The sequence below is a fragment of the Bradyrhizobium sp. Pa8 genome (assembly GCF_052588265.1).
In genome coordinates, this window is sequence record NZ_CP176767.1 from 2,014,807 (window position 1) to 2,071,234 (window position 56,428).

The 56,428-nt window shown below is 63.4% G+C and carries 53 protein-coding genes (2 of these 53 running past the window's edge); 28 read left to right on the plus strand and 25 right to left on the minus strand.

What is annotated here, in order from left to right; genetic code table 11:
- Positions 1-62 carry the 3' end of a DUF5993 family protein gene (locus tag ACKWRH_RS09175; protein WP_445220241.1) on the plus strand. It extends 97 nt beyond the left edge of the window, so only the last 62 of its 159 coding nucleotides appear in the window; its start codon lies off the left edge, out of view; its stop codon occupies positions 60-62.
- Between the two features lie 10 nt (positions 63-72).
- Positions 73-639 carry a disulfide bond formation protein B gene (locus tag ACKWRH_RS09180; RefSeq protein WP_445220242.1) on the plus strand — a complete coding sequence of 189 codons (567 nt, stop codon included), beginning with the start codon at positions 73-75 and terminating at the stop codon, positions 637-639.
- On the opposite strand, the gene ACKWRH_RS09185 is transcribed toward ACKWRH_RS09180, so the two are convergent.
- The 3 genes from ACKWRH_RS09185 to ACKWRH_RS09195 form a co-directional block, all read right to left on the minus strand.
- Positions 632-1,324, minus strand: coding sequence for an esterase/lipase family protein (locus ACKWRH_RS09185; protein WP_445220243.1), 693 nt, complete (start codon positions 1,322-1,324; stop codon positions 632-634). The genes ACKWRH_RS09180 and ACKWRH_RS09185 overlap by 8 nt on opposite strands.
- Positions 1,317-4,721, minus strand: coding sequence for an acyl-[ACP]--phospholipid O-acyltransferase (locus ACKWRH_RS09190; RefSeq protein WP_445220244.1), 3,405 nt, complete (start codon positions 4,719-4,721; stop codon positions 1,317-1,319). The genes ACKWRH_RS09185 and ACKWRH_RS09190 overlap by 8 nt, the downstream gene beginning before the upstream one ends.
- A 362-nt stretch (positions 4,722-5,083) precedes the next feature.
- Positions 5,084-5,350, minus strand: coding sequence for a hypothetical protein (locus ACKWRH_RS09195; protein ID WP_445222360.1), 267 nt, complete (start codon positions 5,348-5,350; stop codon positions 5,084-5,086).
- A gap of 51 nt (positions 5,351-5,401) precedes the next feature.
- On the opposite strand from ACKWRH_RS09195, the gene ACKWRH_RS09200 reads away from it, so the two are divergent.
- Entirely contained in the window at positions 5,402-6,034 is a 633-nt protein-coding gene (locus tag ACKWRH_RS09200; protein WP_445220245.1) for a TetR/AcrR family transcriptional regulator, read from the plus strand.
- 13 nt (positions 6,035-6,047) lie between these two features.
- Here ACKWRH_RS09200 and ACKWRH_RS09205 read toward each other — a convergent pair whose 3' ends face one another.
- Positions 6,048-7,877, minus strand: a complete 1,830-nt coding sequence (locus ACKWRH_RS09205; RefSeq protein WP_445220246.1) for an autotransporter outer membrane beta-barrel domain-containing protein — start codon at positions 7,875-7,877, stop codon at positions 6,048-6,050.
- On the opposite strand from ACKWRH_RS09205, the gene ACKWRH_RS09210 reads away from it, so the two are divergent.
- Entirely contained in the window at positions 7,876-8,481 is a 606-nt protein-coding gene (locus tag ACKWRH_RS09210; protein WP_445220247.1) for a hypothetical protein, read from the plus strand. The genes ACKWRH_RS09205 and ACKWRH_RS09210 overlap by 2 nt on opposite strands.
- A gap of 461 nt (positions 8,482-8,942) precedes the next feature.
- Here the strand turns inward: ACKWRH_RS09210 and ACKWRH_RS09215 are convergent, their stop codons facing one another.
- Positions 8,943-10,259, minus strand: coding sequence for a GGDEF domain-containing protein (locus ACKWRH_RS09215; protein ID WP_445220248.1), 1,317 nt, complete (start codon positions 10,257-10,259; stop codon positions 8,943-8,945).
- Between the two features lie 368 nt (positions 10,260-10,627).
- Between ACKWRH_RS09215 and ACKWRH_RS09220 the strand changes: the two genes are divergently transcribed.
- The gene (locus ACKWRH_RS09220) at positions 10,628-11,662 is read left to right on the plus strand and encodes an IS110 family transposase (protein WP_445216185.1); all 1,035 of its coding nucleotides are present in this window, start codon (positions 10,628-10,630) and stop codon (positions 11,660-11,662) included.
- A 605-nt stretch (positions 11,663-12,267) separates the two neighbouring features.
- Here ACKWRH_RS09220 and ACKWRH_RS09225 read toward each other — a convergent pair.
- The 3 genes from ACKWRH_RS09225 to ACKWRH_RS09235 form a co-directional block, all read right to left on the minus strand.
- A complete protein-coding gene (locus ACKWRH_RS09225; protein WP_445220249.1) occupies positions 12,268-14,010 on the minus strand; it encodes a peptidoglycan D,D-transpeptidase FtsI family protein in 1,743 nt (580 codons plus the stop codon).
- Between the two features lie 264 nt (positions 14,011-14,274).
- Positions 14,275-15,579: a nicotinate phosphoribosyltransferase gene (gene pncB / locus ACKWRH_RS09230; protein WP_445220250.1), complete on the minus strand. Its 1,305-nt coding sequence runs from the start codon at positions 15,577-15,579 to the stop codon at positions 14,275-14,277.
- A gap of 80 nt (positions 15,580-15,659) precedes the next feature.
- The gene (locus ACKWRH_RS09235; RefSeq protein ID WP_445220251.1) at positions 15,660-16,589 is read right to left on the minus strand and encodes a LysR family transcriptional regulator; all 930 of its coding nucleotides are present in this window, start codon (positions 16,587-16,589) and stop codon (positions 15,660-15,662) included.
- Positions 16,590-16,684: 95 nt separating this feature from the next.
- Between ACKWRH_RS09235 and pcaH the strand changes: the two genes are divergently transcribed.
- Positions 16,685-17,467: a protocatechuate 3,4-dioxygenase subunit beta gene (gene pcaH / locus ACKWRH_RS09240; RefSeq protein ID WP_041955084.1), complete on the plus strand. Its 783-nt coding sequence runs from the start codon at positions 16,685-16,687 to the stop codon at positions 17,465-17,467.
- Between the two features lie 4 nt (positions 17,468-17,471).
- On the plus strand, positions 17,472-18,098 hold the full coding sequence (gene pcaG, locus ACKWRH_RS09245) for a protocatechuate 3,4-dioxygenase subunit alpha (RefSeq protein WP_445220252.1): 627 nt from the start codon (positions 17,472-17,474) through the stop codon (positions 18,096-18,098).
- 24 nt (positions 18,099-18,122) lie between these two features.
- Here pcaG and ACKWRH_RS09250 read toward each other — a convergent pair whose 3' ends face one another.
- On the minus strand, positions 18,123-18,737 hold the full coding sequence (locus tag ACKWRH_RS09250) for a LabA-like NYN domain-containing protein (protein WP_445220253.1): 615 nt from the start codon (positions 18,735-18,737) through the stop codon (positions 18,123-18,125).
- Between the two features lie 399 nt (positions 18,738-19,136).
- Positions 19,137-20,042: a helix-turn-helix domain-containing protein gene (locus ACKWRH_RS09255; RefSeq protein ID WP_445220254.1), complete on the minus strand. Its 906-nt coding sequence runs from the start codon at positions 20,040-20,042 to the stop codon at positions 19,137-19,139.
- A gap of 51 nt (positions 20,043-20,093) precedes the next feature.
- Between ACKWRH_RS09255 and pobA the strand changes: the two genes are divergently transcribed.
- Entirely contained in the window at positions 20,094-21,266 is a 1,173-nt protein-coding gene (pobA, locus tag ACKWRH_RS09260; protein WP_445220255.1) for a 4-hydroxybenzoate 3-monooxygenase, read from the plus strand.
- A 177-nt stretch (positions 21,267-21,443) separates the two neighbouring features.
- Positions 21,444-22,508, plus strand: coding sequence for an SDR family oxidoreductase (locus ACKWRH_RS09265; RefSeq protein ID WP_445220256.1), 1,065 nt, complete (start codon positions 21,444-21,446; stop codon positions 22,506-22,508).
- Positions 22,509-22,534: 26 nt separating this feature from the next.
- Here ACKWRH_RS09265 and ACKWRH_RS09270 read toward each other — a convergent pair whose 3' ends face one another.
- From ACKWRH_RS09270 to ACKWRH_RS09280, 3 genes are all read right to left on the minus strand, one after another.
- Complete coding sequence (locus tag ACKWRH_RS09270; protein WP_445220257.1) at positions 22,535-24,685, minus strand: CHASE2 domain-containing protein; 2,151 nt, start codon at positions 24,683-24,685, stop codon at positions 22,535-22,537.
- Between the two features lie 18 nt (positions 24,686-24,703).
- Complete coding sequence (locus ACKWRH_RS09275; RefSeq protein WP_445220258.1) at positions 24,704-25,375, minus strand: hypothetical protein; 672 nt, start codon at positions 25,373-25,375, stop codon at positions 24,704-24,706.
- A gap of 188 nt (positions 25,376-25,563) precedes the next feature.
- Complete coding sequence (locus ACKWRH_RS09280) at positions 25,564-26,703, minus strand: response regulator (protein ID WP_445220259.1); 1,140 nt, start codon at positions 26,701-26,703, stop codon at positions 25,564-25,566.
- Positions 26,704-26,989: 286 nt separating this feature from the next.
- Here ACKWRH_RS09280 and ACKWRH_RS09285 point away from each other — a divergent pair, with 286 nt between their 5' ends.
- From ACKWRH_RS09285 to ACKWRH_RS09340, 12 genes are all read left to right on the plus strand, one after another.
- Complete coding sequence (locus ACKWRH_RS09285) at positions 26,990-27,313, plus strand: STAS domain-containing protein (RefSeq protein ID WP_445220260.1); 324 nt, start codon at positions 26,990-26,992, stop codon at positions 27,311-27,313.
- On the plus strand, positions 27,313-27,678 hold the full coding sequence (locus tag ACKWRH_RS09290) for a response regulator (RefSeq protein ID WP_008142319.1): 366 nt from the start codon (positions 27,313-27,315) through the stop codon (positions 27,676-27,678). The genes ACKWRH_RS09285 and ACKWRH_RS09290 overlap by 1 nt, the downstream gene beginning before the upstream one ends.
- Complete coding sequence (locus ACKWRH_RS09295) at positions 27,675-29,744, plus strand: chemotaxis protein CheA (protein WP_445220261.1); 2,070 nt, start codon at positions 27,675-27,677, stop codon at positions 29,742-29,744. Before ACKWRH_RS09290 ends, ACKWRH_RS09295 begins: the two co-directional genes overlap by 4 nt.
- Positions 29,744-30,205, plus strand: a complete 462-nt coding sequence (locus ACKWRH_RS09300) for a chemotaxis protein CheW (RefSeq protein WP_445220262.1) — start codon at positions 29,744-29,746, stop codon at positions 30,203-30,205. The genes ACKWRH_RS09295 and ACKWRH_RS09300 overlap by 1 nt, the downstream gene beginning before the upstream one ends.
- 37 nt (positions 30,206-30,242) lie before the next feature.
- A complete protein-coding gene (locus ACKWRH_RS09305) occupies positions 30,243-31,940 on the plus strand; it encodes a methyl-accepting chemotaxis protein (protein WP_445220263.1) in 1,698 nt (565 codons plus the stop codon).
- 36 nt (positions 31,941-31,976) lie between these two features.
- Positions 31,977-32,453 carry a chemotaxis protein CheW gene (locus ACKWRH_RS09310; protein ID WP_445220264.1) on the plus strand — a complete coding sequence of 159 codons (477 nt, stop codon included), beginning with the start codon at positions 31,977-31,979 and terminating at the stop codon, positions 32,451-32,453.
- A gap of 60 nt (positions 32,454-32,513) precedes the next feature.
- Entirely contained in the window at positions 32,514-34,316 is a 1,803-nt protein-coding gene (locus ACKWRH_RS09315) for a methyl-accepting chemotaxis protein (RefSeq protein ID WP_445220265.1), read from the plus strand.
- 138 nt (positions 34,317-34,454) lie between these two features.
- Positions 34,455-35,309, plus strand: coding sequence for a CheR family methyltransferase (locus ACKWRH_RS09320; protein ID WP_445220266.1), 855 nt, complete (start codon positions 34,455-34,457; stop codon positions 35,307-35,309).
- A 16-nt stretch (positions 35,310-35,325) separates the two neighbouring features.
- Entirely contained in the window at positions 35,326-36,417 is a 1,092-nt protein-coding gene (locus ACKWRH_RS09325) for a protein-glutamate methylesterase/protein-glutamine glutaminase (RefSeq protein WP_445220267.1), read from the plus strand.
- 5 nt (positions 36,418-36,422) lie between these two features.
- Positions 36,423-38,150 (plus strand): chemotaxis protein, encoded by a 1,728-nt coding sequence (locus tag ACKWRH_RS09330; protein ID WP_445220268.1) that lies wholly within the window; start codon positions 36,423-36,425, stop codon positions 38,148-38,150.
- 149 nt (positions 38,151-38,299) lie between these two features.
- The gene (locus tag ACKWRH_RS09335; protein ID WP_445220269.1) at positions 38,300-38,746 is read left to right on the plus strand and encodes a hypothetical protein; all 447 of its coding nucleotides are present in this window, start codon (positions 38,300-38,302) and stop codon (positions 38,744-38,746) included.
- A gap of 124 nt (positions 38,747-38,870) precedes the next feature.
- The gene (locus ACKWRH_RS09340) at positions 38,871-39,155 is read left to right on the plus strand and encodes a hypothetical protein (RefSeq protein WP_445220270.1); all 285 of its coding nucleotides are present in this window, start codon (positions 38,871-38,873) and stop codon (positions 39,153-39,155) included.
- Positions 39,156-39,177: 22 nt separating this feature from the next.
- Here the strand turns inward: ACKWRH_RS09340 and ACKWRH_RS09345 are convergent, their stop codons facing one another.
- The 4 genes from ACKWRH_RS09345 to ACKWRH_RS09360 form a co-directional block, all read right to left on the minus strand.
- Positions 39,178-39,543 carry a VanZ family protein gene (locus tag ACKWRH_RS09345; RefSeq protein WP_028150366.1) on the minus strand — a complete coding sequence of 122 codons (366 nt, stop codon included), beginning with the start codon at positions 39,541-39,543 and terminating at the stop codon, positions 39,178-39,180.
- A 496-nt stretch (positions 39,544-40,039) separates the two neighbouring features.
- Positions 40,040-40,291 carry a hypothetical protein gene (locus tag ACKWRH_RS09350; RefSeq protein WP_014497530.1) on the minus strand — a complete coding sequence of 84 codons (252 nt, stop codon included), beginning with the start codon at positions 40,289-40,291 and terminating at the stop codon, positions 40,040-40,042.
- A 224-nt stretch (positions 40,292-40,515) separates the two neighbouring features.
- Positions 40,516-40,689, minus strand: a complete 174-nt coding sequence (locus ACKWRH_RS09355) for a hypothetical protein (protein WP_166103634.1) — start codon at positions 40,687-40,689, stop codon at positions 40,516-40,518.
- Between the two features lie 220 nt (positions 40,690-40,909).
- Entirely contained in the window at positions 40,910-41,116 is a 207-nt protein-coding gene (locus ACKWRH_RS09360) for a hypothetical protein (RefSeq protein ID WP_445220271.1), read from the minus strand.
- A 156-nt stretch (positions 41,117-41,272) separates the two neighbouring features.
- Here ACKWRH_RS09360 and ACKWRH_RS09365 point away from each other — a divergent pair, with 156 nt between their 5' ends.
- The 3 genes from ACKWRH_RS09365 (at position 41,273) to ACKWRH_RS09375 (ending at position 42,768) form a co-directional block, all read left to right on the plus strand.
- Positions 41,273-41,656, plus strand: coding sequence for a hypothetical protein (locus tag ACKWRH_RS09365; RefSeq protein WP_445220272.1), 384 nt, complete (start codon positions 41,273-41,275; stop codon positions 41,654-41,656).
- Between the two features lie 392 nt (positions 41,657-42,048).
- Positions 42,049-42,294 (plus strand): hypothetical protein, encoded by a 246-nt coding sequence (locus ACKWRH_RS09370; RefSeq protein ID WP_039146277.1) that lies wholly within the window; start codon positions 42,049-42,051, stop codon positions 42,292-42,294.
- A gap of 51 nt (positions 42,295-42,345) precedes the next feature.
- On the plus strand, positions 42,346-42,768 hold the full coding sequence (locus ACKWRH_RS09375) for a hypothetical protein (protein WP_028159056.1): 423 nt from the start codon (positions 42,346-42,348) through the stop codon (positions 42,766-42,768).
- Between the two features lie 28 nt (positions 42,769-42,796).
- Here ACKWRH_RS09375 and ACKWRH_RS09380 read toward each other — a convergent pair whose 3' ends face one another.
- A complete protein-coding gene (locus tag ACKWRH_RS09380; RefSeq protein ID WP_028154250.1) occupies positions 42,797-43,531 on the minus strand; it encodes a metallophosphoesterase family protein in 735 nt (244 codons plus the stop codon).
- 111 nt (positions 43,532-43,642) lie between these two features.
- On the minus strand, positions 43,643-43,966 hold the full coding sequence (locus tag ACKWRH_RS09385; RefSeq protein WP_445220273.1) for a hypothetical protein: 324 nt from the start codon (positions 43,964-43,966) through the stop codon (positions 43,643-43,645).
- 345 nt (positions 43,967-44,311) lie between these two features.
- Here ACKWRH_RS09385 and ACKWRH_RS09390 point away from each other — a divergent pair, with 345 nt between their 5' ends.
- From ACKWRH_RS09390 to ACKWRH_RS09400, 3 genes are all read left to right on the plus strand, one after another.
- Positions 44,312-45,736 carry an undecaprenyl-phosphate glucose phosphotransferase gene (locus ACKWRH_RS09390; RefSeq protein ID WP_445220274.1) on the plus strand — a complete coding sequence of 475 codons (1,425 nt, stop codon included), beginning with the start codon at positions 44,312-44,314 and terminating at the stop codon, positions 45,734-45,736.
- 140 nt (positions 45,737-45,876) lie between these two features.
- Positions 45,877-46,971 carry a hypothetical protein gene (locus ACKWRH_RS09395; RefSeq protein WP_248881599.1) on the plus strand — a complete coding sequence of 365 codons (1,095 nt, stop codon included), beginning with the start codon at positions 45,877-45,879 and terminating at the stop codon, positions 46,969-46,971.
- Positions 46,972-47,004: 33 nt separating this feature from the next.
- Positions 47,005-48,165 carry an acyltransferase family protein gene (locus ACKWRH_RS09400; protein WP_445220275.1) on the plus strand — a complete coding sequence of 387 codons (1,161 nt, stop codon included), beginning with the start codon at positions 47,005-47,007 and terminating at the stop codon, positions 48,163-48,165.
- A gap of 1 nt (position 48,166) precedes the next feature.
- On the opposite strand, the gene ACKWRH_RS09405 is transcribed toward ACKWRH_RS09400, so the two are convergent.
- The 6 genes from ACKWRH_RS09405 to ACKWRH_RS09430 all read right to left on the minus strand — a co-directional run bounded on the left by ACKWRH_RS09405 (position 48,167) and on the right by ACKWRH_RS09430 (position 54,982).
- On the minus strand, positions 48,167-48,967 hold the full coding sequence (locus ACKWRH_RS09405) for a hypothetical protein (RefSeq protein ID WP_445220276.1): 801 nt from the start codon (positions 48,965-48,967) through the stop codon (positions 48,167-48,169).
- The gene (locus ACKWRH_RS09410; RefSeq protein WP_445220277.1) at positions 48,951-51,161 is read right to left on the minus strand and encodes a GNVR domain-containing protein; all 2,211 of its coding nucleotides are present in this window, start codon (positions 51,159-51,161) and stop codon (positions 48,951-48,953) included. Before ACKWRH_RS09410 ends, ACKWRH_RS09405 begins: the two co-directional genes overlap by 17 nt.
- A gap of 20 nt (positions 51,162-51,181) precedes the next feature.
- The gene (locus ACKWRH_RS09415) at positions 51,182-51,709 is read right to left on the minus strand and encodes a hypothetical protein (RefSeq protein ID WP_445220278.1); all 528 of its coding nucleotides are present in this window, start codon (positions 51,707-51,709) and stop codon (positions 51,182-51,184) included.
- Positions 51,710-52,110: 401 nt separating this feature from the next.
- A complete protein-coding gene (locus ACKWRH_RS09420; protein ID WP_445220279.1) occupies positions 52,111-52,752 on the minus strand; it encodes a transglutaminase-like cysteine peptidase in 642 nt (213 codons plus the stop codon).
- Between the two features lie 160 nt (positions 52,753-52,912).
- Complete coding sequence (locus ACKWRH_RS09425) at positions 52,913-53,557, minus strand: hypothetical protein (RefSeq protein ID WP_445220280.1); 645 nt, start codon at positions 53,555-53,557, stop codon at positions 52,913-52,915.
- 39 nt (positions 53,558-53,596) lie between these two features.
- Positions 53,597-54,982 carry an O-antigen ligase family protein gene (locus ACKWRH_RS09430; RefSeq protein WP_445220281.1) on the minus strand — a complete coding sequence of 462 codons (1,386 nt, stop codon included), beginning with the start codon at positions 54,980-54,982 and terminating at the stop codon, positions 53,597-53,599.
- Positions 54,983-55,347: 365 nt separating this feature from the next.
- Between ACKWRH_RS09430 and ACKWRH_RS09435 the strand changes: the two genes are divergently transcribed.
- Positions 55,348-56,428: the 5' portion of an acyltransferase family protein gene (locus ACKWRH_RS09435; protein WP_445220282.1), read on the plus strand. Its footprint extends 110 nt past the window's final position; only the first 1,081 of its 1,191 coding nucleotides appear in the window; the start codon lies at positions 55,348-55,350; the stop codon falls past the right edge of the window.

Here is a 56,428-nt window from a genome sequence, read left to right on the forward strand (position 1 = left end):
CCCTAATCACCATCGCTTGGTTCTTCCACCACGCGACCGATCCGCTGAAATTTTCGTTCTGACGGTGGCGAGATGAGCACTGCAGAGCTGAGCGAGCAACGGCCGGTCGGCGCGATCCTGAACATGCTCGGCCTGCTCGGGATCTCGTTGATCCTGACGGTGGCGTTCACCTATCAGCTTGCGCTCGGCGAGCTGCCTTGCCCGCTTTGCCTGTTGCAAAGAGCCGGGTTCATCGCGGTCGGCATGGGGTTCCTGTTCAACCTGCGCCTCGGTGAGCGTCCATCGCACTACGCGATGATTCTCGTTTCCAGCCTCGTCACCGGCTTCATCTCGATGCGGCAGGTGTCGCTGCATCTTGCGCCCGGCGATCCAGGATACGGCTCGGCGCTGTTTGGACTGCATTTCTACACCTGGGCGCTGATCGCGGCGGTCGGGATCGTGTGTTATGTCGCGCTCGTCTTCGTCCTGAAGGATCTGGCCGGCAAGCGAGACGGGGACGCGCCTTTGAACGGTGCGGCGTCGAACACGGTCTTCGCGATCTTTGCATTGCTGGTTGCCGCCAATCTCTTGTCCACCGTGCTGGAGTGCGGCGCGGGTCAGTGCGACGACAACCCGGTTCGCTATCTCCTGCTCAAGTGATCGGATTGAAGCGACCGTCGTTCAGGAACGCGATCGTCTGCTCGATCGCGACGGTATTTCGTGGAAGTCCGGTGTGCGATGCCTTGACGATGATGTGGTCGGCCATGTCGGCCAATTTCGCGCTTTCGACTGAAACGCGTCCGTCGTTGGGCCGCGGCAGGACAAAGGCCGAGGCGATTGGTGCGATGGTGCGGCATCCCGCGATGACGCCGATCGCATAATCGGGCGGCGGCAGGGCGGCGAGCACAGGGGGCTGGGCTGTCGAAAGCTGCGAGCCGGCCGGACCGAAAACAGCGCGGTAGAGCGAGAGGTCCTTCAGGAGATCGGCGACCTCGCTGCCGCCGTTGGGCGTGCCCAGCATCACGACGCGGCCGAGCCGCGCCGGCCGATGTCGCGCGATGTAAACCCTCGCGAGCAACCCGCCCATGGAATGAGCGACGAAGTGTACAGCGCCGTCGCATTGCTCTGCAAACGCGGCGACCGGCGGGTGGATGTCTTCCGCAAGCTCCTCGAGCGGCTTCTTGCGGCTGGGGTAGCCGAGATTGAGCGTGGCGAAGCCGTGACGCTGCAAGGCTCGATCCAGCTTCTTCAGCGTCCAGGCACCGACGCCGATGCCATGAAGCAGGACCACGCCGTCGCACCGCGCATCAGCCGGTGCGACGGACGTGGGCTGGATATCAAGCAACCTCACGCTCCGGCGACGCGCCCTGCTCGCGGGCCATCGTCGTTGCCGTGACATAGTCGGTCTTGCCGGTGCCGAGCAACGGCACCTTGTCGACCACCATGATCGCCGCGGGCACGGTCAGCTCGGACGCGCCGATTGCCTTGGCCTGGCCCTGCATCGCACTGCGCTCGGCGGTCTTCTCCGTCGTCAGCAGCACGATGCGCTCGCCCTTGCGCTGGTCCGGGATCGACACGGCGACCGAGGCGGCTTGCGGCCACAGCGCCGTCGCGATGCTCTCGACCGCCGACAGCGAGACCATTTCGCCCGCGATCTTGGCGAAGCGCTTGGCGCGGCCCTTGATGGTGATGAAGCCGGCCGGGTCGATCGCAACGATGTCGCCGGTGTCGTGCCAGCCCTCGGCGAGCGGTTCGAGCACGCCGGGATTTTCGGCCCTGAGGTAACCGAGCATCACGTTCGGTCCGCGCACCGACAGGCGTCCACCTTCCTCGATGCCGGGGACCGGATCGAGGCGGCTTTCCATCAGGGGTGACAGGCGGCCGACAGTGCCGGGACGGTTGGCCATCGGCGTGTTCATCGCCAGAACCGGCGCGGTCTCGGTGACGCCGTAGCCTTCGAGGATGCGGATGCCGTAGCGCTCCATGAACACCTGACGTGTGCGATCCTTCACCGCCTCGGCGCCGGCAATCACCAGGCGCAAGGTGCGGAAGTCGTAGGCATGCGCCGAGCGGGCGTAGCCGGTGAGGAACGTATCGGTGCCGAACAGGATCGTGGCGCCGGTCTGGTAGATCAGCTCCGGCACGATCCGGTAGTGCAGCGGCGAGGGGTACATGTAGATCGGAATGCCCGCGAGCAGTGGCATCATCATTCCGCCGGTCAGCCCGAAGGAGTGGAACACCGGCAGCACGTTGAACACCTTGTCATTGGCATTGGCATCGACCCGGGCCAGCGCCTGCGCCGCATTCGCAAGGATGTTGCGGTGGGACAGCACCACGCCCTTGGGCGTGCCTTCCGAGCCCGAGGTGAACAGCACGACGGCCGGATCGTTGGCCTGGCGGGCGACGCGCGGCGCGGTGCTGGCGAGCAGGCCCTTGATCTTGTCGGCGGTGCCGATCGAGGCGCGGACATCCTCGAGATAGACGACGCGGGCTTCCGCAGAGATCGCGGCCATCAGCTTGTCGAGCTTGCCCTTCTCGATGAAGGCTTTCGAGGTCAGCACCGTCTTGACCTGCGCGGCCTTCATGGCGGCGAGGACGTTGACCGGGCCGGCGGAGAAGTTGAGCATGGCCGGAACGCGGCCGATGCTTTGCAGCGCCATGAAGACGACGGCAACGCCCGCGGAATTCGGCAGCAGCACGCCGACGTTTTCGCCGGCCACCGTGCCGGCTTCAAGCTTGCGGCTCAAGACCTGCGCGCCGAGGATCAGCTTGCGATAGGTCAGCTTGGTGCCGAGCGCGTCCTCGACGATGACCTTGCCGGTGTCGCGGTCGCGATAGGCATGTCCGAGCGCTTCGAACAGCGTGTGATCGAGCATGGCGTTCTTGACCATGGCATCGATCATCACGTCCTGGAGTGCGGCGCCCGCGGCATTGCGGCGTGCCTTGCCCTTCAGCGCCGGATCTACCGGAAGCTTGACCGGCGGCAGGATCGTGACCGTCACCCGCGGAAACCACGAGCGCTTGATCTGGCTGCCGTTGAGATAGCTGAGATGCGAGCGCTGGGCGCCCTCGATGCGAACCGGCACGACCACCGCGTCGGCCTTGTCCGCGATCATCGCGGTGCCGTCATAGACCTTCATCAGCGAGCCGGACACGGTGATGCGTCCTTCCGGGAAGATCACGACCGGTTCGCCGGCGGCGACCAGCTTGATCAGGTCGCGCGCGGCCAGCGGCTTGGTCGGGTCCATGGTGTAGTGCTTGACCACCCGTAGGAACGGCTTGGCCCACCAGGCCTTGGAGATGCCGGTATCGACCGCGAAGCTGGCGTCGATCGGCAGCACGGCGTGCAGCAGCGGGCCATCGATCAGGCTGACATGGTTGGGCGCGATCAGCATGCGCGTGCCCGGAGGCGGCAGGTTCTCGAGCCCGCGAACCTCGGTGCGGAACAGCGCGCGGAACAGCAGCCCGCCGAAGTCGCGCACGCCTTCCTTGCCCCACTTGGTCAGCACGAACCACACCGCGCCGAAGCTGGCGACGCCAAGGCCGAAGAAGATCCAGCCGACGTGCAATCCGCCCGCCTGCAACAGCGCGACGAACAGCGAGCCGACCACCATGAAGGCCGCTTGCAGCACGTTGCCGGCGGCGATGATGCGGGCGCGCTCGGACGGTGCCGACCAGGCCTGCACGGCGGCAAAGGACGGAACGACGAACAGGCCACCGCCGAATGCGAAGGCGACGAAGTCGATCAGCATGCGCAGGCCGGCGAACGAGGTTGCGAAGTCGACCGCGGCGATGTCCTGCCCCTTGGCGGTCACACCGATGGCCCAGGCGAGATCGAGGCCGGCAAACCCCATGATGATGGCGCCGATCGGCACCAGCGCGAGGTTCGGGCGGACGTGGCTCAGGCTGGCCGCGAACAGCGAGCCGATGGCGATGCCGACCGCGAAGGTCGCAAGACAGAGCGTCACCACGCCTTCGGTGCCACCGACGACCTCCTTGACCAGCGCCGGCAGCAGCGACAGCACGATGGCGCCGACCAGCCAGAACCATGAGACGATCACGGTGCCGTCCCACAACCGCTTGTCCGCGTAGAGCGTCTTCAACAGACCGAGCGTCGAGGTCCAGGGATTGGCGTTGACGAGCAGGTCGGGGGCGGATGGCGTCGTCTGCGGAATGCGGGAGGCGAAGGCCCAGGACAGCAGGGCCAGCACGACCACGGCCGATGCGACCCAGCCCATATGCGCGGAGCCGGCGACGAACTGGCCGCCGGCGACGGTGCCGAGCAGGATTGCCATGAAGGTCGCGCCTTCGACCAGCGCGTTGCCGGTCGCGAGCTCTCCGAGCTCGAGCTGGTCCGGCAGCATGGCGTATTTCACCGGACCGAACAGGGCGGCGATGACGCCGAACAGTGCGAGCGCCGTGAACAGCAGCGGCACCGAATGCAGGAAGAAGCCGGCGGCGGCAAAGGCCGCGGCAAAGATCTCGGCAAACTTCAATCGCCGCGCGACGACCGATTTGACGTATTTGTCGGCGAGCTGGCCGCCGAGCCCCGACAGGATGAAATAGGGGAAGATGAAGACGGCGCCTGCGACCGTCACCAGCGCGTCGCCGTGACCGGTCGCGGCACTGTAAAGCAGGATGATGACGAGTGCGTTCTTGAGCACGTTGTCATTGAGCGCCGAGAAAAATTGCGCCCAGAACAGCGGCGCGAAGCGGCGTGACGACATCAATTCCCTGATCATGACAAGTCCTGTTTTGGGAAGGCAGCCTGAGATTGTTACGTTGTCGGTGAGGCGTCACGACCGGAAGCTTACGGAACGAACGATGGCTGGATGACGACGGTCGCCGGCCTGTTCTGTCCCCTCGACCCCTTCCGATCCTGTTGGTCTCCAAATGGTCTCGTTAGGTTCGCAAATATCTGGTCGCAGCCGTGGTTCGGACGGACCGGCCGCGTCTTCCCGGATACCGCGCCGGGCGATGAGGAAAAGTTGAACCGCATCGCCAAAGACCGCGACATCGGCTGCGAATGTCGGGACATGGTAAGTCCTTCCTTGCAACCGGGTCTTGCATTCGAGCCGACCGGAACGTCCCGGGTGCGTCCGCCTCATGTGAGATGAGCGAGGTGGCGAAAGGGCGAGAGGCGGCCGAGCAGGCTGAACCGGCGACCCTCGTGACGGGCGCGGGTGCGGCTCGCCCGCCACATTCGGAAGGTCGCGCGGCGCTCGGTGAGCACGCCGGCAATGTCGCAGGCATTTGCGATGCGATCGATCGGCTGCATCGCGAACCTGAGGACGGCCCGGCCAAGGCCGGTCACCAGAGCCACGGCGTCATCGACGAAGGTGGAGGCGATATCAACAGCGAGGGTTTGCATTTTGCAGATCTCCAGGTTAATTTGAACAATGTTCACATGGGTAGCTTGAAAATGAACAATGTTCAAGAAGAATCGCCGCGCGACCAGAAAAAAAATCGGCGGAGGCTCCAGATCCTGGAGATCGCCCGCGGCATCATTTCAGCTAAGGGGCTGAGATCATTGAAAGTTCGAGACGTTGCGGAGGCCGCCAATTGCTCGGTGGGCAGCGTCTATAACGAGTTCGGCGACTTCGACGGGGTGATCCTGACGGTCAATCGGGAGACCGTTCAGGCGCTGACGGTACGGCTCGGCGAAGTCCCGGGTGAAGATCCCGTTCGCCAGCTCTACGGGCTTGCCGAGACTTATCTCGAATTCTTCGCCGAGCACGCAAACCTGCTGCGCTCGCTGTTCGAGCATCGGATGGAGGACGACCGCCCTTATCCCGACGACATCCTTCAGATGGTGATGGACGCGTTTGCGCTGATGCATCCACCCCTGGTGCGGCTGCTACCGGATGCGGACGACGTGAGGATCGCGCTGCTGTCGCGCACGCTGTTTTCCGCCGTGCACGGAATCATCTCGCTCGGCCTCGAGGAGCGCATGGTGGCGGTGCCGCCCCAGATGCTGCGCCAGCAGGTCGAGCAATTCGTCGATACGCATCTCGCCGGCCTCGGGATCGTGCCGGTCGGCGCACGGTCGCCTTGAAGAGGCCGAGCGGCTACCACGCGTATCGCAGGCTCGCGGTGCCGGAATAGGTGGTGCTGCGCGCCGCGAACTCGCCGTCGAACTTCGCCGACAGGGCAACGCCGTTAGAAAACTTCAGCTCGGCACCGGCAGATGCGAGCGCGGTGTTCTTTGCCGGCGTTGCGCCATTGACGATGAAGCTGGCGCCGGGCAGCGCCTGGAATGCTGCGACGAGCGTCGGATCGCTCACCCAATCATGGGCCCAGGCTGCGCGGCCGCGCAACGTGAGGACCGAGTTCGGCGTGACCAGCGTCGCGCGGTCGAAGCGCGCGCCGAGCTCGCTCCGTGTGTCGGAGGCCGTGCGTCCCTGATAGGTCAGGCCAAAGCCGCTGCCGGCCAGATCGGTCTCGGTATAGGTCGGTGTGCGAAAAGCCTGCGCCTGCGCCGCCACGTATGGCGTGAAGCCGCCAATCGGCGTGGCGAAGCGATAGCCGCCCTCGATGCGGCCTCCGACGGTTTGGGCGTCGAATTTGGCGGTGAGCTGGTTGCCGAACGGCGCGAGCCGGTCGGTCGACATCCAATGATTGGCCACGGCGAGAGAGGCGGCGAAATAGGCCGGGCCTGTGCGCAGGGCGGTGTAGACGCCGGCCTGGATTGCATCGCTCTTGCCGCCGCCGATCGCCTGCGCGAGGTCCCATTTGGTACCGCCGCCCGACAGCGCGAAGCCGATCAGCGCATCGCGGCCGAAATGATAATCGGCGCCGGCCGCGACGCCGCCTGTGCGCGCGCTCAGATCGTGACTGCCGATCACGACGGGGTCGCCGCTGGTGCGGTTGGTACCGCCGAACGCCGTGCCCCAGGCCGTCCAGCGCTCCGCAAAGGCCGGCGCTTTCATGGCCGGCGTCCCTAGCACCTTGTTGTAGGCGAGGGCGATATCGTCAGGGAGCGCGGCGCGTTCGGGGCTGAAGCTGAGCGCGGTATCGCCGGTGCTCATGCCACTGCGTCCACCCACGAACAGATCAAGCATGAGGCCGAGGAATTGGCTCGTGAACTGGAACGCGCCCTGTTGCGCGCCGGTCGCAGCCTCGCCCGAGAGCTGATCGAGATTGTAACGGAGTTGGGCGTCGCTCTGGCCTGCGAAGGAGGACAGGAAGGGCAGATTGGGCCCGAACGCACTCAAGGCACCGGCCACGGCCTTCTGGTTCTGCGTCTGGGCGACGGTGGGCAATGCGCTGTTGTTGTAGTTGAGCGTCAGGAAGACCGACGATCCGTCATAGCTGAGGGCCGACGTGAAGAACTGCGGATTGTATCCGCTGAGCGTTACGCCGGAGAAGGTTCCGGTGAGGCCGTTCAGCGTGCTGAGGATGGTGTATTGCGTGGAGGGGTTATAGGCGCCCGCAAGCGTGGTGACGGCGACGGTACCGCCGTTCAGTGTCGCGGTCACCGCGGCAATCTTGTCGGACTGTCCGGCCGCGTTGACGGAGATCGCGTAGGTCGCACCTGAATTGAACGTCGCATTGCCGTTGACCACGAGCTGGCCGAGATTGCCGGGCGCGATCGTGCCGCCCGACAACACGTTGAGACTTCCGATCATGCCGTTGCCGCCGAGCATGCCGCCGCTGACGGTCGTCGCGATGTTGGCCATCATGCCGTTGACGATGAGGGTGCCGGCCTGGACGTTCATGGTGGCGGTCGCGTCCATCGTGATGCCCGTCAGCGTCCAGGTGGAGCTGCCGGTCTTTTCCAGGACCTCGAATTCCTGGAACTGGCTGGAGAAGCCAAATGTGGCGAGGTCGAACGTGCTGTTGGCCGTCCCGCCCAAGCGCAACGTGTCCGAGCCGTTGCCGGCCTTGACGTATCCCATGATGTTCGATCCGGCACGAAGCTCGAGAACGTCGCTGCCGTCCTTAAGGTCGACGGCGGTGCTGCCACTGGTCTGGATTGTGCCTGAGTTGATGACGGTGTCCTGGTTGGCCGAGCCAAGGATCGCGGAATTCGAAGCACTCGAGATTATGCCGGCGTTGTTGACGGTGTTGCCGTTGGCTGCGCCGTTGAGGCTGATGGCCGCACCATCGCTCGCCAGGACAAAGCCGCTCGACAGAATGTTCAGCTGGTTGTTCGCCGCTCCGGCGAAAATGCCAACACCCGAGGTTCCGGAAACGGCGCTTCCAACCGTACCTGCGATCACGATGATGTTGTTGTTCGAATTGGCAAGGCCAAGTCCCACCGTGCCGGAAATAGACGTGCCAACCGTAGCGCCCGCATCTATTGTCACAGTGTTGTTGCCGCCATCCGACAACACGATGCTGTCGCTGTTGGCGGACACGATCGAGGCACTGTTGAAAACCTTGATTGAGCTATTCACCGCTCCAGCGAAGGTGATGCCAGAAAAGGTGGGCTCGTTAAGAGAGGTCAAGGTGCCGTCGCCAATGTTGACGGCGACGCCGCTGGCCCCGAACGCCGTTTGAATGTGGGTATTGCCTGCTCCGGTGCAGGTAATGGAATCGCCCGACTGAAGTGCCGTCTGCGCGCCGCTTCCGCCAATCACGCATGCCGCTTCTGCCGGCATGTTGAGCCACCAAAGCGAACTGCTTGCGGCAAGGGCACCGATCGCGGTGTTCAGAAGAAACGTACGTCGCCGGGGCGTCTTCGCATGAAGAATATTGCGCGGGGCAGGCATATCATTCCAAGGCACTTCCGAACTCCTCTCACGGCACGTCCCGGTGGATTCGCGCCGCAATATTGGGGAGTGCCATGCTTAGCGGGGGAGGTTCTGGCCATCGTGGATCAGCGCGCAAGGCGGTGTGGCGGAAAGCGAAAGACGCAGTTTTTTGGGAGCAATGTGGCCGCGGCGTCACATAGCCGCGCCGTCGCGACGCCGTTGGACGATGTCCGCAAACGGACGCCGGGGGTGAGCGGGCGCCGGTGCCTATCGACCTCGCGCTGCGACGGCCTCGCGCGGACGGGTTGCAACGACGACGACGTCCGGTCTGCCGTTGTCGACCTGTACCCGGTTGCGCCCTTTTTCCTTGGCGCGGTAGCAGGCGGCATCCGCGCGCCGCATGGCGTCCTCGAGCGTGGTGTTGCCGTCCGCGATACAGGCCACGCCGATGCTGGCGGTCACCGCAAAGCAACGATCATCCCAGGCGAAGATGAACAGCTCGAGCGATCTGCGCAGGCGTTCGGCGATATCGACGGTGGTCGAGGGCGAGCATTGCGGCAGGATCAGGCCGAATTCGTCGCCGCCGAGCCGGGCCACCAGATCATGCGGTCCACGCTCCTGTTGCAGCAGGCGCGAGACCTGGCAGAGCAGGCGGTCGCCGGCGAGGTGGCCGCAGGTGTCGTTGACGCTCTTGAACTGGTCGAGGTCGAGCAGGATCAGGCCCAGCGAGCCCGCCGCGGTGGTGTCCAGCACGCTTTGCAGGCGCGCCTCGAAGGCGCGGCGGTTGGACAGGCCGGTCAACCAGTCGTGCGATGCCTGCCATGCTAGGCGCTCCTTCTCGGCATGCAACGCATCCTCGAACGCCTGTCGTTGTAGCATCAAGCGCCGCGTGTGCCAGATCAGGAGCAGGATCAGTGTCGCGGCCGCCACGATGTTGAGGCACGTCAGCGTCACCTTGATGGCGCGGGAGCCTTCGCCGAGGACAGTCGAGAACCGCTTTGCATGCACCGTGAACTGCGCGTTGAGCTCCGAGAGCCGCGACGACAGCAGCCGCAGGCGGTCGCGGTCCTCAATGGGTCCGTGCGCCAGCTCGGACCGGATGACCTCGCCGAACACGCTGAGCTCCAGCAGCATGGGATCGGTGGCCGCCCACTCGTGGATCGCTTCCTGGAGGAAGCTGACGCGGCTGAAATAACGGAACAGCCAGATCAATCCCGGAACGTCATCGGGATGGTTGCCGCCTTGCAGAAACCCGACGCGGGCGGCCTCGACGTCGACCGGATCGCGCTCGAGTGCCCAGCGCGCGAACTCATCGCCGATGGGAACGGCGAGGGACGCCTGATAGTGGGTGAACTGGCTCGCCTCGCCTGAATGCAGATAGAGATTGAGGAAATAGACGGCGTTCTTCTGTGACCGCGACCACATCGCTTCGCCCGCGACATAGGCGCGGACCGATGACATCACCTCGAGGCTGAATCCCGCGATCGTTGCCTGGAGCACGACGACCATCAAGAATGGCGAGACAAGTTTGATGACGTGAAGGAAACTACGCCCCTTCGTCGACGTCGCTGTTCTGCGAAACACCCTGCATTCCCCAAATCGATCAACGACCCCACCGGAGCGTCGCGCCTGCAACGCCAAGTAGAGGGGAAAGTTGCTTAACTCGACCCCAAAGACGCAGGCGACTGCACTGCAGGGTGAAAGCGTCGTGAAGCGGATGCCCGCAGATCGTTGCAAATGCCGACGAACCGGAACCGATGCGGTCGTGGCGAAACCAATGCCTCGCATTCGTCCTGCGCGGTTTACCTGATCGAGAGAGTTTGGTCCGGTGCTAGATGCGGTAATGGGCCCGGCTCCGAGCAAGGGGTCATGATGGTGGCTGTCCCCCGATAGATGATGAAACGGGGTCACGATTTGAGTCGGCCCCAAGCATCTGGAGACGGAGGACAGCCGTGGACAATTATGCCGGAATCGACGTGTCATTGGAACTGTCGAGCGTGTGTGTTGTGGACGCCCAGGGTAAGATCCTGAGGGAAGCAAAGGTCGCAAGCGAGCCCGGCGCCTTAGTTGAGCTTTTTGAGGCGCTCGGCTTTGCAGTGAAGCGGATCGGGCTGGAGGCTGGGCCGCTGTCGCAATGGCTGCATGCGGGCCTGAGAGGTGCAGGATTCGAAACAGTTCTGCTGGAAACGCGGCACGTGAAGGCCGCGTTGTCTGCAATGACGGTTAAGACGGATCGGAAGGATGCCCGCGGGATCGCCCAGTTGATCCGGATGGGGTGGTATCGATCGGTACACGTAAAGTCGGTTGACGCGCAAGAGATCCGGGCACTCCTGATCGCACGCAAACAGCTTCTCGGGCGGCTCATCGATGTAGAACTAAGTATCCGAGGGATTTTGCGCGGCTTCGGTCTGAAGGTTGGTCCGGTGACGCGAAGGAATTTCGAAGCGCGGATTCGAGAGCTGGTTGCGGGCCAGGCGACATTGGAGCGCATTGCCGATGCGATGCTTTCGGCGCGATCGACCCTGAAGGCAGAATACGGAAGGCTACACAAGGCTGTGCTGGCAGCTGTGCGTGACGATGCGGTCTGTCGCCGGCTGATGACAGTGCCAGGCGTTGGTCCCCTAGTGGCTATTACCTACAAATCGGCGATTGATGATCCTAAGCGCATTGCAAAGTCAAAGGCAGCAGGCGCGCTGTTCGGGCTCACACCAAAGAAATATCAATCGGGAGAAAAGGACGTCACGGGCGGAATCACGCTGGCCGGCGATGAGACGGTGCGGACGGTCTTGTATGAAGCCGCCAACGTTCTGCTATCGCGTATCACACGGTTCTCGAAACTCAAGCGCTGGGGGATGGACGTCGCCAAACGGCGAGGCTCGAAGCGCGCAAAAGTCGCCCTGGCACGTAAGCTCGCAGTGATCTTGCATCGGATCTGGGTCGACGGCACAACTTACCGATGGGCTGAAGCGGGGCCGATAGCGGCATAGAACAGGCGGAGGAAATTAAGAACGCAACCGGGCTGAACTGAAGCCCAATGCCCGAAGTCCCGTCGCCGGGACGGTGGATCCGGTGAAGCCGTTACACGCCCAGTGGCCGTCGTCTGACGAACCACGCGTATCTAGATAGGCTCACCGCTCCCTCTGACAGCATGATGTGGCGGCCAGGCGTCGACCACGGACAGAAGCATGAGCTCGGCGGCGTGACGTTCACTCGGGAGGCTTGACATCATCGGGCCCATTACAGAAGGGCGTGGACTCATAACGGGCAGCAAGCCATAGCCGGATAGATGCGAGTTGGACGCAGCATGGGCTTGATGGCAATCCATTCATGATCGGCGAGTTCGTGGCGCATGATTCGAGCCCCAGTTTCGAAGCTTGAATCACAGGGGGCTGACCGGACGCAACGCTTCCGGGCAGGCCCCAGTCGGACGCTTACGGGGTAAAAGCGGACATCACCCCACCGACAATCCCAGCGGGTACCGTCAAAAATAACCCATATGCATGGTCCTGCCCAGGCGGTCCGGGCTAGCTTGTTAGCGAGCGCAATCGCCAGCATTGCGGACTCATCAATGCGCCGCTGCCGCGCTCTTTTCCTACTGACGCGCTGTTGAAGCTGCAAGACTAAGGCGGTCCGCAGGCGGCAGGTCGAACCGTGGCTCGATGCCGAGCAGCGGTCCGATACGGGCAATGACATTGCCCGCGGTCGGAACGGCGTTCCAGCCCGACGCGATCTGGCCGTAGGTCTCCTTCAGCGGCTGCGGCTCGTCGAGCATGATCAGGAGCTGGTACTTCGGCTTGTCGGCCGGCAGGATCGCGGTGAACGCAGTCAGCACCTTCTTCTTGGCATAACGGCCGTTGACCACCTTTTCCGCGGTGCCGGTCTTGCCGCCGATATAATAGCCCTTCACGTCCGCCCTGCGCGCCGTGCCGATCTCGGCGTTCAACCGCATCAGGAACCGCATCTTGTCCGAGGTCTCCGGCTTGATCACGCGCTTTGCGATCGCCCGCGCTTCCTCTTCGGAACGCTTGAGGAAGGTCGGGGGAATCAGCAGGCCGCCATTCGCAAGCGCGCTGACGCCCATCACGGCCTGCAACGGCGCGACTGCCATGCCGTGGCCGAACGCGATGGTGATGGTGTTCAGCTCGCTCCAGCGCCGCGGCAGGATCGGCGAGGCGCTCTCCGGCAGCTCGGTGCGCAGCCGCTCGAGCTGCCCCATCTTACGCAGGAATGCCTTGTGCGCCTCCACGCCCTGCGACAGCGCGATCCGCGCTGCGCCGACGTTGGAGGAGAAGGTGAACACCTCCTTCATGTTCAGGAAGCGGCCCTTCGGCTCGTCGTCATGGATCGCGAACTTGCCGTAGTGCAGCGGCCCGCGCGCGTCCCACAGCGAGTCGAGACCGTACTTGCCGGTGTCGAGAGCCATCGCGAGCGTGAACGCCTTGAAGGTCGAGCCCATCTCGTAGACGCCGGTGGTCAGGCGGTTGATGCGGTCCGGGTCGTGCGCTTCCTTCGGATTGTTCGGATCGAAATCCGGCACCGAGACCATCGCGATGATTTCGCCGGTGTTGACGTTGGTGACAAGCCCGGAGGCGGCCTTGGTGTGGAACTTCTCCTTGGCCTTGAGCAGCTCGTCGCGCAGTGCGTGCTCGACGCGCAAATCGACGGACAGCTCGATCGGCTTCTGCAGGCGGTCGGTAGCAAAGCCGGCGCGGTGGAGATCGGCGAGCCCCTGATTGTCGAGCCACTTCTCCATGCCGGCGATGCCCTGGTTGTCGATGTTGACCAGACCAATGAGGTGGGCGACCTCGTTACCGGTCGGGTAGACGCGCTTGTTCTCGCGCAGGAAGCCGATGCCGGGCAGGCCCAGCTTGTGGATGTCGAGCTGCTCCTTGGCCGTGATCTCGCGCTTCAGCCAGACGAAACCCTTGCGCGACGACAGGCGATCGCGCACCTCGGCTTCGTCGAGGTCGGGCACGGTCGCGGTCAAAAGCTCGATCGCCTCGTCCTTGTCGATGATGCGGCGCGGCTCGCCGAACATGCTGCCGGCCTTGACGTCGGTGGCGAGGATCTCACCGTTACGGTCGACGATGTCGGGCCGCGCGGTCGCAACCACCTCCTGCGAGGCCGCGCGTCGCGCGCTGTGGGCGTCGGCGCCGATCGCGAACATCACGAGCCGCCCGCCGATCATGGCATAGACCGCCGCAAAGGCCAGCATCGCGAGGCCAACACGCGCGCGCGCTTTCGCGGCGCGATCGACATTGCGCCCGTAGAGCAGATTGCGGATGAGTTTGTGCCGCCACCGTTCAGGTTGTTTTGGCCGGGGTGTGGCGCTCATTACCGCTTGTTTGCTGGAAATTGGTGGTTTGCCACGCATCGGAGGCTTCTTTGGGCAGGCCGTTCACCCCTCAGTAATGGGCGCAGGATTAAGAAACCTTTGATAGAAATATTGCGCCGAACATCTTTTTTGATGTTCGCTTTTGTCCCTTCCTCCATCCGCGGGGGAACGCTGCTGACTCATCGCGACATTTGCTGCCGTCGCACAAAAGGCGGTGGGTATCGGAGCAAAGCGGACATCGCCGACGGTTTATGAGTACACGACCTAGACCAGCACCGGCTGACGCACCCGTCCGACATCGCCGAACACGCGCAAATAACGCTCGATCTCCGACGGCATGCCGGTCGCCTTCTCCGGATTGTCGGAGAGCTTGACGGCCGGATGTCCGTCGACCGACGACACCTTGCAGACCAGCGAGATCGGATCGAGATTGAACGAGCCGTCCGGCGCACAGCCGACGAAATCGTTGGTGAGGTTGGTGCCCCAGCCGAACGAGAGCCGCACGCGGCCGGTGAAGTGGTGATAGGTCTCCTCGATCGAGCCGACATCCATCGCGTCGGAAAACACGAGCAGCTTGTCCTTGGGGTTGCGGCCCTTCTTCTGCCACCAGGCAACGATCTCCTCGCCGGCCTGGATCGGCGGTGCGCTGTCGGGGCGGAAGCCGGTCCAGTCGGCGACCCATTCCGGCGCATCGCGCAGGAAGGCCTTGGTGCCGAAGGCGTCGGGCAGCGCGATCAGGAGATTACCGCCGTAGGTCTGGCGCCATTGGTCGAGAATGCGATAGGGCGCCCAGCGCAACTCCTCGTCGTCCTTGGCAAGCGCGGCCGCGACCATCGGCAGCTCATGCGCATTGGTGCCGATGGCTTCGAGGTCATTGTCCATCGCCAGCAGCACGTTGGAGGTGCCGATGAAGGACGGGCCCAGGCCTTCCTTCACCGCCTCGACGCACCAACGCTGCCAGAGGAAGCCGTGGCGACGGCGGGTGCCGAAGTCGGAGAGCCGCAAATTCTCGAGCTGGCGCAGCCGCTCGACCTTGGTCCACAGCTTGGCCTTGGCACGGGCATAGAGCACGTCGAGCTCGAAGCGGCCGCGGCCCTTCATCGCGGCGCGCGATCGCAACTCGTTGAGGATGGCGAGCGCCGGAATTTCCCACATCGTGGTGTGGGTCCAGGGACCGTGGAAATGCAGCTCGTACTGGCCCTCGACCTTGCGCAGCTCGTATTCGGGCAGCCGGAATTCGGCCAGCCAGCGGATGAAGTCCGCCGAGAACATGTGGGTCTTGCCGTAGAAGGTGTTACCGGCAAGCCAGATCAGCTCTTTCTTGGCGAAGCGGATGGTGCGGGCGTGGTCGAGCTGGGCGCGCAGCTCGCCCTCGTCGATGATCTCGGCCAGCCGCACATGGCGCGAACGGTTGATGACCGAGAATGTCACCTGCTGATCCGGATAGTCCTCTCGAATCATCTGTAACATCAATAGCTTGTAGAAGTCGGTATCCAGCAGGCTGCGGATGATGGGATCCAGCCGCCAGCTATGATTGTAGGTCCGGCTCGCAATGTCGGTCACTGTCATGGCCGAATTCTAGCGTGGCGGCCCTCGCGCAACCAGTGGGTTTGGCGAAGGGCAGACTTCCCTGAAACCGTGACCGAGGCTCAGTCTCCGGCCGCCGTTGCCGCCACGGTTTCGAGCTGGCCGCGGATCCAGCGATGGGCCGGGTCTTTCTGATAGCGCTGATGCCAGACCATGAACATCGGCAGCTCGGCCAGCGTCTTAGTCCGCGACGCTAGCGGAATCGGGACATGCGCGAAACCGCGCATCACACCGGAGGCGAGCAGGCTCGGCATGCTCGCCAGCATCTGCGAGCCGCGCAGGAAGGGCGGTACGCCGGAAAAGCTCGGCACGGAGATGGCGATGTCACGAAGAAAGCCGTTCGCCGCCAGCCGGCGGTCGAAGTCGAGCCGCTCGTTGTCGGTATAGACCACCGTGATGTGGCGTGCCGCGAGATAGGCGCTGCGGCCGGCTGGCGCGGTGCGCGCCTTGGGATCGAAGTAGCAGACGTAATGATCGCTGAGCAGCCGCTTCTGCACGATGTCCACGCCGGATGGCGGCAGCGGCGTGACCATGAGATCGCAGCGGTTTTCGCGCAGCATCGCGGGCGACGGTGACTGCGAGGGGATCACGCGCAGGTTCAGGCTCCTGACCTGTCCCGCGACATGATCGAAGAACCGCGGCAACAGCAGATCGCGCTGGAAATCATTGGCGGCGATCGTCAGCGAAAGCTGCGCGTGTGCCGGCTCGAAGGTGACGCCGCCGGCAAAGCTGCGCATCTCGTCGATCAGCGCCCGCGCTTTCGCAGCCAATGCCTGGGCATGAGCGGTGGCGACGATGCCGCGGCCGGATTTGGCAAACAGCGGATCACCCGCGATCCGCCGCAACTTGTTCAGCCCGTGACTGACCGCTGATTGCGTCAGACCAAGCCGCGTTGCTGCCGCCGTGACCGAGCCTTCCTCCAGCACGGCAAGGAACAGTTCGAGGGCGTGGCCGTCGAGCGCCAAATGATCGATTTCCTTCATGTAATTCATTATAATCGATCCATTTATCTTGAGAATAGATCCTCCCATGATCTCCCGATAAGCCGCGCCCCCGGACCCGGGCGCCACAGGGAGAGACAACGCCGATGAATGTCCAGGCGCCAGCCTTGCAGGATCCCCGCCTCAACCGACCCGAGCCGTTCACCCCGCGTGACGGCGGCTTCTTCCAGCGCGACCACTCGATCCATCCGCCGGCGCATGCGCCCGGCTACAAATCCTCGGTGCTGCGCTCGCCGCGCCAGCCGCTGCTGTCGATCGAGAACTCGGTCTCGGAGATCACGGGTCCGGTGTTCGGCCACAACGATCTCGGCCCGCTCGACAATGATTTGATCCGCAACTACGCCAAGGACGGCGATCCCGTGGGTGAGCGCATCATCGTCCATGGCCGCGTGCTCGACGAGACCGGCCGCGGCGTGCCGAACACGCTGGTCGAGTTCTGGCAGGCCAATGCCGGCGGTCGCTACCGGCACAAGAAGGACACCTATCTCGCCCCGATCGATCCGAATTTCGGCGGCTGCGGCCGCGCGCTGAGCGACGACACCGGCTACTATTATTTCCGCACCGTGAAGCCGGGCCCCTATCCCTGGCGCAACTTCGTCAACAGCTGGCGTCCCGCCCACATCCACTTCTCGGTGTTCGGCTCGGGCTTTGCGCAGCGGCTGATCACCCAGATGTATTTCGAGGGCGATCCCCTGATCCCGGTCTGCCCGATCCTGACGACGATTCCGGACAAGGACGCGCTCGACCGCCTCGTTGCGCCGCTCGACCTCAACGCCTCGACGCCGTTCGACTCGCTCGCCTACCGCTTCGACATCGTGCTGCGCGGCCAGCGTTCCACCTATTTCGAAAATCGCACCGCGGGGAACTGAGCCAATGCCGCAGCCGCTCAACTATCTCAAGGAAACAGCCTCGCAGACCGCCGGGCCCTACGTCCATATCGGCCTGATCCCGGCCATGGCCGGTTTCGACATCTTCGAGAAGAACTTTTCCAACGTGCTTGTGACGCCACGCACGCAAGGCGAGCGTATCACGCTGGAGGGCCGCGTGCTCGACGGCGCGGGCACGCCGCTGCGCGATGTGCTCCTGGAGATCTGGCAGGCCAATGCGTCCGGCCGCTACAACCATCCGGCCGATCGTTCCGCCGGCGCGCCGGACGATGAGTTTCGCGGCTGGGGCCGCGCCGGCTCTGATTTCGACAGCGGCATCGTCACTTTCGAGACCATCAAGCCGGGCGCGATCACGGACAAGGCAGGCCGCAGATGCGCGCCGTACGTCAATATCTGGATCGTCGCGCGCGGCATCAACATCGGCCTCAATACGCGACTCTATTTCTCCGACGAAGAAGCCGCGAATGCCGCCGACCCCGTGCTCAATTTGGTCGAGCCGCCGGCGCGGCGCGCGACGCTGATCGCCACGCGTGGTGAGCGCGCCGGCAAGGTCGTGTACTCCTTCACGATCAATCTGCAGGGGGCGGAGGAGACAGTGTTCTTCGACGTCTGACGATCCGGCGGTCGTCCCGCAGGATCATTCCACCTGGTCGCCTCGATTGATCGATCCGCGCGTGGTGGCTTGCGGTGGTTGCTGGCGCATCTCGCGCGATCCCGGCCGCTCGGCCGGGGCGCGCCCCACTCTTGGCTTCAGTTCTGTCAAATCGATGAAGACGTCGGCCTGCCGGCGTAGTTCGTCGGCCACCATGGGAGGCTGGCTCGCAAGCGTGGAGACGACCGTCACGCGGACACCGCGGCGTTGCACGGCTTCCACCAGTGAACGAAAATCCCCATCGCCCGAGAACAGCACGATCTGATTGACGTGCTCGGCGAGCTCCATGGCATTCACGGCGAGTTCCACATCCATGCTGCCCCTCACCTTGCGGCGGCCGGTCGTGGCGTCAACGAACTCCTTGGCGAGCTTGGTGACGACGGTGTACCCGTTATAGTCGAGCCAATCGATCAACGGGCGGATTGACGAGTATTCCTGATCCTCGCTCACGGTCGTGTAGTAGAAGGCTCGCAGCAGCGTACCTCGGCCGTGAAATTCGCCGAGCAGGCGCCTGTAGTCGATATCGAAACCGAGCGCCTTGGTGGCGGCATAGAGATTGGGGCCATCGATAAAGACCGCAATCTTCTCAAGCGAAGACATTCTGCACAAATCCCCAGTTCCGCATGGAAGCCGGCGGGTTCAGCCGTCAGGGCTGTGTGCCGGCCGGAAAACGCCGAAGTCGCCGATGGCCCGCGGAAAAAGGCGGCGCAGACGGCCGGAGGGGGGCCGTCCCGCGCCAGTTAAGGGAGGTTGCTGCTATCAGCGCCAGGATTCCGAATGCAGTCACGTTAAGGCGTGCGCATGCCACGCTCAATTGTACGGAGGTAAACGGCGCGTATCCAAAGGGTTGGATGCTCTATACGAAGGTAAGTGGTGCGCCAGTTCGGATCTCGACAGCCCGGCGCGATCACGGATACGGCTGGCCGCAAATGCGCGCCGCACGTCGATGTCTCGATTGTTGTGCGCGCCCAAGGACCGGTTCTTCGACGTGGGATGGCCTCAAGCTTCGCCGCCATGGAGCTGGGCGCGAAAGGCGCGCGGCGACAGGCCGGTGGCCGCGGCATAGACGCGGCTGAAATAGGCGGGATCCTCGAAGCCGAGCGCGTAGGCGATCGTCGAGACCGGCAAATTGGTGTAGACGAGGTTGCGACGCGCCTCGCGGATCAGCCGGTTGAGGATCAGGTGCGAGGCGGTGTCGCCGGTCGCCGCCCGCGTCAGCCGGTTGAGATGGGTCGGCGTGATCGACAGCGCGCCTGCATAGTCCGCAACGCTCCAGCGTTCCAGATGATGCTGTTCCAGCAGCGCCTCGAAGCGGCGGAACAGCCCGCTTTCCGCGGTACCGTTCCCGCCGCTCTCGCTGGTGAGCGCGCGGGCCACCAGCCCGATCATGGCCGCCGACAGTGCACGCAGCACGTGCGCGCGGCCGAAATCGCGCGCGGCGTGCTCGGCGAAGATCTGCTTCATGGTGGTGCGGATCTGCGGCGTGCCGCGCACCACGGCCGATCGCGACAGGGCGCCGCGCAGTCCTTCCGAGGCAAGCAGTGCCTCGTCCAGAATTTCCGCGGCGATGGTCAGCACCCAGCCCTGGGTATCGGGCTCGAAGCGGAAGCCGTGGACATGGCCGACCGGCACGTTGACGACCTGCATCGGCCGGAGCGGCACCGCGCGCCCGTCGAGCGTCGCCTCGCCGCCGCCGCGCTCGATCAGCAGCACCTGGTGCAGCCGGGCATGGCGATGCACGGCCAGCGTCCAGTCGTGCAGCACCGAGCGCGACGCGATCGTCTCGCAATGCACGACGTCGGGCAGATCGCCGGACTCGCCGAAGAGGTTGTAGACCCGGATTGCCGGGGCTGAGGCTGCGGTTCTCATGTTCGAATAGTACAAGACAAAGACAAAACCCTCCATCGGTTTGCGGCGCCACATCTGCAAAAAACGCAGCGACGGGAGGACGTAAAAATGAAAGTTCAGGTCTGCATCATCGGCGGTGGGCCGTCCGGGCTGCTGTTGTCCCAGCTTCTGCACCTGAAGGGCATCGATACGGTCGTGCTGGAGAAATACAGCCGCGACCACGTGCTCGCTCGCATCCGTGCCGGCGTGCTCGAGCACGGCTTCGCCAGGTTGATGCGCGAAGCGCAGTGCGGCGAGCGGATGGACCGCGAGGGCGAGATCCACAACGGTTTCGAGATCGCGCATGACGGCGTGCTCTCCCATATTGACCTGCACAAGCATTCCGGCGGCAATTCGGTGCTGGTCTACGGCCAGACCGAGCTGACCCGCGACCTCTACGAGGCGCGCGATCGCCTCGGCGGCAAGGTCGTGCACAACGCCGAGGACGTGACGCCACACGATCTGACGTCGGACCGGCCCTACGTGACCTATCGATCGAACGACGAGATCGTCCGCATCGATTGCGATTACGTCGTTGGCGCCGACGGCTTTCACGGCGTCAGCCGCAGGTCCATCCCGAAGGACGTGCTGCGCGAATACGAGAAGGTCTATCCGTTCGGCTGGCTCGGCGTGCTGTCGCGCACGAAACCGGTGTCGCCCGAGCTGATCTATGTGAAGCATGACCGCGGCTTCGCGCTCTGCTCGCTGCGCTCACAAGTGCTGAGCCGCTACTACGTCCAGGTGCCGTTGACCGACAAGGTGGAGGACTGGAGCGACGATGCGTTCTGGACTGAGCTGAAGCGCCGCCTGCCGGACGAGGTCGCCGGCCGCCTGATCACCGGGCCCTCGATCGAGAAGAGCATCGCGCCCTTGCGCAGCTTCGTCGCTGAGCCGATGAGCTACGGCCGCCTGTTCCTCGCCGGCGATGCCGCCCACATCGTGCCGCCGACCGGCGCGCGCGGGCTCAACAGCGCGGCGTCCGACATCTACTATCTCTACCACGCCATGCTTGCGCACTATCAGCACGGCGACGATTCCGGCCTTGCGGGCTATTCCGCCAAGGCACTTGCGCGGATATGGAAAGCGCAGCGCTTTTCGTGGTGGATGACGATGCTGCTGCATCGCTTTCCCGACCGTTCCGAATACGAGGACCGGCTTCAGCAGACGGAGCTCGAGTACCTGCTCTCGTCCGAGACCGCGCAGCGGTTGCTCGCGGAGAACTATGTGGGGCTGCCGTTTTAGCGGCGGTTTGTGATCGCTCAGCTGAGATTGCCGCCCCAAAGGGGAGCTCTCCTCGCGGCACGAGGCGAGTTCGCCCGTCAGGCCGGTTCCCTTTCAATAAGTGGTGACGGACGCCGAAATGCTCTGTTGCCTTGTGCGATAGTTCCTACCTCCTCAAGTGAACAGGAGGGCGCAGCGATGACGAACACAGCGCTTGTGGTGGGCGCCAGCGGTATTGTCGGCAGCAATCTCGCCCGCCATCTCAGCGATCGCGGCTGGCAGGTGCTTGGGCTCGCAAGGCGCCCACCAAGCGGCCTCGATGGTGTTCGTCCCATCGCGGCCGATCTGCAGGATCCGGCCTTGCTTCGCGACATCTTGGCGAGCCTTCGTCCCACTCACGTGTTTCTCGCCACATGGCTACGTCAGCCGACCGAGGCGGAAAATATCCGCGTTAACGCTGCGATGGTGCGCAACGTGTTGGGGGCACTTTCCGGCGCAGATACGCTTTCTCATGTCGCGCTGGTCACCGGGCTAAAGCATTACCTGGGACCGTTCGAGTCCTACGGTAAAGGCAGGCTGCCCGCGACGCCATTCCGCGAGGAGCAACCGCGGCTCGATGTCGAGAACTTCTACTACGCTCAGGAGGACGAACTATTCGATGCAGCCAGGCGCGGTGGTTTCAGCTGGAGCATTCACCGCCCGCACACGATCATCGGTTATGCGATAGGCAACGCCATGAACATGGGAACGACGCTTGCCGTCTACGCGACGATCTGTCGAGAAACGGGGCGGCCATTTCTCTTTCCAGGCTCGGCGATGCAATGGACCGGCCTGACGGATATGACGGATGCCAGATTGCTGGCGCGGCACCTCGAATGGGCCGCGACGACGACGGCCGCGCGAAACCAGGCATTCAACGTCGTAAATGGCGATGTCTTCCGATGGAGCTGGATGTGGGCGCGACTGGCCGGCTGGTTCGGATTGCAGCCTGCCCCCTTTCCAGAGGAAATTTCGCCGCTTGAGCGTCAGCTTGCCGATTCAGGTCGTATATGGGCTGATATCGCGCTCAAGTATGATCTCGCCGAAAGAGACCTCTCCGTCCTTTCGTCGGCATGGCACACCGATGCCGACTTGGGCCGACCTATCGAAGTCGTCACCGATATGAGCAAGAGCCGTAAGCTCGGTTTCCTTGAATATCAGGCGACGGACGACAGTTTTTTCGATCTCTTCGGCAGGTTGCGTGCCGCGAACGTCATTCCTTGAGCCTTCCGACGAAGAGTAAACAACCGCTACTTTCCTTCCAGCGTATTGACCGGCGTCCACTCTGGCGATGGTGGATTTGCGGCGAGGGCTTTCGCGCGCATGGCGAACAGCGCCGACGCCGGGTCGATCTTCGCGGCGCCGTCGAACGCCTCGGCCGCCTTCGCAAACTCCCTTGCCCGCCAGCACGCCAGCCCCTCCGCATACGCTGTGGCCACCTTCGTCTGCGCCGCGCTCTCCGCGCCCTTGTCCGCCAGCGGCTCGAACACCTTGATGGCCTCGCCGCGGCCGAGCACCCTGATCGCATCGAGCTCGCGCCAGGCGAAGGTGTCGCCGGTCTGCGCCATCGTCGTTTCCGAGGCCATGATGGCGGTGCCGTAATATTTGTTGGCGCCCTCGAGGCGCGAGGCGACGTTCACGGTGTCGCTCATCACGGTGTAGTTGAAGCGGCGGCGCGAGCCGATATTGCCGACCACGGCTTCGCCGCTGTTGAGCCCGATGCGGTGCGACAGGCCGTGGCCTGCGAAGGCGGGATTGCTGGCGTTCAATTCCGCGAGCTTATCGTGGCACTTCAGCGCGGCGTGAACCGCGTTGCGCGCGTGGGCGGGATCGTCGGCCGGCGCGCCGAACATCGCGACGATGGAATCGCCGATATATTTGTCGACATAGCCGCCATGGTTTTCGATGATGTCGGTCATGGCCGAGAGATACTCATTCATCAGCGTGACCAGCTCGCCCGGCGTCATCGTCTCGGCGATCGAGGAGAAGCCGCTGAGGTCGGAGAAGAACATGGTGACGTTGCGCATCTCGCCGCCGAGCGCGGGCATCTTGCCGGAGGCAACCATGGTGTTGATCACTTCGGGCGCGAGATAGAAGGCAAAGCTCTGGCGCAGGAAGCGCTCGTCGCGATCGGCCAGCACGAAGCGGTAGCCGATCATCATCGCGAGCGCGGCGAGACTTGCGAGCGCAGGCTCGGTCAGCGGCAGCGCCAGCGCGTGCACGAACGCGGTGACGGCCGCGGCAGTGTAGACGGCAGTGAGGCCGAGCCAGGCGATCAACGCGCCGCCGGGCGCGAGCATGGAGGCCGCGCAGGCGATGATCGCCGCGAACAGGATCGTGAGAACGGTCCGCATGGGAAAGCCGAGCTCGGTCACGGCGTCGCGCTCGATCAGGTTTCGCACAACGGTGGCATGCACGAACACGCCGGCGATATCGCTCCGGGCCTTCTGCGTGGTGTTCGTCGGGACGGGCAGGGCGCATCGCTGCGCTGGCGATCCGTCATACCCGCCGGACAGCCGCATCGAGGTGAGCTTGCGGTCATCGAAATTGAGCACGGTGCCGAGCAACACGACCTTGCCGGCGAAGGCGCGGCGGAAGAAATCGCGGTCGCCCTTCTCGACGCAGGCGCGCAGGTCGGCGAAGGAATAGGCCGGGACGTCACGGCCCATGCCGCGGTAGTTCAGCGTCAAGGTGTTGGGGACCGCACTCGGGATCGTGTAGCCGGACAGCTCCGTCACACCGGTTGGTCCGGTCTCGGGCTTTGCGCCGAGCGCACGCGCGGCGAGCTCGACCGCCATCGCGGGGGCCGGTTTGCCGTCGATCGTGAAGCTCAGCGGCATCCGCCGGATCACGTCGTCGGTATCGATATGGACGTTGAGGGCGCGGATATTGCTCTTCACCGCCAGCTGCTGCGCGCGGTCGGGCCTCTCCGGGTGGTCGTTGCTGAGGATCTCGCCAAGCACCAGCTTGCCGCTGTCGGAGAGCTGCCGCAGCGCGATCAGGTAGTCCCGGTCAAATCCTCTGATGCGGCTGCCGAACGACGTATCGCCGAAGGGAATCTCCGACTGTTCGATCGAGCTCATGAAGATGACGTCGAAGCCGATCACCTTGGCGCCACCGTCGGTGATGCCAGTGAGCACACGGCCGATCTCGCGTGTCCAGGTCTGCGTCGGCGATCCCTTGAAGGGGGGTGTGTCGTAGGTCTCGCCGTCGATGGCCACGACGACGACCGGCGAATCGGCGGGATCGCGGCGATCGCCGACAAGCTTCCAGCGCAGCGCCGTGAGGATATCGAGCGAGAGACCTTGCAGCGTCTGAAGCGGCGGGGACGTGAAGACTGCGCCCGCAACGAGCGCAATCAGGATCGCCGCAACGATGTCCCGTCCCCCGAGCCGCCGCATCGCCCCGTCGCAGACCGCCTATTCGAGCCGCAGCAGGCGGCCGACGATCGGCGTCGGCGATGACGTGGCGCTGGCATCGACCTGGAAGGCGTAGCGCTTGGCGCCGAGGATGGCGAGATAGCTGCCGCCCGGGGTCAGTGTCTTTCCGGTCTTGGCAAAGTCGTAGAACTTGCCACCGACCATGATCTCGCTCTTGAGCGGCACGCTGATCGTGGGCTCCTTGCCGTCGGTGCGTTCGATCACCAGCGTGCTGCCGCTCTTGGCCTGTACCAGCGGGGCGACGCCATAGAGCGTCGGCAGCTTGGCCGGCGGCGCTCCCTTCGCGTCCGATCGCATGGTGCGGAAGGTCGTTGCGGCGCTCTGGTTCGCCTCGCGCTCGGACAGTTTTGCCGCATTGGTATCGCAGGGCACCTTCTCGCGCTTGACCTCGCCGAGCTGCACGGTGCTCTGCTCGGCACCGACCAGGACGACGCCTTCGCTGATGGTCTCGCGCTGGCACGATTTGAGGTAGCTGAGCGTGACGCTGGCTTTGGGCCCGAGCTTGATGATCTTGCCGGGCGCCACATAGTCCATGAACGCGATGCCATCGACCTTGCCCTGGACGTCTTCGACGATCGCGGCCGGGGTCTCCGCCAAAGCGGGGGCCGCAAGACAGAACGCGCCGACACCAGCGCCGATCAGGCTTCTCATGGGAATTCTCATCCAATTCGACCGATAAATCGCCGGTCCCCGTCCTGGTTCGATGCTTAGCAGCGGAACGCCCAGGCAAGTGTGACCGGAATCACTCTTTATTATTTGTGGCACTCTAGCAGGAACAGGTTCAACCCGGCGACCGGAGAAAACGGAGCGGCGGCAAGCTGTTGGCCGGATGGCTAACGTCAGGCAGCCGGGACGGGCTCAGGCAACCGGTCCTCGACGGCACGGCTCTCTGCCGCACTCTCTATAATAGGCGCGAGAGGCGCTTCGGTCTTCTGATACGGCGTCGCCTGTTGACCGGCGGCGATTTCCACGACCGCGTCCCAGCGCGACAGGAAGGCCTCGACGCAGGCCGGGTCGAACTGCCGGCCCTGGTGCTCGACCAGATAGTTGCGCGCCACGTCGAGCGGCATCGGCTCCTTATATGGCCGGCGCGTCGTCAGGGCATCGAAGACGTCGGCGACCGCGACGACGCGCGCGGCGACCGGGATCTCGTCTTCCCGAAGGCCGTTCGGATAGCCCGCGCCGTCCCAGCGCTCGTGATGTCCTGCGGCAATTTGCGCACCGAGCTGGATCAGCTCGCAGCTGGAGTCCGCCAGGATCTTTTCGCCGATCGTCGCATGGGTGCGGATCACCGCCATCTCATCGTCGGTGAGCCTGCCGGGCTTGAGGAGGATGTGGTCGGGGATGGCGACCTTGCCGACGTCGTGCAGGGGCGCGGCCAGATAGATGTCGCGGCAGAGCCGGGGCGGCAGACCGAGCTGCTCGGCGATGATGCGGCTGTAGCGGGCGACCCGCAGCGTGTGCTCGCCGGTATCGTTGTCGCGGTATTCGACCGCGAGCGCGAGCCGCAGGATGATCTCCTCCTCGCGCTCGCCGAGCTTCTGGGTCGCGGCCGCGACCGCGCTCGCCAGATCGGCGGCACGGTCGTTCTGCTTGCGCACGGCTGCACCAAGGCGCACCAAATTGCGCAGGCGCACCGTCATCTCGACGCTCTGTGGCTGTTTCGGTAAGAAATCGGTTGCACCAACCTGCAGCGCTTCCATCTTGACGTCATCGGTCTGTCGCGACGTGATCATCGCGATCGGGATGTCGGCGCAGCCGGGCAGGGTGCGGAAGGCGCGGATGAAGCTGATGCCGTCCATATGCGGCATCTCGTAATCGACCAGCACGAGGTCGAAGACACGCTCGCGTGCGCAAGCCAGCGCCTCGACGGGATCGAGGAAAGTCGTGGCCTCGACCAGGCCTTCGGCTTCGATATGACGTTTCAGGAAATTGAGGACAGAGCGGCTGTCGTCAACGAGAAGCGCTTGGGTCAGCATCGGCGGCCGGTCTCGTTCGGATGCGAGGCGTGACCTTCACGAATAGTCTTTGCGATTTAACGCGGAGCAAACGCCCGGGCTGCGGCGAACTGACTCAAGACTGCGCACGACGCATGAGAATTGAGCGAACCATGCACGTCTGCATGCATACGCGAAGTTCTTCGGTTTGTGACCCGTAGTTGTACGGTGATGCCCATTAGGGGTTTGCACACTCTCCCAAGCGAATAGTCGTCGCGCGAGATTCGCGTCATGCGTGCAGCGAATCCCGAGGAAATCTGGGGGACGAATGCCGTCTGATGTCAGTGAGCCGAAGTGGTCCCTACGGCTGCCTGCAGATTGCAGCATCGCTGCGATCCGCAGTGTCTATGACCTGATCCGCGAAGCTTTCGGCCGGCAGGACCGGCTCGAGATCGATTGTTCGAGCGTCGACAAGGCCGACGTAACCTCGATCCAGCTTCTGCTGTCGACCGCCAAGACGGGCGAGGCCCAGGGCCGCCCGGTGGTGCTCACATCATTCTCCCAGTCTCTGCGCAACACCCTTCGCCGCGCCGGCTTCGCCAGTGATGCGATGATCGATCAGCACTTCCCGCAAAAGAAAGATGGCACCTGATGGCCACGATTCTCACGGTCGACGATTCCCCCAGCATCCGTCAGATGATCAAGGTCGTGCTCGAGCCGGCCGGTCACAACGTGATCGAGGCCGGCGACGGCGCGCAAGGGCTCGCCAAGGCGCAGGCCGGCAAGCTCGACCTCGTCATCACCGACCTCAACATGCCCGTCATGAACGGGCTGGAGCTGATCCGGGCGCTGCGCAAGCTGCCGAGCGCGGTCGGCATGCCCATCGTGTTCCTGACCACCGAATCCAACGACACGGTGAAGCAGGAAGCCAAGAGCGCCGGCGCCACCGGCTGGATCACCAAGCCGTTCAAGCCCGAACAGTTGCTCGCCGTCGTCGGCAAGCTGGTGCGTGCATGAGTGCGATGGACCCGACCGAGGTCTTTCGCCAGGAAGCCAGCGAGCTGTTCGAGGTCCTGGAAGGAGCCCTGCTCGATCTCGGCCAGCGTCCCGACGACCGCGAGCTGGTCGATTCCGCCTTCCGCGCCCTGCATACGATCAAGGGCTCGGGCGCCATGTTCGGCTTCGACAAGGTCGCCTCCTTCACCCACGAATTCGAGACCGCGTTCGACCGCGTCCGCAAGGGCGAGATCAAGCCGACGCAGGAGCTGATCTCGGTCGCGCTTGCAGCCAAGGACTATATCCGCGCGCTGATCGAGGATCCGCAGTCGACCGACGACATCATCGGCGAGGCCATCCTCGACGACCTCAAGCGCTTCGTGTTTTCCGACCAGCCAGCCGCTCTCGTCGCCGAAATCGCCGAAGCGCCGCCGCTGGCCCCCGGCGAGAGCAAGCAGGCCGGCTGGCACCTGTATCTGGAATTTGAATCCCACATCCTGCGCAACGGCTCGAACCCGCTCGATCTGCTGGAAGACCTTTGCAAGCTCGGCCCGTGCTTCGTCGTGCCCGTGACCGACGGCATCCCGTTCCTCGACGAGATGGAGCCGGAAGACTGCTATCTGAAGTGGGACGTCAAGCTGCACGCCGCCTGCGACAAGGACGCGATCGACGACGTCTTCATGTTCGTCCAGGACGAGATGAAGCTGACGCTCTCGCCGCTTGAGCAGGTCGAAGCGCCCGCGCCGCTGCCGCTGTTCCAGCTGCTCGACGAGGAGCCGGCTCCCGTGGCCGAGGTGGTTGCGCCGGTCGAGGTTGCTGCCGCGCCCGTCGTCAAGGCAGAGCCGAAGCCGGAAGCCAAGCCTGAATCGAAGTCTGAACCGAAACCCGAGGCCAAGCGTGACGATCGCGGCATCGCCACCGTCCGCGTCCAGGCCGAGCGTCTCGACGAGTTGATGGACCGGGTCGGCGAGCTCGTCATCGCCCAGGCGCGGCTGACGCAGCTCGCCTCGTCCGGCTCGGATCTCTCGATCAAGATGATCGCCGAGGAAATCGAGCGCCTCGCCTCCTCCTTGCGCGACACCACGATGGGCGCGCGCATGGTACCGATCGGCTCGCTGTTCGGCCGCTTCCGCCGCCTGGTGCACGATTTGTCGCGCGACCTGTCGAAGCCGGTCGAATTCGTCACCACGGGCGAGGACACCGAGCTCGACAAGACCATGATCGAGTGCCTGGCCGATCCGCTGGTTCACCTGATCCGCAACGCCATCGACCATGGGATCGAGGACACCGCGACCCGCTCCGCCAACGGCAAGACGGAGCAGGGCCGGATCGAGCTCGCGGCCGTTCACTCCGGTGCGCAGGTACTCGTCACCGTGAAGGACAATGGCGGCGGCCTCAACACCGCGCGCATCCGCGCGAAAGCGGAAGAGCAGGGGCTGATCGCCTCCGGCGCCGTGCTGACCGATCACGAGATCCACCAGTTCCTGTTCCACCCGGGCTTCTCGACCGCGCAGACCATCTCGGCGCTGTCGGGCCGCGGCGTCGGCATGGACGTAGTCAAGCGCACCATCGAGAACATGCGCGGCACGATCGACCTGTCGACCCGGCCGGGCCAGGGCACCACGGTGACGCTGCGTCTGCCGCTGACGCTTGCGATCATCGAGGGTCTTTTGATCCGTGTCGGCGAAGGCCGCTACATCATTCCGCTGTCGGCGGTGGAGGAATGCGTCGAGCTGACGGCCGAGGACGAGCGCTCCCGCGGCCGCAACTTCCTCAACGTGCGCGGCAACCTCGTGCCGTTCCTGCGCTTGCGCGAGATCATGACCGCATCGGGCGCGCCTGACCGGCACCAGAAGACGATCATCATCTCGACCGGCGAAACCCGCGTCGGCCTGGTCGCCGACCAGATTATCGGCAACCACCAGACAGTGATCAAGTCGCTCTCCAAGCTGCACTCCGACGTCACGATCTTCTCGGGCGCGACCATTCTGGGCGACGGTACGGCGGCGCTGATCCTCGATGTCGCTCAGCTCGTCGCGATGGCGCAGTCGAAGGTCGAGAAGCAGCACATCAGCGAGGCGGCGTGATGAACGAGGCGCATACGGGCGAACATCGGGTCGACGCGATGCAGGTCGTGATGATCGGCCTCGGCGAGGAGAAGTTCGCGCTCGATGCCGGCCTCGTGCGCGAGATCATCGATCCCGTGCCGGTGACCAAGGTGGCGGGTGCGCGGGCCTTCGTTCCGAGCGTCATCAACGTGCGCGGCAACGTCATTCCGCTCGCTGACCTGCGCATCCGCTTCGGCATGCCGCAGCTCGACGACTCCGCCGACACGCGCATCGTCGTCATCGAGATCGAACTGGACGGCGAGCCGGTGCTGGTCGGCGTCACCGCCGACAAGGTCTACGAGGTCACGGAGATATCGCAGACCGACGTGCAGCAGACGCCGCGCGTCGGCATGCACTGGAAGCCGGAATTCATCCGTTTCATCGCCAAGTGGCGAGAAGAGTTTGTCATCGTTCCCAACATGGAACGCATCCTGAATTGAAATGAGGTCTCGGGCGAGACTGGGGTAGGGGCTGGAAATGAGATTCACGGTCAAGGCAAAGCTTGCCATCGCGTTCGGTGTGGTCCTGTTGCTGTCGATGGCGGCGGGCGGCCTCGCTTATGTGAAACTGAGCGAGATGATCGACACCGCCGACAGTCTGGTGTCGCGTGCCAACCGAATGGACCGTGCGGCGGAGATCGAGAAGGGTATCCTGCTTCAGGTTCGCGCCGAGAAGAACCTCATTCTCGCGCCTGAAGGCGAGGCGGATCGTTTCATCGCCGAAATCGCCAAGCAGCGCGAGACCCTCTCGAAGTTGAAGGAAGAGATCCAGGCCGCGGCTTCCCCCGAAGGCAAGAAACTCGTGGAGAATTTCGGCGTCGCCTATGCGCGGATGAACGCCGTTCAGGACGACGCCCTCAAGACCGTCCGGACCGACAAGGCGAAAGCCGCCGAACGCTCCATGACCGAGGTCCGCAAGGCGGTCGCCGAGGCCATGGAAGCCGCCAACGTCTACGTCACCAACGTCAAGAAGAACATGGCCGCTCAGGCGGCCCAGGCTCACGAGGACGGCAACCGGGCCCAGCTCCTGCTGATCTCGGCCGTGCTGGCTTCGCTTGTCATCGGCCTGATCGCCGCGATCTGGATTTCCTTGAGCATCTCCCGCGGTCTCGGCCGCGCCGTCGGGCTCGCCGGCGCGGTTGCCGATGGCGATCTCAGCCAGTCGATCAAGGTCACAAGCAACGACGAGATCGGCGATCTCGTTACCTCGCTGAACTCCATGGTCGAGAAGCTCAAGCAGATCGTCGCCGAAGCGCTCACCGCGGCGCAGAACGTCTCCGCCGGCAGCCAGGAGCTCTCCGCCAGCGCCGAGCAGCTGTCGCAGGGCGCGACCGAGCAGGCCTCGTCCGCCGAGGAAGCCTCGTCCTCGATGGAAGAGATGGCCTCGAACGTGAAGCAGAATGCCGACAACGCCAACCAGACCGAGAAGATCGCGGCGCAGTCGGCCAAGGACGCGGAAGCCAGCGGCGTCGCAGTGGGGCGTGCCGTCAATGCAATGCAGACCATCGCCGAGAAGATCACGATCGTGCAGGAGATCGCGCGCCAGACCGACCTGCTTGCCCTCAACGCCGCGGTCGAGGCCGCGCGCGCCGGTGAGCACGGCAAGGGCTTTGCGGTGGTCGCGTCCGAAGTCCGCAAGCTCGCCGAACGCAGCCAGGCGGCGGCGGCCGACATCGGCACGCTGTCGACGGAAACCGTGAAGGTCGCGCGGGAAGCCGGCGACATGCTGTCGAAGCTCGTCCCCGACATCAAGAAGACCGCCGAGCTGGTCCAGGAGATCACGGCGGCCTGCCGCGAGCAGGACGTCGGCTCGGCCCAGATCAACCAGGCGATCCAGCAGCTCGACAAGGTCGGCCAGCAGAACGCCAGCGCTTCCGAACAGGTCTCCTCGACCTCAGAGGAGCTCGCCTCGCAGGCCGAGCAGCTTCAGTCGACGATCTCGTTCTTCCGCATCGAGCATGCCGGCCGCGGCGAGGCTGCCGCGCCCGCGCCGATCGACCGTGCGGTCACCCAGCTCCGCGCCAAGGCCGCGCACATGGCGGCAGCGGACCGCGGCGTCAAGAAGCCCGCGCCCGCCCGCAAGCCGGCGCGCGCGATGAAGGTCGCCAATGGCGGCGGCTTCGCCTTCGACATGCATGACGGCGAAGACGACCGCGACGCCGAGTTTCAGCGCTGACCGCAACTTGAAATCAATCTGACTCTGGACCGTACCATGGCCGCAACCTCGCAATATCTGACGCTCGGGCTCGCCGGCGAGACGTTCGGCATCAGCATCCGCAACGTCCGGGAAATTCTCGACATGCGGCCGATCTCACGACTGCCGCATGCGCCGAATTTCCTGCTCGGCATGATCGACGTGCGCGGCAGCGGGTATCCCATCGTCGACCTCCGCACCAAGCTCGGCCTGCCGGCCGTGGAAGCGACCGAAGCGACCCGCATCATCATCCTCGACGTGCCGATGAAGGACCATCTGGTCGGCGTCGGCTTCGTCGCCGATTGCGTGTTCGAGGTCACCGATATCGACGAGGAGGCGATCGAGCCCATCCCCGAGGTCGGCGGCAAATGGCAATCCGACTATGCTGCCGGGATCGGCCGCAAGGGCGAGAAATTCGTCGTCATCTTCGATCTCGCCAAGCTGATGGCGAACGACGAGATCCCGGAAGGGCGCGATACCTCTCGCGCCGCCTGAATTTGCAAGCGTGAAGCGTGGTCAAGCGTAAGCACCCCAATTCGAACCAACGAGACTGACATGAGATTCACCGTCAAAGCCAAGCTTGCCAGCGCCTTCGGCGTCGTCATCCTGCTGTCCATGATCGCCGGCGCGGTCGGCTATATGAAGCTGGCGGACATGGTCGGCACCACCGAGCTTCTGGTCAGCCGTGCGGGCCGGATGGAAAAGGCCGCGGAGCTGAAGGAAGGCATCCTGTTCCTCGTGCGCGCGGAGAAGAACTCGATACTCGCAGCGTCCGATGCAGAACACGAGCAGTTCCAGGCCGACCTCATCAAGAACCGCGACGCGATCACCAAGTCGAAGGACGAGATCTACGCGGCTGCCAGCGAAAGCGGCAAGAAGCTGATGGAGAATTTCAACGTCGCTTTCGCCAAGCTCAACGCCTATCAGGACGAGACGGTCCGGCTCGCGAAGACCGACAAGCCGAAGGCCCTGGACCGCTCCATGCATGACGGCCGCAAGGTCGTTGCGGACGCGATCGAAGCGGCCGACGGTTACATCAAGAACGTCAAGAAGAACATGGCTGAACAGGCCGAGCAGTCCAAGCAGGACGGTGCGCGCGCCGAGATGCTGCTGATGAGCCTGGTCATTGCCTCGCTCTTGATCGCCGCGGTCGCGGCGACCTGGATCGCGCTGAACATCAGCCGTGCGCTGGCGCAGGCGGTGGGCCTCGCTGATGCGGTGGCGATCGGCGATCTCAGCCACAAGATCGAGTCCTCCAGCAATGACGAGATCGGAGATCTCATCAAGTCGCTGAACGCGATGACGGTCAACCTCAACGCGACGGCGGCGCTCGCCAACCAGATCGCGCAGGGCGATCTCATGGTCGAGGCCAAACCGCTGTCGGACAAGGATACGCTCGGCCTCGCGCTCGAGCGCATGGTGGAGAAGCTCCGCCAGATCGTGTCGGAAGCCCTGACCGCGGCGCAGAACGTCTCCGCCGGCAGCCAGGAGCTCTCCGCCAGCGCCGAGCAGCTGTCGCAGGGCGCGACCGAGCAGGCCTCGTCCGCCGAGGAAGCTTCGTCTTCGATGGAAGAGATGGCCTCGAACGTGAAGCAGAACGCCGACAACGCCAACCAGACCGAGAAGATCGCCGCGCAGTCCGCCAAGGACGCCGAGGCCAGCGGCGCCGCGGTCGGCCGCGCCGTCAACGCGATGCAGACCATCGCCGAGAAGATCACGATCGTGCAGGAGATCGCGCGCCAGACCGACCTGCTCGCGCTCAACGCCGCGGTCGAGGCCGCGCGCGCCGGAGAGCACGGCAAGGGCTTTGCCGTGGTTGCGTCCGAAGTGCGCAAGCTCGCCGAACGCAGCCAGGCGGCCGCCGCCGAGATCGGTACGCTCTCGACTGAAACCGTCAAGGTCGCGCAGGAGGCCGGCAATATGCTCTCCAAGCTCGTCCCTGATATCAAGAGGACGGCAGAGCTCGTCGAGGAAATTACCGCCGCCTGCCGCGAGCAGGACGTCGGCTCGGCCCAGATCAACCAGGCGATCCAGCAGCTCGACAAGGTCGGCCAGCAGAACGCCAGCGCGTCCGAACAGGTCTCCTCGACCTCGGAGGAGCTCGCCTCGCAGGCCGAGCAGCTTCAGTCGACGATCGCCTATTTCCGCATCGAGCAGGGACGCAGCCAGGCCGCCGCGCCGATCGACCGGGCGGTGAATCAGCTCCGCGCCAAGGCGGCGACAATGGCGGCCGTCGAGCGTCCGGCCAAGAAGCCGCAGGCGAGGCCGGCACGCGCGGTGAAGGCTGCCGGTGGCGGCGGCTTCGCCTTCGACATGAACGACGGCGAGGACGATCGGGACGCCGATTTCCAGCGCTGAGAGCCGTCAAGAGGTCGGCCCATCCTTCACCGGTGGGCCGATCCGCTGTCAGTGATCGTGTAAACGCGTGGGATTCAAGATGGCCCGTTCGGCCCGACATTCAGTGCAGGCAGCCATCGCGGATCGGGGCATTCAGCCATGATGCCCGCCGTGCAGGATACGGTCGTCCATCTGTCCGACCGCCACTTCCGGACCATCGCCGAACTGATCGAGGGCCAGGTCGGCATCAAGCTGCCGCAGGGCAAGCGGTTGATGCTGGAGGGGCGGCTGCACAAGCGCTTGCGCGCGCTGAACTTCTCTGACCTCAACGAGTATGTCGACAACCTGTTCGAGGCCGATCATTTCGACACCGAGCTGACCCATCTCATCGATGTGGTGACGACCAACAAGACCGACTTCTTCCGGGAGCCCCAGCACTTCACCTTTATGAGGGACGTCGCGATCCCGGCCCTGCTCAAGTTGCACGGGCGGAAAAACGCGAACTTGAAGATCTGGAGTTCGGCGAGCTCCACCGGCATGGAAGCCTACACCACCGCCATGGTGCTGGACGACATGACGCGGAACGGCTCGCGGTTTCAGTACCGCATCCTCGGGACCGACATTTCGACCGCGGTGCTGCGCCTTGCCAAGGCCGCGATCTACACCCGCGACGTGCTCGCCCCGGTGCCGGAGCCCTTCCTGAAGCGATATTTCCTGTCGTCACGCGACAAGTCGCGCGGCGAGGTCCGGGTGGTGCCGGAATTGCGGCGCATGACGCATTTCATGAGGATGAACCTCATGGATAAGTCCTACCCCGTCGATCGCGACGTCGACATCATCTTCTGCCGCAACGTCCTGATCTATTTCGAGCGCGAGACCCAGCGCAAGGTGATCGAGCAATTGTGCAGCCATTTGCGGCCCGGCGGTTATCTTCTGGTCGGTCATTCGGAATCGATGATTCACAGTGCAGTGCCGGGTCTGAAGCAAGTTCAGCCAACCATTTTCAAGGTCTAGCCGGAGCGCAACCAGGATGCCGAGGGAGAAAGTTCGCGTACTGATCGTGGACGATTCGGCGTCGGTGCGCCAAATCCTGCAAACGATCCTCAACGACGACCCTGACATTGAGGTGATGGGGACGGCCTCCGATCCGTTCGTGGCGGCGCGCCGCCTCCAGAACGAAATCCCGGATGTCATGATCCTCGACCTGGAAATGCCGCGCATGGACGGCATGACCTTCCTGCGCAAGATCATGGCGCAGCGCCCGATCCCGGTGATCATCTGCTCCTCGCTCACCGAGGAAGGTTCCAACGTGATGTTCGAGGCGTTCGAGGCGGGCGCGGTCGACATCGTGCCGAAGCCGAAGATCGACACCCGGCAGGCGCTGCTCGAATGCTCGACGCGACTGCGCGAGGCCGTGAAATCGGCAGCGCGCGCGCGGGTGCGCCCGCGGGCGGAGCGCCGTACGATCGAGCGGAAGCTGACCGCCGACGCCATCATCCCGCCGCCGGTGCAGGGCAGGGTCAGGCCGACCACTGAACGCATCGTGTGCATCGGGGCATCGACCGGCGGGACCGAAGCGCTCAACGACGTCCTCGAGATGCTGCCGCCGCACTGTCCTCCCATCGTCATCGTCCAGCACATGCCGGCTGGTTTCACCGCGGCCTTCGCCAGGCGTCTCGACAGCGTCTGCCAGGTCCGCGTCAAGGAAGCTGAGGACGGCGAGCCGGTGCTGCCGGGCTGCGCCTATATCGCGCCGGGCGCCCGTCACATGCTGCTCCAGCGCATCGGCCTGCGCTACCAGATCGCGATCAAGGACGGCCCGCCGGTGTCGCGGCATCGCCCCTCGGTCGACGTGCTGTTTCGCTCCGCGGCCCAGCATGCCGGCGCCAATGCGCTCGGCGTGATCATGACGGGCATGGGCGACGACGGCGCGCGCGGCATGCTGGAGATGCGCAAGCTCGGCGCCTCGACACGCGCGCAGGACGAGGAGAGCTGCGTGGTGTTTGGCATGCCCAAGGAAGCCATCGCGCATGGCGGTGTCGAGAAGGTCGTCTCGCTGCATCATATCCCGCGCGAGATCATGCTCTGGTATCAGGCCGGACACGTAGCGGTGGCAGGTTGATTGCGATGTCCGCCATTCCGGCCAACACGCTCACCGAGGCGATCGTCGCGATCGAGGACGTCTCGTCGCGGATCGAGGACGTTTTCGCGCGGGTCGGTCACGAGCTCGGCCGTGGCCACCTCATCTTCAAGGAGCTGAACCAGGGCCTTGCGACGCTCTCGGAGGAACTCTCCGGCGCCGAGATCGAGGGCGCCGCCACCGCGCTACAGGAGATCGCCGCGCGGCTCAGCGAGCTGGCAGAGGCGCTGCCGGCCGAGAGCGCGCTGCTTGCGACCATCGGCACGAGCACGGCTGAGGCGTCCGCGCTGCTCAAGCCGCTGTTCAAGCACATCCAGATGATCACCATCATCGCGCGCAGCGCGCGGATCGAGGCGGCTTCGCTCGATGGCGACCGCGAGGGCTTTCTCGCCTTCACGCAGGAAGCTTATGATCTCGGCAAGGCCGTACAAGGTTCGATCGAGGGCTGTGCGCGGGACCAGCAGCGCCTGTCGGAAGCCGTCGCGACCGCGTCCGGCCGGCAGAGGGAATTCGAGAGCCGTTACCGGAATCAATTGGTGTCGGAGAGCGCCGAGCTCGGTGCAGCCTATTCCGGATTGCGCGGCCAGCGCCGCGACAGCAGCCAGCTCGCCGACCTCGCGAGCACCAGCACCAGGAAGATCGCCGAGGCGGTCGGCGGCGCGATCATTTCCCTGCAGGCCGGCGACAGCACGCGCCAGCGCCTCGAACATGTCTGTCATGGCCTCGGCCAGGCGTCGGAAGCTGCGCCGGGCCTCGTTCCCGAACGGGACGCGAGCGAGGACGGCGCGCGCGCGATCTGCCAGTTGCAGGCGGCCTTGCTCAGGGACGCCCAGCGCGAATTCGGCGGCGACATCGGCCAGATCGTTCGCGCGCTCAGCGCAATCCTGCACGATGCGGGCAACGTCGTCGGTCATGGCCGCACGCTGTTCGGCGGCGAGGATGGCGGCTCGTCATCGTTCCTGGCGCGCATCAAGCAGGCACTGGCGCATGCCTCGACCCTGATCGCCACCTGCGAGAGCGCCGGCCGCTCGGTCGACGAGGCGCTCGCCATCGTCGAGGACACGCTGGCAAAGTTTCGCCAGGCCATCGCAGGGCTCGCCGAGGCCACCGTCGACATCACCCTGATCGGAATGAATGCCGGCCTCAAGGCAAGCCATCTCGGCAGCCGCGGCAGCGCTTTCGTCGTGATCGCCAACGAGCTCAAGGCGACCGCCGACCAGGTTTCGGCGGGCGCGGGGCGCTTGCGGCCCGTGCTCGACGGCATCGAGCGCTCTGCGAACGAGCTGAAGGAGCTCCGCGTGCGGGGCGATCCCACGCAGCTCGCCGAGTTCGAGCCGCAGATCCTCCAGGCGCTGCGCGAGGTCGAGGTCGGCAACGAACGGCTCGGCAAGCTGATGAGCCGGCTCGTCGATGAAGGTGCGGAATTCGAAGGCCTGATGAATTCGGCGCAAGGTCTGATGAGCTCGCTGGGCGAGAGCTCCGCGGCCTTGCCTGCGGTTGCCGCGCGCCTCGAGACCGCGAGCGCGGGCGCGCAGCGGCCGCAGCCGGAGGCGCAGGATCAGGCGATGCTCGACGATCTCTTCGCGCGCTACACGATGGAGCGCGAGCGGGACGTTCACCGCGAATTCCTGCAGACGCTTGGCCTTGCGTCGATCGCCGCCACGCGCCGCGTCGAAGCGGTCGAGACCGCGGATGACGGCATAGAGTTGTTCTGACGTTCGCTGCCGGCGTCGCGCGTCGGCGGCAATTCGACGGATTGGGTTTTCGGAGCATTAACCTTGCCCGAAGGGCTGGCCATTAGGTCATTGTCGCGCCCCAGAGTTGGTCGCAAATACTGGTCGATCTTCACCTCGGAAAATTCCCCATGCTGAGAGACGGTAAATACGCTGCCTGGTTCAGGACCCCGCGAGGTCAGGGCACCGGCATCGTCGATCTGGCCGAGGGCCGGATCTCGGGCCGCGACAGCTTCTTTACTTATGGTGGTTCCTACCGGGTCGACGAGCAGCACTTCTCGGCCGTCCTGACCGTGAACCGGCATTCTGACGGCCCGCTGAGCGTGTTTGGGCCTGATGAGGTCGAGGTCAAACTCTCGGGTGTGTGCAACGGCCTGGTGGCGAGCTGTTCGGGAACGGCCAAGGAAGCACCCGACGTGAAGTTCGAGGCGACGCTGATCTACAGCCAGGAAGATGCGCCGGCAGCCGACGCCAAATGCGCGGTCGTGAAGCTCAACGCCGACAAGCTGCCCAAGGGCTTGGACAACCGTTCCCGGCCGCGTCATCCGTTCACGCCGCCCAAGGCGCCTGTGTCGTAGGGAGCGGGCTTTTAGTTTTGCATTGACGCTGTTGTCGCGAAAACACGGCGCGACTGTAGTGCGGCAACACTAGTTTTAGAGGTGAAATCTAGGTTGAGGCCCATAACAAAAGGCGGACAGGGACATGCCTCAGATCTGGATGACATATGACGAACTCGCGACCCTCAGCGGCTGCAGCGCTGCCGAGGCCAGGATGCAGGCGATGCATCTGTCGCTCGATCGCCGCAAGAGCCGCGACGGGAACACCCGCGTCAAGCTGAACCTCGCCCTGATGGCCCGGTTCTTCGAGACCGTTCGCGAAGCCGAATTCGACCTCGATGACGCGATCACGGCGCTGCGCGATGTCCATCGGCAGATGTCGGGGGTTCTTTCGACCAATCAGCCGAGCTTGCGGCGCGGAGTGGTGTAAGTTCGCGGCGCCGGCGGCCGCCTCAGGACGGCGGCCTCGGCAGGAAAGCCAGGATGGTCTGGGCCAGAAGGACGCCGACGGTGCCGCCGGCGGCCTTTTGCAGCACATCGATGAATCGTGGATCACGATCCGGCGTCACCGCCTGCAAGACCTCTAACCCGACTGCGACGGCGACCACGAACGCGCAAGCCAGCTTGACGCGCCCCGGTAGCAGGAAGGACAGCAGGAAGCCCAACAGACCGTAGGCGCTGAAGCGCTCAATCACGACGACCCAGTAGGCCTCCGCGTGGCCCATGAGTGCCGGCCGGCCCGCGAGCTTGGCCAGCGTCGCATAGACGATGAGCACGAGACAGATAACCGCGGCTGCGATGAGATGGTTGCGGCGCATTGCGCCAACATAGCCGGTCGACCGGCTGGCCGCTTTCGAAAGCCAAGAACATCGTTAAGGTTCACAAACCCTCGAGGGCATGAACCGAGGTTCACGGGCGAGTCGCGGAGCCGTGGCTACGGCCCATTCCGCATGCATTCAGTTGACGTCAAACGCGGCGGTGCAGTCGCGATCTCACGCGGACGGCGCTGAGTTGGCGAGGGCAGGCATTCATCTGCCAGTTCTTCGGCCTGGTGACCCAAAGCCGCACTGCCAAGAACAGAATGTTGATGCCGAACCAGATCGACATCACGATAAGGAAAGAGCTTGCCATGAGGGCTCCGCCTCCCGCTATTCTTTCGAAAACAATGCGGAGCGCGGCTGAGAGTTCCGTCGTCAGGGGAACGGGCAGGCGATCGCACCTGCCCAAATTCTCATCATCGACAAGCCAAGCCCCCGGTCAGGCTTGTAGCTACGTGCCCGACCGCATGACCAAGCCGTTCACAGGGACCGATGTTCAACGCCGATTGTAGGACCAGCCCTTGTCGACATTGGTCGGGTAGTGGGCTGCGAAGTACGGATTCTTGAGGCAGTTGCGCGCGGGATCGAAAATCCAGTCGGCGCATTCCCGGTAATTCAGGAATCGGCAATCGAAACCGAAGGCGCACCACGGCGCGCCGTTTGGAAATCCGAACCCCACGGGGACTTGCGCCGACGCTACTGAGGGCAGAGCCAGGAGCAGAGCTACGGCGAGCGCGCGGGACAACATGGTGCATTCCTCCAACAATCTATCAAACTGAGACCGAAGCCGGTTCGGCGACCGTTCTGCGCCGAAAAGGGACGATGTTCAATCTTCATCGTTGGATAGTCTAACATCCGGGCACGGAGAGATCGAGAGCGCTGAAAGCGATCGGCCCATGTCGATTGGCGGCTGCCATTGATCGATTGATGAGGCGGGCGCACCCGTCCATGACGTGTCGCGCGCGGCCGACGTTAGCCCTTCTTGGCGCCCTTGGATTTGAGCGACAGGCCGAGGCGCAAGGCCATACGCTTGATCGCATCGGGCGAGCGCCCGAGAAGTTTTGCTGCCTCTTCCAGCGAAGTCGAAGACTTGGCCAATTCCATCAGCCGGCGGTCTTCCTTGAACGACCAGGGCCTGCGCGCCATAACCGAAATCATCCTCTCGTCGACACAAAGACAAAGCCGCCAAGCGGACCCACGTTCGCTCGACGGCTTTGCTTGGGTGGGGCCGGGCCTGGGGGAGCCCGGTGAGAAGATGGATATGCGATCCGCTAAGGTTCGCAACAAACAACGCGGATTAAGCTAACTGCTCAACCTTACCGCGATGAAATCGGCGCGTTGCGCTCCGTATAACCACGGAGTTTCGCTAACCAAGATCGATCTGCACGCTGTGATGGTGGGGATTGAGGATGTTCTGCCACCACGTCCGGTTGTCGCTGAATCGGCGCACGATCTTCTCGTCTTGCGGCGTGGTGATAGTGAGGATGTTCCTGATGCCGGCGAGCGTCGGGATGGATCGCAGGCACGGGATCATCGGCTTGCCGAAGACAGGCAGGAGCTGCTTGGACTCCATGCTGGCGATAGAGGCGAGCAGGGAACTTGTTCCCTGCGCCCTCAATGTCCTCCAAGCTCAGGCCGGCAACCTCCACTTGACAATGGATGGCACGGCGTTTCGGCGTCAGCACTTGTGCGCGATTAGGAATTAGATGCTTCGAGATCACGACATTATTTGCTTCGAAATCACGACGTCGATTCGAGCGATCAACTTGAATTGAATCGGCGCCGGCTGGTCGCAACGGCTTCGAACGAGAAAAAATCCAATCGCGATGCATGCGGCAGCGGTTTGACGAGCAGTATTGTGCTTCTCTCGGTTGAGCCGTCACGAGATCGTCGAATTCGTTCGGCTATGGTGCGCGCGCACGACCAAATCAAAATCAACAAAATCAAGAAGACCGAGATGCTTCAAAAGGCGCGAGCGGCACTTCCTCTCACCAAGCTCAGAGAGCGGGCGTTTGAAGGCGCGTTCTTCAGCGTTGCGCTGATCGCGATGGCGGGCTGGGTGTATTTCATCACGCTGTTGCTGGTGCGATTGTTCCTCTGGTTTTTCGGTTGACGCACGAGCCGATCACTTCGCATGCAGGGTGCTGCCCAAAAAATCCCTGGCATGACGAGAAAATCAGCGGCGGTGATCATGATCTCGACACAACTCGAGGATGAGACTGCCAGTATCACTGGAACGAATTGCGAATGATGCTGCTCGCGATCCTGGTCTCGCTCCTCGCTGGCTTTGGCGCAGGCTATGCGACACGCGCACTGCGGCCTCGCGAGCGCGCGGAGCGTCATCCGTTCCACCGTCCCTACAGTCCCACCGCGTTCCGGCAGAACAGTTCATTGGCGAGGGCACGGCGTGCATTCTGAGGATTTACAACCGGTGTGCGGTTCTCGCGTTGCGGCTCGCATGGTGGCGGAGGGGAGTGAATCATGACGGGATTTCGGGGAGACGCCATGACGAGCCCGACGTACAACGCGCCACGGCGGTATTTCGTCGATGGGGGAGGTCGCCGTGTCCTGATCGGCCTGACGCCCGAGGAGACGTTCGAGTTCGAGCGGCTCGACAGCGAGCAGGCGCAGGTCGCGCCCGATGCCGGCGAGCGACGCAGGCTCGAGCTCTATGAGAAGCACGAGGGGGCCTGGAGGGCCTGGATGGCGCAAAGCCGCACCGAGCGGCGCGAAGGATTCAACCTTTATTAACCATCGCGGGCCCATTTTCTGGTCTGGCGCCTCGAACCGGAAAATGCACGCATGTTTCAGCTCTTCCTGCGGGCCCGCACCCATAACTTCCTGAAAGACCGTTTCGGCGGAGAGCAGGTGTTCCGCGCGCGCTCGCCCGAGCGCGACGCCGAAACCGATCGCACCCGCATCGAAGCCATCATGATTGCGATCGATGACGCCCTGCATGCGGCGGAGCGCGAGCAGTCAGGTCTCAACCGCCGGGTCGAGGACGTGCTGGCGCGCGCCGCCGTGACGATCGGCAACGGCGACGACGAATATCTCGAGCGCGAGGCGCTCGACAATCACCACCAGGATCTGTTCGACAAGGAAATCCTGAACGGCCAGCGCCGACTCAAGGAGCTCGGCGCCTCGATCGCCCATTTCAAGTTCCTGAAGGCGGCGATGCTGAGCCGTTTCCCGGACTACCGGCCTCCGGCGAGCCCCACCAACTGACGCTTGATACGGCGCGCGAGCGAGGCCGCTAGATCGCGAGCATGCTGTTGCCCTGAATGGACAGCAGCGTCAGGTTTCCGGTGGCATAGGCCCCGGTATCGATGTTGGCCCGGTTCTCGAGCAGCTCGGCCTGCTTCACCGGCGTATGGCCGTGCACGACGTATTTGCCGAAGCGCCTGTTGCTTTGCAGGAACTCGTCCCTGATCCACAACAGGTCCTGCTCGCGCTGCTCGGAGAGCGGAATGCCCGGGCGCACCCCTGCATGGACGAAGAAGAAGTCGCCGCATGTGAAGGTCGGCCGCAACTGGCGCAGGAACGCGATGTGCTCCGGCGGCATCACGGATGTGAGCTCGCGCACCAGATCGGGCAACTCGTCCTTGCCAAGGCCGGGCGCGGCCGACACGCCGTACGACATCAGGGTCTGGAGCCCGCCGAACTGAAACCATTCGGCGGCGCGGGCGGGATCTTCCAGCACCGAGGTGAAATAGGCCTCGTGATTGCCCTTGAGAAAGACGGTGTTGCGGCGGCGGCTGCGGTTGATCAGGAGGTCGAGGGTATGGCGCGAGTCCGGTCCGCGATCGATGTAGTCGCCGAGGAAGACCTCGATCGCGCGATATGGTCGGCTGTTGGCCATGTCCGCATCGATCACGGCGAACATCTGCTCGAGCAGATGGGCGCAGCCGTGGATATCGCTGATCGCATAGATCCGCACGCCGTTCGGTAGCTTCGGCCGGGGCGAATTTCGGGGCGCAATCATGGACATGGGGTGCAACTCTTTCAGAGAGCTTCACCCGGGATGTCAATATGCGATCGGCGAATTTGGGTGTCCGAGCAGGTTTTTTTCACCCCTGCCGGGAAGCCTGCGCCTGGACGATCATTCACCAGCTCTGCGAATCACCTGTCCCCAAGCTTGCGCGAGGCTGGCCGAGTTGCGGCCGTCGAACGATGGTGCGGCCTTGCCGCGATAGGCGGCCGCTCCCGCGCGGACCAGAACCGCGCCGCAGAAATAGCCAAGCTGGAGCACCGCCGCGAAGACGAGGATCGTCACAACGATGTGAGCTGAATCGTGTCCTTGCCAGGCGGAGCCCACACCGAGGATCGTCGCACCGAGAACGATGGCGGGTGGCAGGATGAAGATCCGGAATCGGCCTCCCAGCAACGATCCGATCAGCAGACTGAAAATGGCAACCGTACTCACGACGCAACTCCTCGAATTGGTCACGAGTGTTAATGGCCGCGGCCTAATAACGGCTTAAGCGGCATGGTTGAACAGCCGTTCAAATGCGCGCGACAATGCTGTGCGAAAATGACGCGATTTGGTGCGAAACGCGGCGTGATGCCCGCTTAATTGTCACGTGTGTGACAGTAGTTTGAGCATTGTTTTGCAGCGACGCTGCATTGCATGAAAATCGATTTGATTTTTTCGGTGCACTGCCGCAATGTCGCTTTGTTTAGTTAAGATATACTCCGTCGCACGTCGAAAGAATTAGATCGATTTGCTCGCAGTTCTGATTGCGAGTGGTGACGAGGCAGCGAGGTTCGGATGGCTGTAGCAACTTACGGTTCGGAAAACTATTATTCGGTTATCTCGAACCGACGCGGTGCCCTCCAAAGACCCCTGCAAGTGGCTTTGATCGCCGGAGACTTCGTCGCCGTGCTGCTCAGCTATTTCGCGGCAAGCGGCCTGTATCGCGTGCTCGTGATCGAGCAGGACTCATCCGTCGGAGCAGGTCTGGTCGTCGGCGCGGTGTTCGTGACGATCGCTTATTTCCAGGGCGTCTACGATCACCATCGTCTGATGAACACGGTCTGGCAGCTGCGCAAGGCCCTGGCGGTCTGGCTGATCTCGCTGACCATTCTCGCCGTCGAAGCGTTCCTGCTCAAATCGTCCGCGGACCTGTCGCGCGGAACCACGCTGCTGTTCGCGGCCACCGGCGGCGTCGCCTTGGGCGGTCTGCGCGTGCTGTGGCGTCTGGCGCTGACCTCGAGCTACGCCAAGGGCCGTCTGGTGGACCGCAAGGTCGTGCTGCTCAGCCTCAAGCCTCTCGATTTCACCTCGACCCGGTTCAAGGATCTGCGCAAGCACGGCTTCAACGTCGTGCGGCACTTCGTGCTCGATCCGTCTGAGGAGGGCGCGGGCTGGGATCGCGAGATTCGCGACATCACCCGCCAGGCGCGCACGGCGGATGTGGAAGAATATCTCCTGGTTATCGACTGGGACGAGATGCCGCTTCTCCAGAAGCTGAGCCAGCACCTGCGCGTTGTTCCCCAGCCGATCCGTCTTCTGCCGGATTTCCCGATCGCCGATCTGGTCTCGCGTCCGTTCCAGCCCGTCAGCGGCACGGTCGCGATCGAGATCCAGCGTGCGCCGCTCAGCGTGTTCGAGCAGGCGCAGAAGCGCTGCCTCGACATCGGACTTGCCTCGTTCGCGCTTCTGTTGCTGGCGCCGCTGCTGATCACGGCTGCGATCATGATCAAGCTCGATTCCAAGGGCAATGTGATCTTCAAGCAGGCTAGGCGCGGCTTCAACGGTAAGCAATTCGATATCTGGAAGTTCCGCTCGATGACGGTGGCGGAGAACGGTCATGTCGTCACGCAGGCGACGAAGAGCGACGCGCGCGTGACCCGTGTCGGCCGCGTGCTGCGGCGGACCAGCATCGACGAGCTGCCGCAGCTCTGGAACGTTCTGCGTGGCGAGATGTCGCTGGTCGGGCCGCGCCCGCATGCGCTCGCGCACGACAATTACTACGACCCGATCATCAGCAACTACGTGTACCGGCATCACATGAAGCCGGGCCTGACCGGTTGGGCCCAGGTCAACGGCTTCCGCGGCGAGACGCCGACCATCGATCTGATGGAAAAGCGGGTCGAGTACGACATCTGGTACGTCAGCAATTGGAGCATCTGGCTCGACATCAGGATCATCCTGAAGACCGCGCTGGCGCTGATCCATCAGGAAGCCTACTGAGCCAGGCCGACGTCGGGCGCGCATTGCCGCGTCCGACGCGCACGCCGTCCTTGCAGAGGGGAAACGGCCTGCATTTTGCAGCATGTGATTCGTTGCTGCCCCTTTGACGATTTGCCCCCCGAAACGCCGAGCCCTGCAGATTGAGCCATCGCCTCGCCAAGTTCGTCGCCTTGCCGTTGCTCGTCACCTGGGCGATCGCTGCCGCCTGTTCTCATGCGAACGCGTTGGAGTGGGGGGTCGGCGGACCGCCGCAAAAACGCAGGGATCTCGCGCCGATCTTTCAGCTCATGAGGGAGCGTGGGCTCACGCAATACAGGACCGGTCTCAACCTGACGCAAGATGCCGAGCCGGGCGAAGCCGCGATGTTCCGGCAGACCATTGCGCTCGCCAGAAAATATTCGATCACACTTCATCCTCTGATCAACTTCCCCTTCCGCTACGGTGACCGCACCGACAAGGGGCGGTACCCCAAGGGAGACCGGGACGCGCTCTACAGGCAGGGCTACGACCGCACCTACGCGTTCGTCCGGCAATTCAAGGACGATGTGTCCGACTGGGAGCTTGAGAACGAGATCAACCTGCTCGCGGTCGATTCCGACGGGAAGAAGCTGTTCGGGCGCGGCATGACCGCGGCAGACTTCGAAATGCCGGTGATGGAAGACTGGGCCCAGGTGTTGCACGGCGCGTCCGATGCCATCGACCAGATCAACCGCGAGACCGGAAGTCATCTGCGCAAGGTGCTGAACACGACGTCGACGATGCTGGGCTTCCTCGACTTTATGGAGTCCCGGGGCGTGAAATACGACGTGATCTCCTACCACTATTACGAGGTGGCGGGGCAGAATCCGCATCGGCACTGGAATGGACGCAATCCGCCCTTCGACCTCTTCAAGAAGCTGGCGTCCTATCACCGCCCGGTGACGTTCAACGAAGTCAATTGCGCCGAGATCTACAAGCCGGCCTATGGAAATCGGCCCGGCGATCCCCTGACGGAGCAATGCCTCCGGTCGCTGCGGGACACCTTCCAGTATCTGAAGAACCAGAAAGACGTCGAGATCGAGAGCGTGATGGTCTACGAGCTGTTCGACGAGCCGCAGAAGAAGCCGCCGGAGAACAGGTTTGGGCTGATGTACGAGATCGACAGGCCCAAGGTTGCGCTCTTCCTTCTTTCGGAATTTGCCGGCGGCCGCCTGTCGGCTGAAGAATCGACTGAGTTGAGAACCAGGGGACTGTAGCTTTCGGTCTCCGTGCGAAGAAAAGAACCTGCAATGCCTTTACCTGGATCTGAGCGCGTCAACACCGAGAAGTCGGGCAGCATCTTGGGCTTCAACGGGCTGCGCGGTCTTTCGGTCGTCCTGGTTTATCTCAATCACAAGTGCGGACTGCAGTTCTACTCGGGTAGCGTCGGCGTCTGGATATTCTTCATTCTGAGCGGCTTCCTGATCATCGGCGAGCAAAACAGGCAGCGAGGCAGGGTCGAGACGGCCGCGTCCCGGCCCGCGGCGGAAATCGTCACCTTCTGGGTCAAGCGGGCGACGCGCATTTTTCCCGCATATTATGCGCTTCTCGCCATCCTGTTCCTGACCCGGTCCTATTTTCAGCATGCGGGGCCCGACCTCGGCTTCCGCTATCACGTTGTGTACCTGTCCAACTACTGGATCGGCAGCGTCATCGGCGGAACCGCTGGTCCCTTCGGCGTGCTCTGGACGCTCTCGGTCGAGCAGCAGTTCTACGTGATCGCACCTTTCCTTTTCATTCTGCTGCCCCTGGAGCGTCACTTCGCCATCTGCATGAGCGTCGTCGTTCTCGGCGTGATCAGCCATTTCCTGATGTATTCGTCGGGCTTCAATCACACGGCCATCCATACCCTGTCGCCGTGGAATTTCAGCCTCATCGCGTTCGGCGGCGCGCTGACGATCTTGCATCTCCAGAGACGGGAATGGGCTCCGAACGGCAACGGCACGTTCGTGTGCCTTCTCATCGTCGGGTTCATGCTGTGCTCGAACGGCGTGATTTACGACGCTCCTTCGTATCTTTCCCCCGCGATCGACATTGCAATCGGGCTTTGCCTTGTCGCGCTGGTCTGGTGGGTACGCGCCAACCAGGACAGTGCCTTCGTTCAGGCGCTGGAGTGGAAGCCGCTCGAGCATCTTGGGAAGATCAGCTACGGCTTCTATCTCGTTCACAATTTCATCCCGAACCCGCTCGGCAAGGCGCTGACGCTCTATGGCGGGATGTCGGTGCCCGACAGTGTGAAGATCACCGCGGGGGCAGCCATCGGTTTCGTGATCTCCTACGCTGTTGCGCATGTGTCCTGGAAGTACTTCGAATCGCCGATCCTGCGCAGCCGTCGCGGCCTGACCAAATTCTTCCTGCAATACCTGCCCGAAAATCCCTCGCAGGGCGTGCCGCGAACCGAGCTGAAATAGCCTAGCGGCTCATGCGAAAGCCATCGCCATCGGCTGGATAACAGCGATGGCGAATTCGCAGGCCCTTCTCCGCGACGAAATGCCAGAACAGGTCCCGATCGGCTTCGGGCGCGGTGCAGGTACGTTCGAGCAGCGCGACGCGCGCCTCGGTGCCTGCCGCCTGATAGAACGTGGCCGCGCTTGGGAACAGGCGGGCCTGGAAGATATCCGCGAAGTCCTGGGTGGCGTAATCCCTGAGCTCGGGCGAGGCCGCATTGAAGGCGCGAAGCGCCAGCGGCGCACGGATGAGCTGGAGCCAGGCCTCATGCGGCGCAAAACGATAGGACAGGCCCAGCAATTCCGCGGTCCGCGGCCCAAAGCCGGCCTGATGAATTTCGGCCCAGTAGCTGCCGAACCAGCCCAGTCCTTCGGTCGGCGCGCACGCGAGCAGGGCGCGGCTCGTGGATGCGACGGCATCTGCGTCGGTGTCGATCTGCTTCAGGTCGCCTGCGCGTGTCGATTCGTCGGCGATTGCGAGCTGGAGCAGCAAGAGTTCGCGCAGCGTCTTGGCGCTGCATAGGCGACGGGCGGACGGCAGATTGTCCGATACGATCCCTCTCAAGCGATCGACTTCATATCGCTCGCCGCGCGCGACACGTCCTGCAATCTGCGGAACCGCGGGATTGGTCACATCCGGGGCGATAGCCGCGATCCACGCCAGCGCGGCCGCGGCCAGCGCGATGGTCGAGCCGCGCAGAAGCCAGCGATACGCGGTCCCCGCGGCCTGTGCCGCCGGATCGGTGGCGCTAGGCTCCCTCGACATAGTAGCTGTTGTAGTGCGAGCCCTTATACGCCTCGATCCTCTTGAGCATCTTCGGATTGGCGCGATTGAGCACGGCGCCCAGAAGCTTCTTCTGAATGCCTTCGGAGCTCGCCATCGACTCCTGGAGCGCGTTGCGGGTCGTACGGCCCCACTCGATGACGTAAACCATCGCATCGACGAGATGGCTGACAGCCTTGGCGTCGGTCACCGGCATCACCGGCGCCAGATCGATGACGATGTATTCGTATTCCTCGCGCACCACTGCAAGCAGGTCCGCCATCGCCTTGGAGGCGATGACGTCTGCCGAGTTCACCATGCGCGATGCGACGACGGAGGGCAGGAAGTCGAGCCCGCTCTCCTTGCTGCGCTGGATATGATAGCCGAACGAGCGCGGATCCTTGAGGGCTTCGACCAGGCCGGTCTTGGAATGCGGAGCCAGCGCCCTCGTCAGCGAGCGGGTGTGGAGGTCGCCGTCGATCAGTAGGGTGCGATGTCCGGTCAACGCGGTCAGATGACCGAAATTGGCGGCGACCGTCGTTTTTCCCTCTTTCGGCAAGGACGACAGGATTCCGATGACCTTGACCTCGCGCGAGAGACGGGCGACGTCGATCGACACCTTGATGTTCCGCAGCGTCTCCGCGAACCGCGAGAACGGGTGCTCGACGACGTAGCTGGATATGTTTCCTTCCGGATGATCTGCCGAAGCCCTCGCCGCGCGGATGTCGGGAAGAACGCCGAGGCATTTCACCCCGAGCTGATCCTCGACGTCGCTCGGAGATCGCAGCACGTCGCTCATCAGTTCCTTCGTGAAGGCTGCCCCGAAGCCGAAACAGAGACCGCCGAGCATGCCGCCGACCAGCGCCAGCAGCGTCTTGGGTGAGCTCTTCTTGTCGGGTTTGACCGCCGTGCCGATGATGCGCGCTTCGCTGATCGGGAAGCTCTGGTTCTGCGTCGCGTTCTGCAGCTTCTCGAGGAAGTTGTTGTAGAGGTTACGATAAGTATCCGCCGCGCTCTCGAGGTCGCGCAGCTTGACCTGCGCCTGACTCGTGCTGCCAGCCTGGGATACGAGATTTTTGAGATTCTCCTCAAGCGACGTCTCACGGCTCTTGGCGATCTCGTACTCGCTGCGATATGCGTCCGCGATACGACGGACCTCGTCCGCGATCGCCTTGCGCAGCTCTTCCATGCGGTTGGCGAGGTTGACGGCCGCCTGGTGGGTCTTGCCGTAACGGCTCGACCAGTCGGCATATTGCGCCGCCAGGTCGAGATATTGGGCGCGCAGGCGCGTGATTACCGTGTTGTTGAGTGCGTCCGTCACGGTCGGCTGGACGAGATCCTTGTCGAGCAGCGCCTCGATCCGGTCGAGGCGGGCCTTGGCCTCGGCGGTCGCGGCATGAGCGGCAATCAGCTGGGAGTTGACGTCCGCAAGCTGTTGCTCGCTCATCAGACCCCGGCTGGTACCCACGATGTTGTTTTGTGCCTTGAACGTCTGCACGGCGCGGTCGCTCGCCGTCGCCTGTTCACGCAGCTCGGCGCTGCGTTGCTGGAGCCACTCGCCGGCGCGCTTGGTCGACTGATATTTCGCCTCCAGCGCGCCGACGATGTAGGCGTCCGCAATCGCGTTGGCGATCTGCGCAGCCTTGTTCGGATCGAGCGAACGGTAGTTCATGGAGAGGACATAGGTCGTCAGCACGCGCTCGACCTTCAGGTTCTTCTGGAGGAGTTCGACCGCGCCGCGCTCGACCCGCTCCTTGCTCGGAGGACCGTCCGACCCGAACATCGCGATGACCTTGCCGATGACCAGCGGAATCAATCCGGGATCCGAGCCGTTGAACTCCGGATCCTCGGTGAGCTTCAGGCGACGGACGATCGACAGGAGCAGGTCGTCAGACTGGAGAATCTCGACTTGGCTGTCGACGAAGCCCGGGTCGATCAGAGCGTTGGCGGTTCCGCTGTCCTTGTCCAGCACCTGGGTTTGACGCGTGTCCATCAGGATGCGCGCATTTGCCGTGTACATCGGCGTTGCCACGATCAGGTAGACGAGAACGATCGCGAGCGTACCGGCCACGATGGCGACGATCAGCGGCCATTGGCGGCGTACGATGTCCAGAGCGCGCTCGGCGCTGAGCGTCGTGCCACCGACCTCGATGGCATATCTCGGGCGTTGCGGAAACTGATCTCGTGGCTGAAACATCACTGGGAATCTTGAGGTTGTCACTCGGGAAGGGGAACGGGTTTGAACGGGTCGGCGAGTTCGGTCTTCCACTCACCCGACATCAGACCGGCGCTTGCACCCGGACCCGCCGGTGCATTGCTGGCCGTGGTGGGAGCCGGGCTTCCCGGAACGGGCGCAGCCGCCGCGTCCTGATCCGTGAGATATCCTTTGAGGACGGACCCGTCGTGCAGCTTGGCAACGAATTCGCTGATCCGGCGCGCGACGTCGGGCTTGGTCGCGATGCAGCGCTCTTCGGCACGGTGAAGCCCGGCGCCGATTGCGACACGGTCGGCCTGGCTCGCCTCGCGCAGCATGTCCCGAACCGGATCGAGCGCGGCTATGTCGGTCACCAGCAAGCCGGTGAGCCGGCCCGAAAGCTTGTCCCTGTCGTTCTTCGACTGTCGCAACAAAACCGAGGGGTCCGAGACGAATGCGCTGACCGCGGACGACGGCGCTCGTTCGGCGCGATCGACGCATTGAGCCTGCGCCGGCGCGGACAGCGTCGCAGACACGGCAACGGCGATCACTGCCGCGATCCGTAAGACCGGCAGGGAGCCACGCAACAAGCTATCGAGTTTGATTAGGATCGCGCTCATATCTCGTTGCAAACTAGTGATGACGTATGGATTTAGGCCCTAGGTCCTTGATGACCCAAAACTATGTCAAATTCTTGTGCGGCGCAAAATATAAACCAGTACGGACCAAATTGCCATCCTTGCCCGCTCTGCATCCCCGTTTCAGATGAACGAAATTCTTGCTGCGATCAGGCGCGGATTCGGCGAATGGTTGCACGCGCTCGTATGCGATAAGCACGAATTTTAGGCAAGCGCCATGCCAAGGCAAAGGCGCGAGGGACGGTCTGGCAGACCATCTCCTCGCGCCTGTCGCAACCTGCGATTGAGGGCGGTAGAGCGAAACTTCGCGCGGTCTATTCGGAGGTCCGCAACATCGCGAGACGCGTGGCCCGCAGGCGCTCGCCATGCTCGCCGATCGCGACCCAGAAGCGCGGATTGCCGCTGGACTGCATCGAGATCCACTCGTAATCCGCGGCGTTCCAGGGTCGCACCGAAGCGGAAAGGTTGTCCAGGACGAAGTCGCCGTCGGCCAGTCGCGCGACCAGCACGAGATGGCCCTGGCCGCCATTGGTCAGGACCACTGCGAGGCGCAGTGCCGACTTGGGCCAGCCCATCTCGATCAGTTGATGACGCTTGGTGACCGCGTAGTCGTTGCAATCGCCGGCGGACGGCGAAAGGCTCCAGCGCGCCACCATCGGATTGGTCGATTTCTGCATCGGTGTGATCGACGCGTTCACCGAGCTGTTCACCTCGCGCAGCATGCTCATCGCCCGGTCGCCCGAAGGCAGTGTCCGGTCGGCGGCGTCGCCCGTGCATTCGCCGTCGTTGTTCATGCAGAACTTGACGAATTGCAGCGGGGCGAGCGCATTGTCGTACTCGCGGATGAACGCGCCCTTCGCCTGATTGAGCGAACCGTCGTTCAACATTTCGGCCTTGGCGGCGGTGCCGGTCGACGCGATCCCGATCGCGACCAGCGATTTGATAATCCAGCTCATGACATCCCCGTCTCGCGTTTTCTTTTTTGACGCTACGGGTATCTCACAAACGATTTGAGCTTTGGTTCCGCGGAAATTTACAATTGTAGCTAAATAGGCCGGTCACGGGACCGGCCTGAGAGGGGTGGTTAATTCACTGCCAATGCAGCGGTTCCAGCCGTCAGCGCGACGGGCTTACCGAGGTCAGAACGGCGGTCGATGTCGCCGCAAACAGCGTCTGTGACGCCGCACCGGGTCCGCTCTGACTCACGGCCGTGGGTTCGGTCGAGGTTGCTCCGCCACCGCGTGCCTCCGCCGCGGCCGAACCAAGTCCGCCGCCGGCTGTGGTCTCGCCCGTCGGATCGGCACCGTTGGTCGCTTCGGTCGGGATATCGCCGGTGATGCTGGTGAACGATTGGATCAGGTCGGGATTCTCGGTCTTGAGAACCGCCTCCTGGATCAGCTGGGCAACGCCGGGCTGCGACAGGACGCAGACCGAAGCGGCGGTGCCGAGACCAGCGCCAATGGCGCGGCTTTGATCAGCGCTGCTGGCCTTCGCCAACGAGACAATGCCGTCGACTGTCTCGGGACGCGCGGTCAGAAGGTCGCGCACAGCCGAGGCGAGGCCGCCTTGTCCGTCCTTGAACTGGTCGAGCAGTCCGCCCGGATTGGCCAGAAAGTCGGTGGCGCGCTCGGCTGAAACAACGCCTGTGTTGGCAACGCAGCCCGAGCTGACGCCCGTTGCGCCGAATGCAGCCGGCATTCCGGCGAAAAGTGCCAGCGCTCCGACGATCACGGTGAAGCGCCTACCAGAATTCCAGCTCATTGCCCTGCCCATTTCAATCAATTTGACTTTAAACTTCAATTAATTCGACTTTAGCTCGACTTGCACGGATTTGCCACGTTCTTTTCGCATCTGTGATGGTAGCGATTGCGCGAGGCCGCACCCGACGATGGCTGCGAAAAACACGCCGTAACCGGGTATCTGCAACGAGAAATCGATGCAGCTATGTGCAATTCCCAATACAGCGACGCTGGCGCCGATCACGGGTATGTAGCGGTCGCGCTTTCGGCGCAAGCTTCCGGTAAACAGATGGTAAAGATACCAGAGGCAGGCCAGCGCGATGACGGCGAAGGCGGGGATGCCTAATTCGACGGCAATTTCCAGCGGCGTGCTGTGAGCGCGGTCCCAGATGCCGAGACTGCCGAGCGCTGCGGGCCTGATGGCGGGAAAAACAGCTTCGAAATTGCCCAGCCCGACACCGAGCAGCCGATGATCGGCGATGATCCCCAATGACGCCTGGTAGGCCGCAAGCCGCTGCGGATCGATCAGCCCGTGTTCGACGATTCGCCCCGCTACGAGGCCGCCTACGAGTTGCAAGAGCACGAGCCCTGCTGCTGCCGAGCCGCCGAGGACCAGCCACTTCCGCGATCTGCCGAGCTCGAGCGGCACAAGATAAAGGATGATGGCCAGCACGAACGTGCCGACCGACAGCAGCAGACCCGCCCGCGATCCGGTCATGGCAAGCGCGATCGTGCAGATCGCAAATCCCGCACCGAGCGCCACCGGCGCGGAGAGGATTTGCTCGAGCTGCGATCGCCAATCCGGTTGTTCCGGCGGCCCGCCTTCCTGGCGATGCATGGTGCGCAGAAGCGGCACCAGAAACAGCAGGGCGCAGGTGCCCAAGAACGTCGCCGCCGTGTTTCGATTGACGAAGGTGCCCGTGGCAAAGCCCAGATAGGCTTCCTTCTGCCTGAACAGCACCATGTCCGGTGCGATCAGCTCCGCCAGAATTCCGTACAATGCATACAGGCAACCCGCCCATGCCAGTATGCGTAGCAGCGAACGTGCGGCTCCCGCATCGCTTGCAAGAATCACGGCGCGCGTGAAGGCGAGCGACAGCAGCAAGACCGATCCGAACGCCAGCCACGTTCCGCGCGCGGTGACCGAGAGACGGTCAGGCAGGACGAGGCCGAAAAAACGCCGCGGCAGTTCCCAGACCGCTGCTGATTCACTGGACGGATCGCTCCACGTTTGCAACGCCACGATGACAACCACCGCTGCGATCGCCACTGCCAATGGAATGAGCAACATGGCATTGCGACGGCTCACGGCCGAAAGATCGGCGGTCAGCAGGCTGCAGACGAGCAGAAAATTCCAGAAGCAAATCCACGCGAGGTCGAGGGATCCGAGCGGAAGTGGCGCCAGCACAAACACGGCTGTGGCGAAAAATCGCGATATCGCGCCCAAAGTCCCCTCTGTCGTTCAGCTCAGCCGCGATGGAGCTACCAGAACTTCGCGCGAGATCAAGTTAATGCGAGGCTGGGTCGTTGATGGCCATTCGCAACATCGCAAACAAGACCGCAGCGGTTCGCGCGTGCAGCCCTGATCTGTTCCAGACGCAATGCCCGTTGCCTCACGAAAGCTGAATTGAAGTTTATGAGCATGTCGTCGGAGCAAAGATGCCGGCCGGCGTCTTGCTGCCGCATCTGTCGTGCACTGTCCTGGTCGAGATCGGCGCTTCGCGGCTCTTTTCAGTTGAATAAACCACCCGGTGGAGGCATTATATTGCACCGCAGCATTTCGCTTTGGTCGAATCGTAGAGCCTCTATCAAGTGCTAGCTCATCAAACAAAGGCGCACTACGTTCCGCTGGACAGCGTTCGTGGCCTCGCCGCCCTCTGCGTGGTCGTCCATCACTTCGTCGGATCGGATCCGCTCGCCGCTGCGCTTCCCCATCGCGCCTGGATCGACGTCGCGTTTTTTCACAATTCCTGGCTCTTCGTCGACTTGTTCTTCGTGTTGAGCGGCATCGTGATCTCGATGAGCTACGTGCAGTCGGAGTTCAGCGAGTTCGACTTCCGAACGTTCACCTTGCGCCGTATCGCGCGCATCTATCCGCTGCACATCGTCATGCTGTTCGCGTTTCTGGCGTTTCGCCTGATGCGGCTCACGCTCACCGAACTGGACCTGCTGCACTTCTCGACCAACGAGACGGCGGATCTCCAGGTTAACAATGTGTACTCGTTTGTCGCGAATGTGTTCTTGCTCCATGCTATGGGCGTGCTCGACTATCTGAGCTGGAACGGCCCGAGCTGGAGCATCAGCGCGGAGTTCTACACTTATCTCGTGTTTGGCGCCGTCGTCGTCCTGTCGCTGCGCCTTGGCTACATCAAGCTCGTCTATGTTTTCAGTGCCGTGCTGGCCGTGATGGGCGCGGCTCTCATTATCTTCGTGCTCAAGAATGAAACGCTCGATTTCCAGACCAACGCCTTCACCCGATGCTTCCTGGGCTTCTTCGTCGGCGTGCTTACGCTTCGTTTCGTCTCGGGAAAAGGTCGTTCAGTGAGCCCCTTCGTTCAGTCGGCCTGCCAGATCGGCGCGGCCGTCGTCGCCATCGTGCTGGTTTCAGTCGTCGGCTTCGACGAACGGCTCAGCTTCGTGGCGCCGATCGTTTTCGGCGCCCTGCTGGGCTCGCTGATGGCGTTTCCGGAGCGGCTCCTGCCGAAGCTGCTGTCCGTTCGTCCGCTGGTCTGGCTGGGCAAGCGCTCCTATTCGATCTACATGACGCATGCGCTGATACTTGTCCTCATCCAGTACTTCGCGCGTGGCGTGGGCACCGGGCGCCTGCAAATCGTGGACAGCATTCTTCCCGGACTGGCAGCCTCGCTGCTGCTCGCCGTCTTCGTGGCCGCCG

What these genes read in the sequence shown, in the direction of transcription:
- ACKWRH_RS09180 (WP_445220242.1), top strand. Translation starts at nt 73, where the DNA reads ATGAGCACTGCAGAGCTGAGCGAGCAACGGCCGGTCGGCGCGATCCTG.
- ACKWRH_RS09190 (WP_445220244.1), bottom strand. Translation starts at nt 4,721, where the DNA reads ATGATCAGGGAATTGATGTCGTCACGCCGCTTCGCGCCGCTGTTCTGG.
- ACKWRH_RS09195 (WP_445222360.1), bottom strand. Translation starts at nt 5,350, where the DNA reads ATGCAAACCCTCGCTGTTGATATCGCCTCCACCTTCGTCGATGACGCC.
- ACKWRH_RS09200 (WP_445220245.1), top strand. Translation starts at nt 5,402, where the DNA reads ATGAACAATGTTCAAGAAGAATCGCCGCGCGACCAGAAAAAAAATCGG.
- ACKWRH_RS09210 (WP_445220247.1), top strand. Translation starts at nt 7,876, where the DNA reads ATGATGTTCGATCCGGCACGAAGCTCGAGAACGTCGCTGCCGTCCTTA.
- ACKWRH_RS09205 (WP_445220246.1), bottom strand. Translation starts at nt 7,877, where the DNA reads ATGGGATACGTCAAGGCCGGCAACGGCTCGGACACGTTGCGCTTGGGC.
- ACKWRH_RS09225 (WP_445220249.1), bottom strand. Translation starts at nt 14,010, where the DNA reads ATGAGCGCCACACCCCGGCCAAAACAACCTGAACGGTGGCGGCACAAA.
- pncB (WP_445220250.1), bottom strand. Translation starts at nt 15,579, where the DNA reads ATGACAGTGACCGACATTGCGAGCCGGACCTACAATCATAGCTGGCGG.
- ACKWRH_RS09235 (WP_445220251.1), bottom strand. Translation starts at nt 16,589, where the DNA reads ATGAATTACATGAAGGAAATCGATCATTTGGCGCTCGACGGCCACGCC.
- pcaH (WP_041955084.1), top strand. Translation starts at nt 16,685, where the DNA reads ATGAATGTCCAGGCGCCAGCCTTGCAGGATCCCCGCCTCAACCGACCC.
- pcaG (WP_445220252.1), top strand. Translation starts at nt 17,472, where the DNA reads ATGCCGCAGCCGCTCAACTATCTCAAGGAAACAGCCTCGCAGACCGCC.
- ACKWRH_RS09250 (WP_445220253.1), bottom strand. Translation starts at nt 18,737, where the DNA reads ATGTCTTCGCTTGAGAAGATTGCGGTCTTTATCGATGGCCCCAATCTC.
- ACKWRH_RS09255 (WP_445220254.1), bottom strand. Translation starts at nt 20,042, where the DNA reads ATGGAGGGTTTTGTCTTTGTCTTGTACTATTCGAACATGAGAACCGCA.
- pobA (WP_445220255.1), top strand. Translation starts at nt 20,094, where the DNA reads ATGAAAGTTCAGGTCTGCATCATCGGCGGTGGGCCGTCCGGGCTGCTG.
- ACKWRH_RS09265 (WP_445220256.1), top strand. Translation starts at nt 21,444, where the DNA reads ATGACGAACACAGCGCTTGTGGTGGGCGCCAGCGGTATTGTCGGCAGC.
- ACKWRH_RS09270 (WP_445220257.1), bottom strand. Translation starts at nt 24,685, where the DNA reads ATGCGGCGGCTCGGGGGACGGGACATCGTTGCGGCGATCCTGATTGCG.
- ACKWRH_RS09275 (WP_445220258.1), bottom strand. Translation starts at nt 25,375, where the DNA reads ATGAGAAGCCTGATCGGCGCTGGTGTCGGCGCGTTCTGTCTTGCGGCC.
- ACKWRH_RS09280 (WP_445220259.1), bottom strand. Translation starts at nt 26,703, where the DNA reads ATGCTGACCCAAGCGCTTCTCGTTGACGACAGCCGCTCTGTCCTCAAT.
- ACKWRH_RS09285 (WP_445220260.1), top strand. Translation starts at nt 26,990, where the DNA reads ATGCCGTCTGATGTCAGTGAGCCGAAGTGGTCCCTACGGCTGCCTGCA.
- ACKWRH_RS09290 (WP_008142319.1), top strand. Translation starts at nt 27,313, where the DNA reads ATGGCCACGATTCTCACGGTCGACGATTCCCCCAGCATCCGTCAGATG.
- ACKWRH_RS09295 (WP_445220261.1), top strand. Translation starts at nt 27,675, where the DNA reads ATGAGTGCGATGGACCCGACCGAGGTCTTTCGCCAGGAAGCCAGCGAG.
- ACKWRH_RS09300 (WP_445220262.1), top strand. Translation starts at nt 29,744, where the DNA reads ATGAACGAGGCGCATACGGGCGAACATCGGGTCGACGCGATGCAGGTC.
- ACKWRH_RS09305 (WP_445220263.1), top strand. Translation starts at nt 30,243, where the DNA reads ATGAGATTCACGGTCAAGGCAAAGCTTGCCATCGCGTTCGGTGTGGTC.
- ACKWRH_RS09310 (WP_445220264.1), top strand. Translation starts at nt 31,977, where the DNA reads ATGGCCGCAACCTCGCAATATCTGACGCTCGGGCTCGCCGGCGAGACG.
- ACKWRH_RS09315 (WP_445220265.1), top strand. Translation starts at nt 32,514, where the DNA reads ATGAGATTCACCGTCAAAGCCAAGCTTGCCAGCGCCTTCGGCGTCGTC.
- ACKWRH_RS09320 (WP_445220266.1), top strand. Translation starts at nt 34,455, where the DNA reads ATGATGCCCGCCGTGCAGGATACGGTCGTCCATCTGTCCGACCGCCAC.
- ACKWRH_RS09325 (WP_445220267.1), top strand. Translation starts at nt 35,326, where the DNA reads ATGCCGAGGGAGAAAGTTCGCGTACTGATCGTGGACGATTCGGCGTCG.
- ACKWRH_RS09330 (WP_445220268.1), top strand. Translation starts at nt 36,423, where the DNA reads ATGTCCGCCATTCCGGCCAACACGCTCACCGAGGCGATCGTCGCGATC.
- ACKWRH_RS09335 (WP_445220269.1), top strand. Translation starts at nt 38,300, where the DNA reads ATGCTGAGAGACGGTAAATACGCTGCCTGGTTCAGGACCCCGCGAGGT.
- ACKWRH_RS09340 (WP_445220270.1), top strand. Translation starts at nt 38,871, where the DNA reads ATGCCTCAGATCTGGATGACATATGACGAACTCGCGACCCTCAGCGGC.
- ACKWRH_RS09345 (WP_028150366.1), bottom strand. Translation starts at nt 39,543, where the DNA reads ATGCGCCGCAACCATCTCATCGCAGCCGCGGTTATCTGTCTCGTGCTC.
- ACKWRH_RS09350 (WP_014497530.1), bottom strand. Translation starts at nt 40,291, where the DNA reads ATGTTGTCCCGCGCGCTCGCCGTAGCTCTGCTCCTGGCTCTGCCCTCA.
- ACKWRH_RS09355 (WP_166103634.1), bottom strand. Translation starts at nt 40,689, where the DNA reads ATGGCGCGCAGGCCCTGGTCGTTCAAGGAAGACCGCCGGCTGATGGAA.
- ACKWRH_RS09360 (WP_445220271.1), bottom strand. Translation starts at nt 41,116, where the DNA reads ATGGAGTCCAAGCAGCTCCTGCCTGTCTTCGGCAAGCCGATGATCCCG.
- ACKWRH_RS09370 (WP_039146277.1), top strand. Translation starts at nt 42,049, where the DNA reads ATGACGAGCCCGACGTACAACGCGCCACGGCGGTATTTCGTCGATGGG.
- ACKWRH_RS09375 (WP_028159056.1), top strand. Translation starts at nt 42,346, where the DNA reads ATGTTTCAGCTCTTCCTGCGGGCCCGCACCCATAACTTCCTGAAAGAC.
- ACKWRH_RS09380 (WP_028154250.1), bottom strand. Translation starts at nt 43,531, where the DNA reads ATGTCCATGATTGCGCCCCGAAATTCGCCCCGGCCGAAGCTACCGAAC.
- ACKWRH_RS09390 (WP_445220274.1), top strand. Translation starts at nt 44,312, where the DNA reads ATGGCTGTAGCAACTTACGGTTCGGAAAACTATTATTCGGTTATCTCG.
- ACKWRH_RS09400 (WP_445220275.1), top strand. Translation starts at nt 47,005, where the DNA reads ATGCCTTTACCTGGATCTGAGCGCGTCAACACCGAGAAGTCGGGCAGC.
- ACKWRH_RS09405 (WP_445220276.1), bottom strand. Translation starts at nt 48,967, where the DNA reads ATGTCGAGGGAGCCTAGCGCCACCGATCCGGCGGCACAGGCCGCGGGG.
- ACKWRH_RS09410 (WP_445220277.1), bottom strand. Translation starts at nt 51,161, where the DNA reads ATGTTTCAGCCACGAGATCAGTTTCCGCAACGCCCGAGATATGCCATC.
- ACKWRH_RS09420 (WP_445220279.1), bottom strand. Translation starts at nt 52,752, where the DNA reads ATGAGCTGGATTATCAAATCGCTGGTCGCGATCGGGATCGCGTCGACC.
- ACKWRH_RS09425 (WP_445220280.1), bottom strand. Translation starts at nt 53,557, where the DNA reads ATGAGCTGGAATTCTGGTAGGCGCTTCACCGTGATCGTCGGAGCGCTG.